General features: G+C 67.4%; 30 protein-coding genes and 4 pseudogenes. 17 read left to right on the top strand and 17 right to left on the bottom strand.

Features of this window, described 5'->3' with window-relative positions; translation table 11 throughout:
- Positions 1-752 precede the first annotated feature (752 nt).
- The gene (locus tag ACFY2Z_RS38640) at positions 753-1,442 is read left to right on the top strand and encodes a hypothetical protein (protein WP_390748675.1); all 690 of its coding nucleotides are present in this window, start codon (positions 753-755) and stop codon (positions 1,440-1,442) included.
- A gap of 30 nt (positions 1,443-1,472) precedes the next feature.
- Here ACFY2Z_RS38640 and ACFY2Z_RS38635 read toward each other — a convergent pair whose 3' ends face one another.
- From ACFY2Z_RS38635 to ACFY2Z_RS38590, 10 genes are all read right to left on the bottom strand, one after another.
- A complete protein-coding gene (locus ACFY2Z_RS38635; protein ID WP_390748674.1) occupies positions 1,473-3,623 on the bottom strand; it encodes a UvrD-helicase domain-containing protein in 2,151 nt (716 codons plus the stop codon).
- The gene (locus ACFY2Z_RS38630; RefSeq protein ID WP_390748673.1) at positions 3,623-10,228 is read right to left on the bottom strand and encodes a DEAD/DEAH box helicase; all 6,606 of its coding nucleotides are present in this window, start codon (positions 10,226-10,228) and stop codon (positions 3,623-3,625) included. The genes ACFY2Z_RS38635 and ACFY2Z_RS38630 overlap by 1 nt, the downstream gene beginning before the upstream one ends.
- A 9-nt stretch (positions 10,229-10,237) precedes the next feature.
- The gene (locus ACFY2Z_RS38625; protein ID WP_390748672.1) at positions 10,238-15,145 is read right to left on the bottom strand and encodes an Eco57I restriction-modification methylase domain-containing protein; all 4,908 of its coding nucleotides are present in this window, start codon (positions 15,143-15,145) and stop codon (positions 10,238-10,240) included.
- Complete coding sequence (locus ACFY2Z_RS38620) at positions 15,142-18,078, bottom strand: DEAD/DEAH box helicase (protein ID WP_390748671.1); 2,937 nt, start codon at positions 18,076-18,078, stop codon at positions 15,142-15,144. The genes ACFY2Z_RS38625 and ACFY2Z_RS38620 overlap by 4 nt, the downstream gene beginning before the upstream one ends.
- Positions 18,079-18,153: 75 nt before the next feature.
- Positions 18,154-19,224 (bottom strand): serine/threonine-protein kinase, encoded by a 1,071-nt coding sequence (locus ACFY2Z_RS38615; protein ID WP_390748670.1) that lies wholly within the window; start codon positions 19,222-19,224, stop codon positions 18,154-18,156.
- Between the two features lie 54 nt (positions 19,225-19,278).
- Positions 19,279-20,601: a TIGR02679 family protein gene (locus tag ACFY2Z_RS38610; protein WP_390748669.1), complete on the bottom strand. Its 1,323-nt coding sequence runs from the start codon at positions 20,599-20,601 to the stop codon at positions 19,279-19,281.
- Complete coding sequence (locus ACFY2Z_RS38605) at positions 20,598-24,917, bottom strand: SbcC/MukB-like Walker B domain-containing protein (protein ID WP_390748668.1); 4,320 nt, start codon at positions 24,915-24,917, stop codon at positions 20,598-20,600. The genes ACFY2Z_RS38610 and ACFY2Z_RS38605 overlap by 4 nt, the downstream gene beginning before the upstream one ends.
- Positions 24,914-26,308 carry a DUF2398 family protein gene (locus ACFY2Z_RS38600; RefSeq protein ID WP_390748667.1) on the bottom strand — a complete coding sequence of 465 codons (1,395 nt, stop codon included), beginning with the start codon at positions 26,306-26,308 and terminating at the stop codon, positions 24,914-24,916. Before ACFY2Z_RS38600 ends, ACFY2Z_RS38605 begins: the two co-directional genes overlap by 4 nt.
- A 26-nt stretch (positions 26,309-26,334) precedes the next feature.
- Positions 26,335-27,846, bottom strand: coding sequence for a TIGR02677 family protein (locus tag ACFY2Z_RS38595; RefSeq protein WP_390748677.1), 1,512 nt, complete (start codon positions 27,844-27,846; stop codon positions 26,335-26,337).
- A 1,032-nt stretch (positions 27,847-28,878) separates the two neighbouring features.
- On the bottom strand, positions 28,879-29,634 hold the full coding sequence (locus ACFY2Z_RS38590; RefSeq protein ID WP_390748666.1) for a GntR family transcriptional regulator: 756 nt from the start codon (positions 29,632-29,634) through the stop codon (positions 28,879-28,881).
- A 78-nt stretch (positions 29,635-29,712) separates the two neighbouring features.
- On the opposite strand from ACFY2Z_RS38590, the gene ACFY2Z_RS38585 reads away from it, so the two are divergent.
- Genes ACFY2Z_RS38585 through ACFY2Z_RS38560 form a run of 6 tightly spaced genes read left to right on the top strand, consistent with a single transcriptional unit; the run spans position 29,713 to position 31,778 of the window.
- Entirely contained in the window at positions 29,713-29,991 is a 279-nt protein-coding gene (locus ACFY2Z_RS38585; protein ID WP_390748665.1) for a hypothetical protein, read from the top strand.
- 12 nt (positions 29,992-30,003) lie between these two features.
- The gene (locus tag ACFY2Z_RS38580; RefSeq protein WP_390748664.1) at positions 30,004-30,315 is read left to right on the top strand and encodes a hypothetical protein; all 312 of its coding nucleotides are present in this window, start codon (positions 30,004-30,006) and stop codon (positions 30,313-30,315) included.
- Positions 30,315-30,518, top strand: a complete 204-nt coding sequence (locus ACFY2Z_RS38575) for a hypothetical protein (RefSeq protein WP_390748663.1) — start codon at positions 30,315-30,317, stop codon at positions 30,516-30,518. The genes ACFY2Z_RS38580 and ACFY2Z_RS38575 overlap by 1 nt, the downstream gene beginning before the upstream one ends.
- The gene (locus tag ACFY2Z_RS38570) at positions 30,515-30,739 is read left to right on the top strand and encodes a hypothetical protein (RefSeq protein ID WP_390748662.1); all 225 of its coding nucleotides are present in this window, start codon (positions 30,515-30,517) and stop codon (positions 30,737-30,739) included. Before ACFY2Z_RS38575 ends, ACFY2Z_RS38570 begins: the two co-directional genes overlap by 4 nt.
- The gene (locus ACFY2Z_RS38565; RefSeq protein WP_390748661.1) at positions 30,736-31,479 is read left to right on the top strand and encodes a GntR family transcriptional regulator; all 744 of its coding nucleotides are present in this window, start codon (positions 30,736-30,738) and stop codon (positions 31,477-31,479) included. Before ACFY2Z_RS38570 ends, ACFY2Z_RS38565 begins: the two co-directional genes overlap by 4 nt.
- Positions 31,476-31,778 carry a hypothetical protein gene (locus ACFY2Z_RS38560; protein WP_390748660.1) on the top strand — a complete coding sequence of 101 codons (303 nt, stop codon included), beginning with the start codon at positions 31,476-31,478 and terminating at the stop codon, positions 31,776-31,778. Before ACFY2Z_RS38565 ends, ACFY2Z_RS38560 begins: the two co-directional genes overlap by 4 nt.
- Positions 31,779-33,348: 1,570 nt before the next feature.
- On the opposite strand, the gene ACFY2Z_RS38555 is transcribed toward ACFY2Z_RS38560, so the two are convergent.
- The 6 genes from ACFY2Z_RS38555 to ACFY2Z_RS38530 form a co-directional block, all read right to left on the bottom strand.
- Positions 33,349-33,504: a DUF6131 family protein gene (locus ACFY2Z_RS38555; protein WP_390748659.1), complete on the bottom strand. Its 156-nt coding sequence runs from the start codon at positions 33,502-33,504 to the stop codon at positions 33,349-33,351.
- Between the two features lie 135 nt (positions 33,505-33,639).
- Positions 33,640-34,251: an alkaline shock response membrane anchor protein AmaP gene (locus tag ACFY2Z_RS38550; RefSeq protein WP_390748658.1), complete on the bottom strand. Its 612-nt coding sequence runs from the start codon at positions 34,249-34,251 to the stop codon at positions 33,640-33,642.
- A 27-nt stretch (positions 34,252-34,278) separates the two neighbouring features.
- The gene (locus ACFY2Z_RS38545; RefSeq protein WP_390748657.1) at positions 34,279-34,935 is read right to left on the bottom strand and encodes a DUF6286 domain-containing protein; all 657 of its coding nucleotides are present in this window, start codon (positions 34,933-34,935) and stop codon (positions 34,279-34,281) included.
- Positions 34,936-35,027: 92 nt separating this feature from the next.
- Entirely contained in the window at positions 35,028-35,441 is a 414-nt protein-coding gene (locus ACFY2Z_RS38540; protein WP_390748656.1) for an Asp23/Gls24 family envelope stress response protein, read from the bottom strand.
- The gene (locus ACFY2Z_RS38535; RefSeq protein ID WP_390748655.1) at positions 35,438-35,605 is read right to left on the bottom strand and encodes a hypothetical protein; all 168 of its coding nucleotides are present in this window, start codon (positions 35,603-35,605) and stop codon (positions 35,438-35,440) included. Before ACFY2Z_RS38535 ends, ACFY2Z_RS38540 begins: the two co-directional genes overlap by 4 nt.
- A 79-nt stretch (positions 35,606-35,684) precedes the next feature.
- Positions 35,685-36,167, bottom strand: a complete 483-nt coding sequence (locus ACFY2Z_RS38530; protein WP_390748654.1) for an Asp23/Gls24 family envelope stress response protein — start codon at positions 36,165-36,167, stop codon at positions 35,685-35,687.
- A gap of 156 nt (positions 36,168-36,323) precedes the next feature.
- Here ACFY2Z_RS38530 and ACFY2Z_RS38525 point away from each other — a divergent pair, with 156 nt between their 5' ends.
- The 10 genes and pseudogenes from ACFY2Z_RS38525 (at position 36,324) to gvpJ (ending at position 42,600) form a co-directional block, all read left to right on the top strand.
- Positions 36,324-36,899 (top strand): RNA polymerase sigma factor, encoded by a 576-nt coding sequence (locus ACFY2Z_RS38525; protein WP_390748653.1) that lies wholly within the window; start codon positions 36,324-36,326, stop codon positions 36,897-36,899.
- On the top strand, positions 36,890-37,567 hold the full coding sequence (locus ACFY2Z_RS38520) for a hypothetical protein (protein WP_390748652.1): 678 nt from the start codon (positions 36,890-36,892) through the stop codon (positions 37,565-37,567). Before ACFY2Z_RS38525 ends, ACFY2Z_RS38520 begins: the two co-directional genes overlap by 10 nt.
- 242 nt (positions 37,568-37,809) lie before the next feature.
- Positions 37,810-37,950 carry a hypothetical protein gene (locus tag ACFY2Z_RS38515; protein WP_390748651.1) on the top strand — a complete coding sequence of 47 codons (141 nt, stop codon included), beginning with the start codon at positions 37,810-37,812 and terminating at the stop codon, positions 37,948-37,950.
- Positions 37,951-38,787: 837 nt separating this feature from the next.
- The gene (locus ACFY2Z_RS38510) at positions 38,788-39,165 is read left to right on the top strand and encodes a gas vesicle protein (protein WP_390748676.1); all 378 of its coding nucleotides are present in this window, start codon (positions 38,788-38,790) and stop codon (positions 39,163-39,165) included.
- 30 nt (positions 39,166-39,195) lie between these two features.
- Positions 39,196-39,556 (top strand): annotated as a pseudogene (gvpA, locus tag ACFY2Z_RS38505) (gas vesicle structural protein GvpA).
- A gap of 53 nt (positions 39,557-39,609) precedes the next feature.
- Positions 39,610-40,321: pseudogene (locus ACFY2Z_RS38500) on the top strand (GvpL/GvpF family gas vesicle protein).
- Between the two features lie 3 nt (positions 40,322-40,324).
- Positions 40,325-40,543, top strand: a pseudogene (locus tag ACFY2Z_RS38495) (gas vesicle protein GvpG).
- Complete coding sequence (locus tag ACFY2Z_RS38490; RefSeq protein ID WP_390748650.1) at positions 40,540-41,172, top strand: DNA primase; 633 nt, start codon at positions 40,540-40,542, stop codon at positions 41,170-41,172. Before ACFY2Z_RS38495 ends, ACFY2Z_RS38490 begins: the two are co-directional and overlap by 4 nt.
- Positions 41,173-41,174: 2 nt before the next feature.
- A complete protein-coding gene (locus ACFY2Z_RS38485) occupies positions 41,175-42,302 on the top strand; it encodes an SRPBCC family protein (protein WP_390748649.1) in 1,128 nt (375 codons plus the stop codon).
- A pseudogene (gene gvpJ / locus ACFY2Z_RS38480) lies at positions 42,299-42,600 on the top strand (gas vesicle protein GvpJ). The gene ACFY2Z_RS38485 and the pseudogene gvpJ overlap by 4 nt, the downstream one beginning before the upstream one ends.
- A gap of 247 nt (positions 42,601-42,847) precedes the next feature.
- Here gvpJ and ACFY2Z_RS38475 read toward each other — a convergent pair.
- Positions 42,848-44,188: a peptidase S8 gene (locus ACFY2Z_RS38475; RefSeq protein WP_390748648.1), complete on the bottom strand. Its 1,341-nt coding sequence runs from the start codon at positions 44,186-44,188 to the stop codon at positions 42,848-42,850.
- Positions 44,189-45,569 lie beyond the last annotated feature (1,381 nt).

Raw genomic sequence — 45,569 nt, 5'->3', positions numbered from 1 at the left:
ACCGACGAGACCACCCTGCCCACCGAACTCACCGCATAGCCTCAAAAAGAGATCACCGAGTGGCCGTCGATACACCACTCCAGCGGACGTGACCTGGCGATGAGGGCATGGACAGCCGAGTTGTTGGTGGCCGCGAGTCAGCGGCACCCTCGTGAGGGTTGACAATTTGTAAGCGCCTTGGCGCGCCATGCATGCCGCACCTCGATGGTGGTGGCAGGATGTGTGATGGCCTTTCAGGTAGGCCATCACCCGCAGGTTCACCGTCCGACCCGGTGCCGCCATAGTGTCTGCGGGCGTGAAGGAGCCAGGCCCCACCCCGAGAAGACCAGCGCAACCAGACTGTGCTCTCCGATCTGTGCGCGCCGGGGTCGGACGGTGTGCGGATCAGGATGATGATGAGTCACGGAAGCGCGCTTACGCAGAAGGCTCGCTACCGCTCTCGCTGTACGGGCATTGGCCATCAGGGCAGCCTGCAGCAACACGCAGCGGCGGACAGTCAGCTCCCGGTGCCGGATGCAAGCCGCGACCAGTCCCGCCTGGAGGCTGAGGTCTTCGAGCGCTTGGGGGGCACGATTGACTACTGCGCCCATCCCGCTGGCGTTGCCCACGTCGTCCCGGCGGACACTCACCTGAGTGTGGCGGTAGATCCCCAGCTCGGTCCTCGCCACCGGCTTCCCAGGCATTGCCTTGAAGCTCTCCTCCCCACCCAGTACACCGGCGCCGATGAGGATGGGGAGGGCCTGGGGGGTGCCATGGGCGTCAGGCTCCGCGGGATCGACGCGGGCGGCCTCCATCTCGGTCTCGTCGACACTGATGCCCATGTCACTCTGACCGGGCCGACACCGAAACAGTGGCGCGAGATCCTCACGGACCATCGCGCCAGGTGTCGTGGACACCACCTCCGGCCCTTGTGGGACAGGCTCGAACTGACCCAACCCGAGCGCAGCTACCTGGCCGCTGACTCCACCTGGAGGGAAGAACGAGTAGCAACCGCATGGGTGGCCAGCGGCCTGCTACGCCGGATCGCCCTCTTCCACACGGTGACCAAGCCATTCTGCGTCCGCTACTGGCAGCACGGCCTGGGCTGGAAGTTTGAACTTCGCTACGAGCACGGCGTAGCCGTGGAACACGACGCTGTCATCGAGTACTTGACACACCCGAAATGGGGCATGGCGCTCCAGGTGCAGCGTGATTTCTGCGCATGTAAGCCGTGCAACTGCGACGCGGGTGCAGAACGCTCGTGCTGGTTCACCTTTGGCGTGAGAGGTGGACATGGGGAAGTCGGGATGCACTTCCGCCGGACCCGGGCCGGCTACGACGTCTCGGATGTGTATACAAGGCTTGCCGCGGCGGGTGCCAGCGCAGTCTGGCTTGAGCAGGCCCTGCCTGCCCACCACAGGCGCTGGTTCCAGCGAACGGCACTCACGGCTGAGTTGGCGTAGCCCAGGGCCCAGTGTGTCGCGAGGTCCTGTCTACCTATAGGCGGCAGGGTCGCGGAGGAAATGGCTGGGACGGCCTGACCAGGTGATCGACAGCTGCTCGCGGGCGCGTGTGGCGGAGACGAAGAGCAAAGACTGCTCGCGGCGGAGGTCTGAGGCGTACTGGAGGCGGTCCTCGGTCTCTGGGGTGACAGCGCTGGGCAGCGGCATGTGCTGGGCGCCGGCTCCGACGATGGCGACAGCGCGGTACTCGAGTCCCTTGATGCGGTGCATTGTCATGACGTGGACGCCTTCGTCGGGGTCGGGGACGCGGTAGTCCTCGACCTTCACTGCGGCCAGCGTGGCGTCACGCAGTGCCTGAACAGCGCTGTCGGTGATCGCGTGGGTTCGGGCTACGACCGCGATCTCGTGGGGCTTGATCCCTTCCTGCTGCCAGATGTCCACGCGCTTGGCCAGCGCCGCCATCTCTTCGGAGGAGGAGCGATAGCCGATGGTTTCAGGTCTGGCCCCCGCTAGGACGGAGCGGTATCCGCGCAGCTGTTCCGGGTTTCCGTCGAGGTCGTCGAACTTGGAGTCGCCGAGCAGGTTCAGGGAGGCGGCGAGGATTTGCCGGGTGGTGCGGTAGTTGAGGGTTAGCCGCTTGGAGCGGCCACGGATCTTGATGCCGTGGGCGCTTAGGGACGTCCCGTTGTCATAGATCCGCTGGTGCGCGTCGCCGACGATGAACAGGTCGTCGTCGCCGTCGGGGACCAGCGCGCGCAGCAGTTTCCAGTGGGCGGCGTGCAGGTCCTGGGCCTCGTCCACGACGATGTGCCGGTACGGTCGCTCTTCGTCGGACCAGCCGGAGGCGATCCGGGCTGCCTGAACGGCGAGCTGGGTGACGCCAGCGGCCTTTTCGCGGTCGAGTCTGCGCTCGAATTCCTCGACGAGAGACCAGACCTGGGCGCGTTCGGGGCGGTTGAGGCGTCGTCCGCGCCCGGCGCGGCTGGCGGCGAAGTACTCGTCGCGGCTGCGGATGTCCTGAGCCAGCACGACCTGCTTCCACTCGGCGTTGAGAAAGCGGCCGTCGAAGCGGGGGGTCTGCTGCTCCTGGGAGAGTTCGATCCAGCGGTTGAGGATCTCGCCGTCCTTGAGCCTGCTGGGCGCTTCCGCGCCGAAGGTCTCCTTCACGGTGCCGTAGGCGACCTTGTCGATGTTCCGTACGTCGACCTTGGCGAGCAGTTGGGCGCCGCCGAGGTCCTTGAGCATCGACTTGAGCAGGTTGGCGAGGTTGGTGGTGAAGGTGGTGAGCAGGATGGCCTGGCCGGCGGGCAGGCGTTCAGCGAGGGCCTTGACGCGGTGCAGGGCCACGACCGTCTTGCCTGTTCCGGGGCCTCCGGTGACGCGGACGGAGCCCTTGTAGGGGGTTTTGCGCTCGGCCAGCGCCCGTTGTGCCGGGTGCAGGAAGATCCGCCAGGCGGACAGGGGCTCGGTGAGGATCCGCCCGAACTCGGCGAAGTCGCCGGTGACCACGAAGGCTTCCTTGGTGGCGGGGCGTTCGATTGCGGCCTCGTAGTCCTGGGTGTCGACTTCGTCGTCGGTGGCCGCGAGTGAACTCACCTGTTCCCAGACCTCTTCGACGGACATGCCGTCGGCGAGGCACAGGATCACGTCGCGAGCCAGCTTGGGCAGGGTCTCGACGATGCCGAGGACCGCGTCCTCGCTGTGGATCTCGCGGAGCGCCGGAACGATAGAGGTGTGGACGCCCAGTCGTTCGAAGTCGGCGTCGGAGACACCGGCGAACAGCGACGGGGTGTCGGGCGCGGTGTCGGCAACCTTCGGCTGTCCGCTGAGCGTGCCGTAAAGGCTGCCGAGATTGATTAGCTCGATGCCGCCGGTGACCTTGTTGATGTCGAAGAGGATGTTCGCGGCGAAGTCGTAGGCGTCGTCGTGTGGCAGCACTGCGACTAGGTAGTAGATGCGGTCGGCGTAGTGCATGAGCACGGCCCGGTAGTTGTCGGTGACGCGTGCGGTGCGGACCCTCTTGTCCTTGGCGCCTTTCGGCGGCTTCAGATTGAGGCCGTTGGAGTCCGGGTCGCGCTGCATCTTCATGATGAACTGCAGCACCTGTGGCTGGACGGAGCCGTCCAGCGCGTCATAGGACTTCCCGAAGACGTCCGCCATGATCACCTTGGCGCCGGACATCAGTTCCCCTCCAACTTCTTGATGAGCTCAGTTACATTCACGGTGCCGGCTCTCGCGACATACCATCCGTCGCGCGCGAAGAGGGCATCTCGCTGCTCGTCCAGGTCGATGAAGACGGCGACCTTCCTGTCTGGCCAGGCGAGTTCGGCCTGCATCGCCTGGTCTCCGTACTCGAAGCCGACTTCCGGCACGTCGATGCGGCCATGGCGGGCTTCCTTGACGAGGGCGAGCAGGACGTCCTCGACCTGGGACGAGGCCCATTCGATCGCTTCGGTCCATGCCTGGGGCAGCGGCTGCGGGGCTCCTGCCTCTGTAGGCAACGCACTGGCCAGCAGAGCCACGGTGTGCGGATCGACCTGGTCGCTGGTGGACACTGCGACCTGGTGGAAGGAGCGGGGGAGTTCGTCGGCGCCGGCGGGCTGCAGGAACTGCAGCAGGTTCGACCAGCGCAGCCAGTCCGTCCAGCGGTCCTTGTGCTCGTTGCCTGTGATGGCTTCCGGCCGGTCGTCGAGCACAGCCAGTGCGGACCATGCCCGCATGTCCGGTTGCTTGCTGCGTGGCTCAGGCCGACGGTCCAGCAGGCCGATGATCCGCGTCTGGCCTGTGGTGCGGGCGTCGAACGCGATGGCCTCTGCGGCCGTGGCCGAGGCCGACAGGTTCGCGCCACGCAGTACGTCGTGAAGCGCTCGTCCGGTCTCTTCGCGGTCCACCGGCTGGGGGCGCGCCGCTGCTCCGAAGCCGCCCAGCAGGCCGGCTGCCCGTCGAGCCCACTTGGCCCGGTCGGGGTCGGCGAGGAACTCCAGCAGGGTCTCGACCGGGTTGCGCAGCACCGGGTCGAGGGTGTCGTCGGGGCGGGCCTGGCCGACAAGGCTTTGGTGGATCTGGCGGGCGAGCTGGAGTGCGGCATCTGTGTGGAGTGGCCGGGTGTGGGCACGAACCTGCTGCCCTTCCGCCGCGCTGCCGACACCTGCTGCCCACGTCATGACGTCGTCCCAGGTCAGCTGCCACACCAACACGCCGTCCGCCCGGAGGGCCGCTCGCTTGGCGGCATCGTCGGCGATGCGGTTGACCTTCTCACTCGCGTGGAAGGCGAAGCCGTCGAGGAAGACCGCGACCCGTTCTGCTGGGCCGTCGGTCCGCTCCAGGAGGAAGTCGGGTTCGCTGGGCACAATGGTGTTCAACCGCACGTGGTCCCGCATGCGCCAGCGCGTGGTCGCATCACCGCGGGTGAAACGGAGTTCGTGTTCCACTCCGCCCTGTCCGGCCTTGGCGGCGACCGATCCGCCCTCCTCGTCCCTGCGGCCCCAGGTGATGAGGGTCCGGACGAACCGGTCCTCCAGCTCACTGTCGACGAGCTGGTCGATGCGTACGCCCGAGAGAGTGTCGACGGCTTCGACCGCCCAGTCCTTGAGGATCTCGTCAAGGAGTTCCTTCGCGATGCGCAGCGAGACGTGCGGGTGTTCGCTGCTGGATACGAAGGGGAGTAGGCAGCGGTGGCAGGGCGTGCGCTGCTCCTCCTTCTGGCAGGGGCACTCGCGTAGCGCTGTCTGTGCGAGGGTCAGGACGCGGTGCAGCACCGCGGCGTCCGCCAGGTGCTCCAGGTAGCCGGTGCCGCCGGGCATCGAGTCGTGCAGGACGAGGAACCGTCGTCGCAGTTCCTGACTGTCGCCGGGCATGCTGTCGGTGACCACACGGATGTGGTCGGGAGCGCCACCGAAGTGCTTGGTGATGCCCAGGAGCAGGGCCGCCTTGAAGGAAATGAGGCGGTCGGCGAGGTCCATCGTGGAGACGGGCAGCAAGATGCGCAGCGCCTGGGTGGTGAGCTCGTGGGCGAGCAGCAACTTCTCCGTCGGCTCGTGGGCGACGCCGTCGTCGCGGTGTGAGCACCAGTACGCGTGCCGGGTGCCGATTCGCTGGGCCGAGGGGTCCCATGCCTGCGGGTGGGTGCCGCGCACACCTCCGCATTCCAGGCACGTCTCGAAGCCGGAGACCTGGACGTCTTCTCCGCGGATCGCGTGGGTCGACCCGGGTGCGGCTGAGGGTCCGAGGTTGATCGTGCGGATCGTCGCCACGCGGGCGAACTCGACGCCGAAGGGCAGGCCGTTGCCAGAGCGGCGCCACGCCCTCAGCCCTTGCGGCTGGTCCTTGTCGATGTCGACGAGCGTGACCACGTCGAACTGTTTCCGCTCGCGTTCGTCGCGCTCGTCGGTTAGCCGGGCGTCCTCGCGTCGCTCGCGGGCGAGGACCCGCTCGGGCACCAGCACCTTGTGTACGGCCCCCGGGTCGGCGATCTGCGGTGCCTTGCAGCGCGGGCAGGCGGTGATGTCGAGCCCGGTTTCCTCGGTGGCCACGAATCCGCATTCGGGGCAGAACCGCCACAGGGCGTACGCGTTCTCGCCGCCGCCGACACCGGTGCCGAGGTCCACGGTGCTGACGATGAACTTGTAGCCGTCGCTGTGGAAGATGTTGCCGGGGGCAAGTTCGGTCAGCGCGAGCCGGGAGCCGCGGCCGTAGTCGGTCGAGCTCTCGTCGAACTCCCCGTCGCTGTCCTTCCACCACAAGGTGGCGTCTAGGACGGTCGCGTCGTCGTGGAGGGTGTAGTTGGGCAGCAGGCCCAGCCGCACCAGGGCGTTGATCGAGTTCTCCGAGACGAGGGCGTCCCGGCGCTTGCGGACGGTCCGCTGCTCGGCGAAGAGCTGGCGCCGCTGCTTGTCGCGTTCGGGATCACCAGAAGCGGTCGACAGCGCGTCGAAGGCCCGGCCGATCTGCCGCATCCTCGAGCGCAGGGCAGCCACTCGCTTGTTCCACGCGCTGGCCGCGGCTCCGACGGCTTCCTCCAGGCCCTGGGCGGCGAAGTGCTGGACACCCTGGGCCGCAGCCGCGGTCATCGCGGGAAACAGAGCGATGAACGCGGCGGACAGCTGGGCATGGCGGGTGCCCGCGACGTCGAGGAAGCGCCTGAACCAGCCGTCCTCGGCCAGGCCGTGTCCGAAGAGCTCGCCGATGCGTGGAGGCATGGGGCGTTCGGGGATCGCCGTGCCTTCCCACAGGCTGCGGTCCGCGGCGCGGTCGAAAAGGAAGGCCAGGTACTGGCGGCGCAGGATCTCTGAGGCGTCCAAGTAACAGTCCGGCGGGATGATCCGGCCCGCCAGCATCTGCTCCGGAACGTGGAGGTAGTAGTGGCTTCGGGCGCCTCGCGGTACGAAGGTGACGGTGAGCGAGTTGCCGGTGCTGCGGCCTGCCCGGCCGATCCGCTGCGCATAGTTGGCAGGTGCGGGCGGCATGGAGGCGAGAAGTACGGCAGACAAGTCGCCGATGTCGATGCCGAGTTCAAGGGTGGGCGTGCAGGTGAGAACGTTCGGGTCGAAGGCCGAGGCCCGGTTCTTGAAGGCAGCCTCGACATGCTCACGCCGCTCGCGGCTGAGCGCGCCGGTGTGTTCAGCGGTCAGTACGTCGCCCGGACGGTCGATGGTGTACAGGTGCCGGTAGTAGTCGGCGGTGTAGTCGCGGTCGTCCTCCACGAAGTGGCCCGAGCAGTGGAACCGCAGGCACGCGGTGCCCAGCCAGTCCTCGCGGCGGCTCGGTGGCACGGTCTGCCGCCAGGTGCACGTGTCGCAGCGCACCCCGCATGCGTTCACGCCGTCCTCCCCGCCTGGTGCGGCAGCGTCGTCTATGCGGTGTATGAGGACGTTGCGGGGCTTGAGCGCGTAGACGAGCGCGCCGCCCTCGGCGTGGTAGGTGGCCAGGATGTCGCGCTGGGCGAGGAGCTTCATGGCGAGCTCGGCGACCGCGCGTGCCTCGCGCCGGTCGCAGCCCAGCGAACGGTGGCCCCAGTCCGCGAACCAGGTGTTGTCGCGGGTCAGGGAGTCGAAGCCGGTGGTGCGGGTGCCGCCCGATACCGGGAATGCGGGGGCGGCGAGGCCCCTGGGGAAGGCGGGCATGCCGGTGGGACGGCCGCCCCAGACCGGCCAGCGCCTTGCGCCGGCCTGCCGGATGTACTCCTGCAGCCAGGGGTGATACAGCGCCCCGCGCAGGCGGAGTCGCTCGGCCAACCCGCGCAGGAATACTGCGTACGCCGCGTCGTCTGGCGGCAGTGAAATCTGCCCGGGCAGGCGTTGGTGCCGCTCCCGCAGTTCGGCGCAGAGTGCGGGCAGATCCTTGAGGTCGACCTCCGCGGCAGCGGTTCGGGTCAGCTCCAGGGTGCGGCCCAGGCGGGAGCGCAGACCGAACTCCAGGAGGGTCTGGAAGACCATGCGGCTCTGCAGCATGTCCGCGCCGACATCGCTGAAGTCCTCTGTTTCGTCGAGGAGCGTGAGGATGTCCGGGTTCTCTCGCAGGTCGGGAGGAACGATGGAGGCGAGTTCGCTGCGCTTGCCCGCGCCTGCGGCCGTCACGACAGCCTCGGCGGCATCAGCAGCGAGATCATGTACTGCGACAGGCTGGCCTGGGGTGAGGTGCTTGGTCAGCAGGCCGCGGAAGGTGAAGCCGAAGCTGCGGTTGGCGATGAACGCGGCGCGGTGGGTGGCGTCCTGCACCGAGTCGGTGAACACGAGCAGCTTCCGCTCGTTGCCGGCGAGTCCCCGGTCGGAGAACAGCTGCGTGGTGGTGACCGAGGCGAGAGTGGCGGTGCCAGCGCCGAGGAAGCGCATGCCGTCGTCGAGACCACACGAGGGACATTCCTCGTCAGGGGCCGCGGACAGCGGTCCATGGGGCGTGATGACCGCGACCGTGTCCTCGGTCGGGTTGGTTGTCAGCCGTTCATTCTCGGCGTGCAGGTGCAGCACGGGGTACTCGTCCGGGCGCGCCCGCAGCATCCAGCGCATGGCCCGCTTCTTCTGCGCCGAAGCCTTGTAGATCTCCAGGGTGTTCGTCTTGAGCTGCTGCCACTCCAGTTCCGTGGACAACGCAGCCCAGCCGGACCGCCCGCAATGGCGGCAGTAAACGGCAGGAAGATGCCGCCTATAGGGCGGCCCTACAGGGCGACGCGACGCATCGGTCCGCTCCCCGCCCTCCCCGGCGCTGTCGACCTCCGCCGGCTGGTAGATGGCGAGGTTGGCGGGGTTCGGCCGGGAGTCTCCGGTCGGCCCGTCATCGTCGTACCAGCGGAAGTGGGGCTCGGCGGTCGCCGCACGGATGACGCGGCGGACCTCACGCACCCAAAGCTGGGCTTCAACCCGCAGGAAAGGACCAGGTTTTCCCGTCACCGGGTGCGGGCTGCGGGCGTGCGAGATCAGTGCGAGGATCCGCGCGAAGGCGAGCTCGACAAGCCGAGGATCGCTGCGCGCTGCCTCATCCCAGGCCGGTCCGCCACCGCGCTGGGCGAACTCGCGGGCGATGTCGGGGATGGTGACCGGGCTGTTCCCGGCGACGTCGAGGATCGCCTTGACCAGGATGTGCTGCTTGAGCTTGGCGCCGATCTGAACCGGATCACTGAGGGGTTGGCCGAGCATGAGACGGGCCAGGTCTACGAGCGCCGACTCGTCGTCCAGGGGGTCCGGCAGCGCCGCCAGAGCAGCGGGGGCTGGTGAGGGGAGCAGGAAGTCGGGGTCGGTGACGACCTCTCCGGGCAGCAGCCGGTTCTCGCCGATGAGCGCGGCGTCGGGAAACGGTGTCCCGAAGACCTTCTCCGCGAACTCACGCAGCAGCTCTCGATCCGACCTCTCAGGGCCGTCCAGGGCCAGGGACGAGGAGCCGCTGGGCATTCCCCCGCCGAGCGTCGCCGACGTCGCCACGGGCGTGATGTCGCCGAGGGGGCGTCCCTCGCGGGCTGCCCCCGTGGCTGCGCCGAGGCGGCGCAACAGCATTGCCACGTCAGTTCCCTGAGCGCCGTCGTAGGTGTGGAACTCGTCGAGGACGACGAAGGCGAGGGAGTCTGATTTCCAGAGCGGCGCGTCCGGAATGCGCTGGAGCAAGAGGTCCAGCATCTTGTAGTTGGTGAGCAGGATGTCCGGTGGATCGGCGCGGATTGCGTCCCGATCGGTGATCAGGTGCTTGATGGTGGGATCGCCGGCGAGGGACGTCGCACCGGTGTCGCGGCCGTACGAGCCCGGCTCGTTCTCGTCCTCGTCCGACGCTGAACGCGGGCCGGAGGCACCGCCGATGTAGATGCCGGCCGTGACGTCCTTCAGCGCCGCCTCGGTACCGAGGAAGTCATCGATGCGGCGGGCCTGGTCATCGGCCAGGGCGTTCATCGGGTACAGCAGCAGGGCCTTGACACCCCGCTGTCCCGCGGCGCGGGCACGAGCGCAGTGGTCCAGGATCGGTACGAGGAACGACTCGGTCTTACCGGATCCGGTGCCGGTGGTGACGATGGTCGGTTCCGGCTGACGCCCACTCTTCGAGGACAGCCGCTGCCAGGCCGCGGCCTGGTGTGTGTATGGCGTGAAGTCCTTCGGACTCCAGTCGAGCGTGGCCTCCCAGCCGGAGGGAGCCTCCCGGAAGGGAGTGCGCACCCGCAGATACGGCCCGCGGAAGAGCCGACTCTCCGGCCGCTCGAGGAACGCGTCGAGTTCGTCGCGCACGTCGTCATCGGCAAGTGCAAAGCTCGTCGTCAGGTAGGTGGCGAGGGCACGGCGAAGGTCTTCGGCGACCAGAGAGGGCAGCATGACGGCGTCTTACCTGCTTTCTGCCGGAACGTCGGCGAGGACCGACTCGGCTTCGGTTGCCCCGAGGAGGTTGCCGTGATCCCCGTGCTCGGCGGCGTACGCGGCATAGTCGCCGTACTCGCCAGCGAGTAGCCGTGCGGTGAAGTCGGCGTGGGCCCGCGTCATCTCGGCCTCGCGGTCAGGCTTCACCCAGCCGTCGGGAACCTCGGGAGTCGGGTCGCCGGCACGGGCGGCCTTCACCCACGCCTTGACGACGGCGGTCTCCTCCGGCGTCTGCCGAATACCGACGTTGTGGGTTGCCGCGCCGATCTTGTGGCCGTCTGCTGCGAAGAACATCTCCCACTCGTACTTGCGCAGTACTGCGAACTGCGAGCGGTACATCGCGCACAGCTGTTCAGCCGTCAGACCGAGCATTACGGCCACGAGTGCATCGATCTCGACGAGCGCCATACGGCGGTCGTACTCCGTACGGAGCGGCGTGGCCATCGACCAAGTGTGTTCGATGGCTCCGAGCTTGGGGCGAGGAGATTCGGGGGCGGTCCAACGGTCGGACAGCCACACGGGATCGAAGAGCTCCTCCCACAAAGGGGCATAGTCGCCAATCAAGCAATTGAGACGCAGGGTGCGCAGCAACAGTGGAGCTGTTAGAGGGTGCGTCAGTGGAGCCGGAAACTGAGCCACCAATTCCAGGCGGATATTTGACTTTCCGGAAGCCTTGACCAGATTGTCAAGTGGCAAGCCTGACCAAAGCCCAGCGACGATCGCTGTGTCGCGAGAATTCGGCATGGCCATCGAATGAACCGCGTCAACATGGCTGGCTCCTGGCGGAATCAGTGCAGCCTGGAGGGTTCGCTCGGTGACTGGATCAATCATGCGCCGCCATGCGACACGGAAGTATTCAGTGGACTTAACGCCATCCCATGCGGGGATAGCTGCGGAGAACCTGTCCGTAGGGCAGGATCGCACATAATTCGTTCGAGGGGTAAAGGTTTCCCCCAGATTCTCCAGAATTACGGGCGTGTAGTCTTTGTTGGACTTGCACGGGTTGTTTGGCGTCTTGTTGAATGGGGTGGCCAGGCTGAAGTGTGGGCCCTGCAGAATGGCCTCGTCCCACTCCCTCGGTGCGAAGCTACGCCATTCAATCAATCCGTCTACCTTGGCCAGTTTTTCGTTCAGTCCAGATGTCCACCAGAACTGGTGTGCGGCCATGCGGTCAGGGAATCGCGCGAGAACGCGAAGGGCCTCGCTGTCGCTTGACGTTACGGCCTGGAGCATGCGGGCGTGGGTGGCGTCAGTGTCGGCCCCGTCCATAATTGCGGCCCAGTCAGCCAGTACGGATTGATCGACAGAAATTACGCGATCCTTATGAGGTCGCTGATCCCATCCTCCCCAGTCGAACTGAATTCCTGGAATTTCCCCCTCGCCGGAGTGGGTGAGAGATCGCTCCACGGTGTCTGGATGGACAACTCGGCACACCTGATTGAAGCGTACTTCTCCCGGCGAGCCGTAAATTGAAATCGAGAAAGGGATATTGTTGTCGATTTCCTCAAACAAGAGGAGGTTGTTTGCTAGCTGTGCAAAGAATCGAAGTCGCCGGTAGGACGCCGCTCGCAGGCTCCCGCCCTTGGGGTCGGAGAAGTAGGTCTCAGGCTGGATTAGGCCGACAATCCCCGAGTCGGTCATACTGCGCCATGCGCGTTCCATGAAATTCATGTAGAGATTGGTTCGCAGGCCCTCCAGAACTGGGTGGTCAAGATTGGACCTCAGGCAAGCCGTCAAGCCCGCCCAAGAACTCAGGTCCGCTAGGTACCCGCGGAGTCGCCTTCTGTCCGCCAGCAAGTCGCGCCGACGAGGAGCCAGCAATTCTTCCGGGATCTTCTCCGTAAGTCCGAACCATGGTTCGAACTCTGCGAGAGTAAGGTTCTCTTGCCAATCGAGGCGAACCCAAGGGGGGTTTCCTACCTGGAGATCAAACCCTCCCCTTGAGAAGACCTGTGCATATTCCAGCTCCCAGTGGAAGAACCCCTCCCGTCTAGCGATCGCGTCGACCTCGCTGAGCCAAGGGAAACGCAGGGCCACGGCCGGCATCTTTGCGCACTGGCTCATGGTCTCGTCGAACTCATCGTCCATGGCCAGCTTTTCGAATTCGCCAGTGTCAGCGAAGAGACCGAACTCGTCGTCCAGGCCAGCTGCAGCGCCCGGCTTGGACGAACGTGCTTTCACGTGCGCTGGGGGAACTCCGAGGACGGCTTCGCAGAAGTCCAGCCACTCGTTGAATGACGGAGGTTCGGGGGTGCCCGGTTGGCCCACTGGCCAGAACCAAAGTGCGCACCATGCATCCATGACCAACTTCAAGCGCCCGCGCGGTGCGCCAGGCTTCAGCAGCGCCTTCTCGACTTGTTCCCGGGAAACGGCCTTGGATGACTTGGGCAGTGGTCGGCTTGCGTCGATTTCCCAGACCGCGATGTCGCGGCGGATTTCTTTCTCCGATACGACTAGACGTCGCCTCGTCAGCTCCCACAGCTTCTCGACTCGGGTCGCCAGTGCCAGTAGTCGCTTGGCCTGAGCTGTTGAGGGGGTGGACGCGACCTTTTTACGCCAATCCGCGAGGCGGTCGCGTTCATCCTTCACGAGCTCCTTGGCTTGCTTGGCGTCGGAGACCGACCCCCAGCCTCTGGCGGGGAGCAGGAAGTGGTGGATCTCGTGGCCAGGGCTGAAGAGGCTCCCCACGGCACCTTCACGCAGGGGCCTATCTGTCGGGACGGTGGTGAGCCAAGCCTTCTTCTTCAGTGCCTCGGCCGCGTACACCGCGCGGCGCGCACCAATGAGCGAGTTGCCGCGGCGCAGGTGGAGGCCGAACCAGGGGGCCTTGAGGCCCTCGTGCATCGCATTGAGCCACAGCGACACCTCGGCCAGCTCGACTGCGGTGTGGTTGAGGTCCACGCCGTAGCAGTTGTGGAGGGCCAGGTACGCCTTGACCTTCTGCAGCTCTGCCTCGTACTGGTCCGGCGGCAGCTGCATGTCCTGGCCGCGCTCTACCGAGAGCTCATTCATACGGCGGCGCAGATACTCGGCGGCGAGCTGGTTGATGGCCTCGTTGAGGAACGCTCCCGAACCGAGGGCCGGCTCGCACACCACCAGGTCCAGGATGTCGCGAGCCTTCGTGATCTCGCCATTCTGGTCGAGCAGCTCGGCCAGCGCGTGCTTGACCGTGCTACGGGTGAGCACCTCGGGGGTGTAGTACGAGGCGGAGCGCTGTCGTTCGCGGCCGGAGAGGCGGTAGACGAAGGAGCCCTTCTTGTGCTCGACCCGCCTGGGTACGCCTGTGATCTCGTCGGGGCGCTTGACGAAGACTTCGTCGTTGTAGTTGTCGGCTTCGCGCTGGGGGACGACCCATGTGCCGGCCAGCCCGTCCGAGTCCGGCTTGGCTACCTCGTACAGGTCCTCGGAGGCGAAGAAGCCGGTGTACGACATCAGGCCCTCGTACACCGCGCCGAGTTGGTTGATGCCGAGCTGGGCGTAGGAGATGAAGCCTTTGCCGGTGCCGTGGCTGAGCATGAGGCGGTTCAGCACCCGCCACAGCACCTTGTTGCGCAGCCGGGTGTCGACGCGCTGGCCGTCGATGCGTACCGATCCGATCAGCGGCGTGGCATTCGCGTGGAACAGGTCACTGCGCAGGGACTCGAAGCGGATGCCGTCCGTGTCCAGTCCGGTGTCGCTCGGCTCGTGCTCTTCGAGGGCGCGGTGTCCCTGGTCGACGAGACGGAACAGCAGATCCAGCGACTCGTGGAAGTGGAAGCCGTCTTGAGCCTCGTCCGGAAGGTCGTACGAGACGAGTTCACCAAGTCGGCCGAGCCCGTAGCCGTCCTGGTAGGCGTCGTCCTTGCTGGGCAGGATGCCCAGTTCTGGTCGGGCTTCTGCGTACAGCAGGAACAGAATGCGGTACAGGTAGCGCAGTGATTCACGGGTGAGCCGGTTGGCGAGTTCGGTGCTGTCGCCGAGCTCGGAGGGGTCGCCATCCTGATCGTGGATGCGGTCCAGGATCTCCTGGGCGATCAGTTCGACGGACTGTCGCAGGCCCTCCCGTAGCTCTTTGGAGACCCCGACGGCGTGTTTGCGACCCTTGTCGACGAGGCTGTCCAGGAATCCAGCGGCTCCGCCTTCTGTCAGCAGGGACTGCGCGCCGAACAGGGCCGAGACGGCTTCCAGTTCGCCGCCGTCGGCGGCCAGGTTGCGGTCAAGCGCGGCGTCGATGCTGACGCCCAGGAATCGGCCCTCGTGCCACGCGGTGCGGTCGGCTAGCAGCACGGCACCGCCGGCGAGCAGGAGTACGAACCTGGGCGCGTAGGCGTCCTCACTACCGAAGAGGAAGGTGACGGCGTCTGCCGCGCTGGTGATCTCGTTTCGGCCGTCGAGGGCGATGGGCGCGAGCAGCTGCGCGCCGCCGTCTTCGACGTCGGAGGCGACGAGTTCGGCGTCTGTGCTCCAGGTGACGTCCAGCGCGATCAGCTCGACACCCCCAGGCCCCTTCACAGCGAAAGCGACGGGGACTTCTCTGGGCTTGTCGCTGTGCATGACCTCGAAGACACCCCGCTGGACCCTGGTGTGGGTGTCGTCCTCGCGCTCTGGAGGCTCGTCTCCACGGGGAACGTATGCGAGCGCGGCGAGCAGAGCGTCGTTGAGCTTGCGCAGCTCGGATCCGCCGAAGTCGTCCTTCTCGGTGATGCGGACCTTGGCCTTGAAGTAGTCGCGGCCCAGGTTCCTCACGCCGGAGCGGGATGTGGGCGCTCCGGCCCGGTCCGCTGCAGTCCAGTGCTTGCGCAGGTCAGCGAGGTCCTTGGTGAAGAGCTCGGCTAGGTAGTGGGCGGAGATGTACTCACCGCGGTTGATGATCGCTTCGAACGCCACGGTGGTCACGCACCCTTCTGGTCACTGGCTGCGGCGGCGGGGACGAGGACCCCGATCACGCGGATCATCGAATCGCCCTGGGTGGCGAGCTGCTCGATCAGCTGCTCGACCTCTATTGCGGTGGTCTCCACCCGCTGTTCCTCATGCTCGCGTTGGATGCCGAGGGTGAGCTGCTCGAACGTCGACTGGCTCGCCTTGCGCCAGGCTGCCAGGCGCTTCTCATACTCAGCCAGTTGCTCGATCAGCGGTTCTTCCTGGCTGCTACGTAGTGTGAGCAGGTGCTGCCGTGTGGCCTCGACCGCCCGTGGCACCAGGGCGCGCAGGGCATCGATGTCCCCGGCGAAGGGCCGGTTGAGCATCTTCGGCTGTACGCCGGCGCGCTCCAGGACACCGACCAGGTCGTCATCGAACACGGGGGTGCCGCGTTCCAGTCCGGTCACGCAGGACCAGGCGAGGACTGTCGGGTGGCCCTTGGCGTTGGAGTACATGCCCTGCATCAGGAACACCGGCCCAGTGACGTCGGCCGTGATGACGGGCGCGGCGTTGCGGGTGAGCCGGACCAGGACCTTGTCGGTAAGCCACTCCACCACCGGGTGCTGGTCGGTGAGGTAACTGACGTCGGGCCAGCCAGAGGTCTCGCGCCGCTCCTGCTTCGTGATCGCTCCCTTGGTCCTCTCTCCGCTGCGCTCGCGGGCGCGGTCCAGGCGCTGCTGAGCGAACCCGGGATCGAAGGTGACCCTGAGCTTGTCGAGCACACCACGCTCGTCCAGGTAGGTCTGCGGGAGGACGAGGAGGCGCCGCTGCAGTTCGCGGTCCGGGGCGAAGGAGAGCATCTCGGGGTAGTCCTTGTCCCACGCCTTTCCGATCTTCTCCTCGGGGTTGCCGTAGACCTCGTCGAGTGCCTCCTCGACGAAGGCCCGTGTCGAGGCGAACAACTGCGGTACGCGGTAGTGGGCCCCCGACCCGTCGACGGTGTGGTGGGCCATGAAGAGGTTGAAGGGGTCGATCGGCCGTGCGGGGACGATCTCGTCGAACATCCTCCCGTCCGCGAGTCCCGACTTGATCGCGGTCTCCTCCGCCTCCTCGTCACGCAGCCCGAGGATGGAGGCGGCCTCACCGAGCGTGCGGTGGACCTCGTCCTCGCGCTCCAGCAGCCGCCGGGAGACCAGTCGGTCCGCGGAGGGCACCTCTGGGTCCTCGTCCTGGCGGACCAGGAGCAACGCGCGGACCTCTGGGGACGTCTGCTGGCCGTATCGGTCGATACGGCCGTTGCGCTGCTCGATGGTGATCAATGACCAGGGCAGGTCGTAGTGGATCATCTGGTGGCACTGGCGGTGCAGGTTGACGCCCTCGGACGCGATGTCACCCGTGAGCAGGACACGCAGCTCACTGTCCGCCAGGCCGAAGTCCTTCACGGTCCGCTGCTGCTCGTCGTCAGGCAGGCCACCATGCAGCTGGCGGATAGCCCCACGTCCCTTCTCCTCGCTCACCTCGAAGCCGAGCTCACTGGGCAGGGCGTCATGGAGCATCTGCAGGGTGGCCCGGCGCTCGGAGAAGACGACAACGCGCTTGTCGGACCCCGGCCCGATCCCCATGCCCTTCAGCTCGTCGACCAGGCGGCGGAACTTCGCCGCGTCCTCCACAGTGGCCTCGCCGGCGAGCTGGCCCAGCCGCGTCAGCGCCGACCGCTCTGCGGCGCGCTGCGCACCCCTTTCCGGGTGCTTCTGTGCGTCCTCGTCGATGCGCTCGAGCCGGTTCTCCACCGTCTCGGCCAACGCCTTGTGCGAGGAGAGGAAGGCTTTCAGGAGCGTATATGGGAACAGCCGGGCACCCTTGCCGCTCACCGGAGCCGACTGGCCCGCTTCCGGCCTGATCCAGACGTCGTATAGCTCTTCGAAGATCTTCTGTTCGGCGGGGTTCGCGACGCAGTCGAAGGCCACGGGCGGCTTGCGGGTGGCCCACTTGTGGCCGATCTCCGCCGAGACGTCGGGGGACATCTTGTGCCGACGGACGTACAGGTGGTCGAGCTGGGTCTCGTCGTAGTCGCTGGTGTCGGGGATGGCGGTCGGGTCCAGCAGGCTCAGCAGTTCACCGAACGACTCGCGCTGACCGTTATGGGGTGTGGCGCTGGCCAGGATCAGGGCGTCGGTCCTCGGGGCGAGCAGCCCTGCGAGCCGGTTGTTCTTGGTCCCGGTGTTGATCAGCTTGTGTGACTCGTCGATGACGACGGCGTCCCAGGTGACCTGCATCAGGTGGCTGCGCCAGCGGTCGGAGCGCAGGGTGTCGATGGAGATGATGGCGCGCTTGTAGTACGAGAAGGGGTTGCGGCCGGCCGGGATGTTCTGGCGGATGCGCTCGATGCCGGTCGAGTCCAGGCGTACGAGGGGGATCGCGAAGCGGGTCCAGAGCTCGTGCTGGAACTGCTCCAGGATGTGCTTGGGCGTGACGACGAGGATGCGCTCGCCCCTGCCCCGGCGGATGAGCTCTGACAGCAGTAGCCCAATCTCCAGGGTCTTACCCAGTCCGACTGCGTCGGCGATGAGCAGCCTAGGGCGCAGGCCGCGCAGCGCCGCCCTGGCGGGCTCACGTTGGTAGGCCAGGTTGTCGAGGAGGTGTGTGCCGACGGTTGCGAGCCGTTGTTCGGACAGCGGAAGCGGGGTCTTGCGGATCAGTGCGTCGATGAAGAGCCGGGAGCGGCGGCACTCCGGGGAGTCGTCGACGACCAGGTCGGTGTCCTCGGGCCGCAGAGGGGTGACCTGGTCCAGGGATTCGTGGGCGAAGAAGACAGCTCGCTGGTCGCGTACGAGCGGGGAGATGCCGCGGACATCCAGGCGCGTGCCGTCGTGCGAGGTCTCGGACACCTCGACGACCAGCCAGTCCTCGTCTCGTGCACGGACCTGCATGCCTGCGGCGAATTTGGCTGTGCCTGCGGCGCTGGTCACCGGGTTCTCTCCTTCGATCACTGCTGAACTGCCTCGTCGTGCTCTACTGCCTGTCCCGCTGTGCACCCGGCGGAATCAGCCGCCGAAGTCAGACCGCCGGTCGCGGATCTTTCCGCGCCAACGGTCAGCCCATGGCGCGCCCCCGCCACTGGAGGCGGCTGCGACGGCAGGTTCTGCGGGCGACACCTCGTCCCCGAGCTCCGGACCCGCAACACCCTCCTGAGCCGACACTGGCTCAGGTGGGTCCGGCGGCACCGGAGGTGCCCCTTCCACCTGCAGGACGTCCGTGAGGAACGCACCGGGCAGCGGCGGGTAATGCGGACCGCTGACCGGCACCGCATGTTCCAGCAGCCGGTCCATGGCCGCCTCCAGCACACTGTGTGCTGTTGGCCGGTCCTCCGGAGCGTAGGACAGGGCACTGACAACCAGCTCTCGCAGGCTCTCAGGCACGCCCGAGAGATCGGGCGGGACGTCCAGTATCCGCTGTACCGGAATATCGGCGTAAAAAGGGGGGTGCCCAGTCGCCGCATGCACGAGCGTCGCGCCCAGGCTGTACACGTCCGCGGCTTCACTCGCCTTGCGGGAGTCCATGGCCTGCTCCGGCGCCATGTACACGAGAGTGCCGACCGGCGCGTCGCCGGAGGTGAGGCCGGTCGCGCCTCCGACATGGCAGACGCCGAAGTCGATCACACGAGTGCCCTGTGTGGTCACCAGCACGTTGCTGGGCTTCAGGTCGCGGTGGAGGAGCCGGACAGAGTGGATGTGAATCAGAGCGTCGGACAGACTCGCGGCCAACCACCACGCCCCAAGCTCACTCACCGAGCCATGCTGGTTCAGCAGTACGTCGAGCGAGGGCGCGTGGACGTACTCGGTGGCGATCCAGGGCTGCTCCGCGTCCGGGTCAGCGTCCACGAGAGCCGCGGTGTGGAATCCACCGACACGCCGGATCGCCTCCAGCTCCTGGGTGAACCGCTGACGGAAGTACGGCTGGTCTGCCAGCGCCGGCTTGATGACCTTGATCGCCACGGGGCGGGGGCTGCGGTATCCGAGGTAGACGACGCCCATCGCGCCCTGGCCGAGACGCTGGGTGAGCCGGAAGCCCGCGATCTCTCGGGGGTCGTTCTCCCGCAGCGGCTCGAACACCATCGCCCCCGTTCCGCGACCGGGCAGATGAAGGCGAAATGCGCCGGACGCGATGCGTCACACGTCAACAACGCTGAGGTTATCAGTGGTACGAGCTACTTCTTGTGCCTCGCTCGATCTGCCCCGTGACTCATATGACCAATCGGCCAGGAGAGTGTCGGTGACTGCCTCCTCGTAGACAGCGCGGTTCTCCCTTTCCATGGCCTCGGCGAGCTCTGGCTCCCAGCTGGTGTCCTGCCGCTTTCCGCTCAGCCGGACGTGATCGCTGTCGCTGCGAACACCGCTGAGGTAGTCCGCAGCACCCATACGCCAGGGTTTGGCGTGATAGCGGGTACGGAGCTGATTCGTCATATCGATGCCGGGCCAGTCGAAGTCCCCGTGGTAGAGCAAGGTGCCGCCGGCTTCGACGATCAACCGAGCCACCCGGTGGAAGGCGGTCGAGGGGCGGCCCTCGGTGCAGATCAGCGGCGGGCTGCTGGCACCGAGCTCACCGGCGGCACGACGGAGCACGGCCGGGTTCTCGCAGACGTACACCGTTGGCAGGTTCACGGCGATCGGAAGGGTGATGAGCTGGTGGAGAGTGATGTGGAAGGGGGTGCCGTAGCGTGCGGCGTCTGTGAGCCACTGGCCCAGCCCCTGGCCGGTCGCGGGGAGGTTGAGGACGAGGACGCGACTGGCGAGGTCGTCGACGATGACGTCGAAGGCGTCCCACAGCTCGCGACGGGCTTCGGCTCCTGATCCGAGCGGGATGCCGCGTGCCATGGCCAGGGCCTGCAGGACCATGGTCGGCAGTGAGCCGCGGCCGGGGTTTAGCGCCTTGGTGTCTCCTGTGGTGGCGTCGGCCAGGGCGGGCAACATGACCGGTGGAGAGCCGCTGGGCCGGTCGTTGAGGTATTCCAGGATGCGGATGGCCTGGCTGAAGAGGTAGGTGTCCTTCTTGTTGATCAGCCCGGTGACGGTGCCGTCGGATGCGAGGCCGGCCAGCCATTCCCGGTACCAGACGTGCTCGGCGTGCAGCGGGCTGGCCTCGCCCTCAGCGAGGATCCTCTGCCGGGCCTGATCGAGTGCGGCCCGCTCGTCGGCCCGAAAGCGCAGCTCGGGGCCGATCCGCTCTAGGACATCGCGGAGCGACATGCCCGTGATGTTACGGACGCTTCCCTCCAGCACGGAGAGGGGGATGGTGATGCGTTGGACGTCGGGCGACCGGTACGTACCGGTGATGCCGATGATGGCGTTACGTTCGGCCGTGGTCGGGTTGGCCAGGCCGATGGAGCCCTTGACCTCGCCGCTGTTGCGCTCGAGCGAGCGCCGGGCAGCGGCCAGGAGCCGGCGGAATTCGGGGGCCCGGTAGCGCTCGTATGCCTCTGTTGCCCCGGTCATTCTGCCTCCTCGGCATTGTCGTTCGTCGGCTCGTCCTCGGGGATGTCCGCGAGGAGTCCTGCCCCTGCGGGAACGTGCCGGCGGGGCGTGAAGCCAAGGAGTTCGGCGGCCAGATCGTCGGATCCGGGGTACTCGAGGTCATCGAGGATCTGCTCGCCGTCCCAGACCAGCAGCATGGCGGAGACGGTGTGGGACGCCTCGTCATGTTTCATGTCGTAGTGCGAGATCTGCGGCACGTCAGGGTAGGTGATCCACAGGTCGTAGCCCGTCATGAAGAGGTCGAGGTCGAACTTGGCTGTGAGGGCGAGCAGGTCGGGGCGGTACTTCTCGTCGATGCCGGCGAATGCCTCGTCTAGGGCGATCAGCCGCGGGCAGGTGGGGTAGGCGGAGCTGTACTGGGCGTGGGCGGCTGCGAAGAGCGGAAGGTGGATGGAGGCGGACTTCTCGCCGCCGGACATCACGCTGTGCTTGGCCTTGGTGAGCAGTTCTCCCTTCTTCCGCTCCTCTTCGCTCATGCCCGGCCGGAACAGCCGGAGTTCGAACTTGCGCCAGGCGCGATAGTCCAGGACCTCCGCGATCACCTGCTGGTAGCTCCTCTTCTTGTCGGCAGCAGCCCTCGCGCGGATCTGGCTGCGCAGGTGGGAGCGGAGCTCGGCCAGTCCGGCCGGTCCGAGACCGGAGGCGTCCTTGTCGAGCAGTTTGTTGACGGCCTGCTGGGAGTCGGTGAGCGCGTCGGAGGTGATCCAGTTGATGCCCACGGTCGTACCGGAGGACATCGGCTTGGAGCGGGTATCGGCGTCCATGCTCTTGACCAGGTCGCGGGCGGCGACGGTGCGATCGTGGATCTGCTCGGCCAGCCCGGTCAGGAGCCCGTCCTCCAGGACGGTCCGTTCCTTGTCTTCCAGCAGCACGCTCTGATCAGCGAGCTGCTCGGCCAGGCGGCGGGCGAAGTCCGCTACGGGAGCTGGCCCTTCGCTGTCGGTGACCCGGGCCAGGATGATGTCACCGGCTGGCTCCCACTCGAAGAGGTAGCCCTGGTCGGACTCCAGCAGGGCTGCCTCCAGCGCGGTGATAGCGGTAGAGATCTTGGTCGTTACGGTCTTCAGGAGGCTCGCGGTGATCGGCCGGCCCCGGGTCGCCTCATCGAGCGTGTTGATCAGGGAGGCGACGGATGCGGGGACGACGTTCTGGGCGGCCTCCACGCCCGTGAGGGGAGTGCCGGGCGAGGTCAGGCTGTCCATGAGGGCCTGGACTGCCTGCTCGGGGCTCGGCCACATGTCGTGGGGCAGCCAGACGGTCTCGGCGTTCGCTTCGAGGAGGCCGAGAAGGTCGGGCCGGGCATACGGCTCCAGCGTGAGCGTGGTGCGCACCTGCTCAGCCACGGCCTTGGCGATTGCTGTACGGCCGAACTCCAGGGCATGGTCAGCCTTCAGCAGCCGGTCTCGATGCTCTTCCGCGTCCTTCTTCGCACGGTCGTACGTCTTCTGCGCCGCGGTGAGCTGCTCCTCCGCGTCCGCGATCTGCTGCAGAATCTCCTGCAGAGGGGCTTCGAGCGTCGCTTCCTGGGTGCGCAGACGTTCCTCTTGAACGGCGAACTCATCCCTACGCGCCTGTAGAGCCTCAGCCTGTTCTGAGCAGGACTCGGTCTGCGCTTCGATGATCTCCTTGCGGCCGGCGATGTCGCGCTCGGCCGCATTGGCCTGCTCACGGCAGGTGGCGAGCGCCTTGCCGGCGTCGGCGAAGTCCTCGATGGCCTGCGCGACGTTGTCCAGTTCCTCACGAAGCGCGGGCAGCTGTGCGGCCGTGGCAGCATGCCGAAGCTGCCGGTTCTTCTCATGGGCGCGCGCAATCGCCCCGTCGAGCCGTTTGCGGGCTTCGGTGAGGCGGCGGCGGGCACCGGCGGCCTTCTCCGCCACCACCGCCATCTGACCCACCGCCTGGATGATCGGTTGGGTGCGCGGGAGCTCATGCCGGGCGCGGTCGAAGTCGTCGAATGCTTCTTGCGCGTACCTCTGCTGATCTTCGATGCCGGCGAGCTGAGCTTCCAGGACGGCGATGGATTCTTCGAGCAGGCGCAGCCGTTCGCACCGTCGGGCGGCTCGTGCGGTGGCCCCGATGTACTCCGGCTGATCCTTGGGATGCGCACCGACCTGGATACCGAGGTAGAAGTGCGAGCCGGTCGTGACCGCAGGAGCGCGCAGCGCGCCGTCCGTCGCAGGGGCGTCGTCCGTTACGGCGATGGACGCCAGGACAGCCTGTACGGCTGCGGCGGCGACGAGCTGCTGATCTTCGACGACCAGTAGGTCGGCCAGGGTGCGTCCGGTCGGCCGCTGCGCGGGAGGCAGGGGGCGCAGATAGGCGTCGGCGACCTTGTCGTGCAGTGCCTGGTCGGTCAGCGCAAGGCCGGGGTGCAGCCAGGCGGTGAGCAGGCCGGCCGCGTACAGGGCGCCCTCCACCGCAGCCGCGTGATCGTTGGGAACGTCCTCGGCGAACCGTACAAGCTGCCACAACGGAGCACCGGGCCGCTCATCGCGGCTGGCGGGGCGCAGGTCACTGGGCGGGGGCGCGTCGTCGCCTTCCGCTGCCACGGTGTCGCGCTCTTCCCGCCTGTCTCGCAGAGCGTCCGCGATGTCGCTGTACTCCCGCTTCAAGGTCTCGACGCGGGTCAGAGCACGGGTGCGGCGCTGGTCAGTGAGGGAACGAAACTCCTCCTGCAGCGAGGCTGCTTCGGGTTCCCCCACCGTGGCGATGGCGGCACGCAGCACGTCACCGTCGGCGGCGACCAAGACCGAGGTGTCGGCACTGCCGCTCCAGCGGCTGATGAACTCCTCCAGCTCCTGGCTGGCCGTGGCGCGGACGATCTCAAGCTTCTCAGCTGCTGCGGCGGATTGCCGCTCGGTCTCGGTCAGGTCACCGCTCGCCGCGTCAGCGTGCTCCTGCTCGCGCTCCTGGTCCTTCGCGGCGTTCTCGGACGCGCTGAGGTGGGCGCGTACGCCCTCCACTTCGCTGCGACGCGCGGCTACCCGGCCCGCCACGTCCGTGTCCAGATCGGCACCGAGATCCAGTGTGTCGTCGTCGTGCAGGATGCCGCAGCGGCGCGCCGCGTCCATGAGACCGTGGGTGTGCCGGGAAGCGACCTTGCGCAGCTCATCGTGTCTCAGGAGAGCGCGCTCAGCCTCCCCTCTGAGGGCGGCCAAGCCCTCCTGGGCCCGGTTTAGGTGGCGGCCGCTCTCGGCGATGCCCTGGCGCTCGGTGCGTACGCGATCGCGCAGCTCCTTGAGACCGTCCTGCTGCTTGATAGCGTCGTGGTTCTTGTACTCGGCCAGGCTCGCGCCGAGCTCGTTGCACCGGCGTTGGGCGGTATCCCGCTCGTGCTGTGAGGAGGCCAGTTGCCGCTCGGCGGTGCGGCGGTCCTCCGCCGCTTCCATGATCGTCTCGCACTGGGCAGCTGTGTCCTGAACGCGCCCGGTGACGTGGTCGACGCGTTCACGGGCATGGGCGCGCAGATAACTGGTGTATTCGCGCAGGAAGGTCCGGACTGCGGTGTCTGCCCCCGTCAGGGCGTGGAGGAGCGCTTGGATCTCGGCGAGGTTCTCGAAATCGCGGGCGGCCTGCAGGATGAGGTCCTCGTCGACGGGGCGCAGGCCGGCGGTGAGGGTGTCGGACACCTTGACCGGGTCGAGGTCCTTGGCCAGGAGAGGGCGCCGCAGTTGGAGCAGAAGGTTGACCAACTGGCTGTAACGCTCGCGGCCCAGCCCGAACAGGCGGTCATCGATAGCCTCCCGGTACGCCTCCGCCGTAGCGTAGGTGGCTCCTTCACCCAGCAGCTTCTTCAGGGCGTTCTCCCGCAGCGGGCGCGAGGCGGCGTCCAGCAGGCCGAAGTCGATGCCGACTCGGCCGTCGGTGACGAAGAAGAAGCGGGACGGCGTGGACATCGGCTTGGTCACCCGCATGCCGATCCCTACGGTGACGGCTTCGAGGACCTCACCGTCGGGTGCGGTGCGGGCGAACTCCATCCACACATAGCCGTATGCGGACTCCTGCCCTTTGTAGAGCAGGTTCGACTTCATGGTGCGCTCCTCGCCGCTGAACGGATCGAGACGCCGCGCATCGAGGACACCGTCCAGGACCAAGGGGAAGAGAACCTCCAGGGCCTTGGTCTTGCCGGAACCGTTGTGCCCGCGCAGGACCAGGCGGCCGTCGGCGAAGACGAACTCCTCGTCGGTGTAGTCCCATAGGCCGATCACTCCGGCGCGGGTGGGCTTGAAGCGAACCTCCGACTGGTCAGCGGTACGGGAGTGAGGGATGAGCGTCATCGAGAGGTTTCCTCAGTGGCGAAGTCAAGAGCGAACTGGCCGTCGTGCGCGGGGCGCGGTAGGACGGCGGTGATATTGCGGTAGCGGCCGGCCGCGGGCCGGACCAGAATCCCGCCGGGTACGACGTGGACCAGGCGCAGGTCCGCCAGGAGCGCGACCGCCTCCGCCAGTAGCCCGCCGGGATCGGCCTGCCACTTGTTGGTGAAGGACGAGGGGCCGAACTCCTCATAGAGCTCGGTGATCATCTGCTCCAGCGTGCCGTGTTCCACGAAGGGCAAGCCCGTCTGCCCCTCATGCTCCGGGGCGTCCGGATCGGCCTCTGCCGCGTGCTCGCCAGCGTCCCCGTGCGGGTCGTGTGCCAAGGCTTCGAGCGTGCCCGCCTGCGGCAGGGCCATATCGATGCGGCTGAGCAGGTCCGCGTGTTCCTCCCCTGGATCGGCGGGCAGGAGGTACTGAAGGCTGCTGGCCCGGTCCGGGTCTTCCCGCAGGTCCGCGATCTTCGCGAGCATCAGCCCGGCAGTCCGGTTGACGGCTCCGCCACGGCCGGGGAACCGCTTGTCCGTAAAGTGCCCTGTGGTGTCGACGAGCATGATCCCTTCGGCCCGGCGCTCGATAGGCAACCCGGTGAGCCGCGCGATGTCCTCGGCCAGGGTGGGCTGGCGCAGCGCTGTCGCGATCTCCGCGTCGGTGTCGCTGAAGTAGACCACCGGGTACTCGATCAGCAGCCGACGGGCTCGCTGGGCAGCAAAGCGCCGACGGGGGTCGCGCCCGGTGCCGACGGTCGGAGCGTCCAACAGCCCAGCAGCGCTGACCAGGTGCTGCAGCGGTTTGTTCGGCCTGAAGAGCGCCGCGCAGGTGTCGTGGTCGATGTCGAACAACGCGTCCCCGCGGTCGTGGTCACGGGCCCAGTCCTCCATGGAGCCATCGGAGATCCGCAGCGCACCCCGGTCGACGAGCCAGTCCATAACGTCAACGACTGCGTCCTTGTGGCCCGGTGCGGTCGCGTCGAAGCCCAAGTGCTCGATCCCGTTCGCGGACGGCGTGAGCAGTTTGACGAGATCGGCGAGGTTGATCTCGATGCGTGACCGGTGCAGGCACGCCAGGATCAGGCAGAGGTAGGCCAGCCGCCGCCGGTCGAACGGTCTCTTGCTCTTCACCGTGAGGAACGCCTGGCTGGCGTCGAAGGCGTCCAGCCTCCGCAGCAGCCGTGCGTGACGGGCGCTGGTCTGCAAGGAGTAGCCGAACAGGTCCCGGAAGTCCTTGGCCAGTTCGTCGGCCCATTGCAGCACCAGCGCAAGCGCCTTGGCCCGGGGATAGCTCTCGGTGACGACGCCGTGCAGCAGCATGAGTCGGGCCGCTTGCTGGTACGAGCCAAGGTCTGCGGTCTCCACGGAGGCGGCTACGCGATGGGCGGGCATCAGGAATTCTCCGTTCGGCGTCGGCGCATCGCACCCTGGGGCTTGATCTCCAGGGCGAAGCCGGGCAGGTGCAGCGTGCCGGTCTCGGTCCGCAACTGGCTGCCTCGGTCGTTTGGAACCAGGCGCAGCGTCAGGACGTCGCTGCTGCCGGTGCCCGAACGCAGTCGGCCCGCGACGACCGTTCGTACCTGCAGGGCACGGGTCAGCAGCTTGAGAACGGCGCGGGTCTCAGCCTCGTTCAGCACCCGGTCGTGCGGCCCATGGTCCAGAAGATCCTTCGCGGCCTCCCGGTCCGCGGCCCGATCCGCCAACTGCTGCTCACGCAGCCGGGCATGGGCGCCACGGCGCGTGCGGACCGGTTGCGGGCCACCCGGTGCCGGCCGCTTGCCATGCCGGAACAGGCTGATGCTGACTTCCACACCCGGCGCATCCCACCACGTCGTCCGCGGCGAGATCTGGTCATCGTCGTCGTGGGCACCCGACAGATGCCGTACCGAGCGCAGGTCGAAGGCGGCGGACACCAGGGCGTTCGCAGCCTGCTCATCCGGCGCAGCCGCTGCCCACGCGGCAAGATGCCGGAGCTGGGTGGTCCGGCTCACCCCTCCTCGACGTGACTCCGTCACCTGCCGCAGCAGGGCGATGACCCCCGAAATGGCCGTGCGCGTAGCGCCTTGCAGATGGGCGGCCTTGGTCTCCACAGAGCCGTCCGCCAAGAACCATTGGCGCAGCCCCATCCAGCGCCGCCGCCAGTCCTCCAGCCGTGTGGACGGCCGCATCATGGGCCGCTCATCCACTGCGGCGGCCCGCTCCAGCAGGGTCTCGACCCCGGTGTCTTCCACCTCGTACACGGCCTCGGCCAGCCGGGGCGCGTAGCGCTCCAGTTCCGCTGTGAACTCACTCATGTGCGCCAGCAGCGCATGTTTGTAGCGCAGAAACGTCTCGGGAGAGACATCCGTCGTGCGCGCCACGTCGTTCAGGGTCAGATAGAAACGTGCCGCCCGCTGAGTCATGTCCTCCAGCACGCTGTCGAGGCGTGCGAGCTTGCGGTACACCTCGTCCCGGTCGCCTTCCCGGTTCGCACTCGCCAGCGCCTTGAAGTCCGTCAGGATGTCGGCGAAGACGAGCCGCGACAGGTTCGCGTCCTGTACGCGGGAGCCGATGACCTCCTCCACGGCGCGGTAGACGCGGTAGCCGATCTCCGTGAACTGGTAGACCGACTGCCGGTTCCGGTACGCAGCAAGATTGCCGCACCGCAAGGGATCTTCCACTCGGTAGAGGACCTGCTCGTCGTCCGAGGAGAGGTTGTCGAGCATGCCCCGCAGATTCAGGTCCGCGGCGGACGGTACCTCGTCGTGGTCTGTGGCGAGCTCCTTCAGCGCGTTCGCCACGTCGTCAGGGTGCACCTGCAACTGGTGTACGGCCCGTAGGACGTTCATCGCCCGCAGCACCCACAGATATGCGACAGGATCATCCCGCTGCGTGAAGTTGAACAGTCGCAGGCGGTCGCCCACCGTCAATGAATCAAGATCGAATGACTCGGAGACTCCTGAATCATCACGTTGTAGCACCTGTGCTCCCTCAGGTCCGCCGCACACTGCGTCATACCCTGGCAGCTGCCACTGACATTCGTTCCCTGCGCGGCAAGTTGAGACTCTCGCTGGCAAGCCGTGTACGTGAGGCCAGGGCCGTGAGTTGGCTGGGGGCTCACCATCGCTTCGCGTTGCGCCGATTGATCTGGGGAGACGAGTGAACGGCGGGATGCTGAAATTGATTCCTCGCTGGAAGCAGCTTTCCATCGCGGTCGCCATCTGCGGCGGTAGGCGGAGCCCTGAGCGGCTACTGCTGCGGTAGTTACCCCCCGGAAGGTGGCAGCGCTGCTTGGCATCCAGCTGCCAGTGCGACGCCTGTAAGAGCGGGCGCTTAGAAGGCGCTGGGTGTTTGAGGGGCAGGGTGGGCCCTGATCTGCTCAAACGCCCGTTCAGATCTCTCTCAGCTGCGAGCTTCGACACGCATTCGACTCGTGTTGGGTAGGCCGCCGTCGCTGCACCGCTCAGTGCCTGACCCACGGCTGAGCTGTCGACGGCAAGCTGCCGCCGCGTACCACGTGCCAGACGACCACTCCGGCCTCTACGGGTCTCTAGAGCCAGCGTCAGCGCTCGACGAGGCGGTAGTCAGATCGAGTAGCTCCGTACGGGTCACGGGAAACGAGGCACGTGTAATGAAGGCCGAGTAGCGAACCGGCGTCGACACCCAGGCTGGGAGCAAGTACCCGAGTGGGCAGTGGATGCTTGTCATCCGGGTCGTGGACCGCAACCGAATCTGCCAGCACGCCGCGAACCTTGACCACCTTGTACTCGACTCGGGTTCCGAGAGTCTCCTTCCCGTGGGAATGATCCCCGTCGAGCGGTTGGTCGCAGAGGCCACAGAGATTCGCATTACTGGCGGCACCGGTCATGTTCGCCACGTTAGCGGCCACCGGGAGTGACCGCCGATGGATCTCCCCACGCACGCCCGTCGAGTGGTGACTCGTTGTCGTATCTCAGCTAGGGGTTGATCGGGATCTCGTAGACAATCTCGCAGTGAGCGGCGGGCACCACGATGTCCGCCGTCTCCACGGGCCGTCCCTGGTCGCTGTAGTACGTCCGTCGGATGTGCGTCACGAGCGCGGCCTTCTGGATGCCCAGGAGAGACGCCTCCTCGGCGGTCGCCTGCCTCGGCTCCGGCTGTTCCACGGCGTGGCTGACGGTGATGCCGATGGCGGCCATGCGGTTCACGACACCGGCTCCGGCGTGCGGCCCTCCCTCGGGAAGGACGACGAGGGTGCCGGCGGTGAGGTCGTACGGCTCCCAGCTCGTCGACAGCTGCACCGGCCTGCCGTCGGCCAGGAACTCGTACGCCGTCCGGACGCACAGATCGCCCTCGGCGATGCCGAGCCGCGCCGCGATGTCCGCTGGAGCCGGCACCTTGGCCTCGGTCCGGCTCTCCCAGTCCCCCTGCCTGCCCACGGCCTTCATGTCTGCCCGGAACGGCGACGTGTCGGGCCGCTCACGCGCCGACGACCGGACCACCCGCGCCCTCTGCCGTGGCTCGGCGACGTACGTGCCCGATCCGGCGCGCCCCTCCAGCACACCCTGGGAGATCAACAGCTCCTGAGCCCGGCGGACCACGTTCTCGCCCACCCCGCACTCCTGGCCGATCTGTGTGCGGGACGGCAGGCGGTCCCCGGGCTCCCACACGTGTTCCGCGATCCGCCGCCGGAGTTCGTCGGCGATGCGGAGATAGGGCGGCTGCTCAGGCATATGGAAAATCTAGTCCACTAGCTCTAATCTAGTTAACTAGCTTTACTCAAAGTGATTGCCGGTGACGGAGGCTGCCCTGTGCCCGCTTCGGGAGTTCGCGCGGCGGCCATCGCTGCCCGGCTGTCCGCCGTCGGGCTTCCCACACGCGTGGAGGAGCACGACCGATACACGTCGGTCGAAGCGGAGGTGCCGGAATCACTCCCCGACGACTTATGGCGGGAGGTCCTGGAAGTGGTGGCCGAGGCCGATCGGTTCGGGCTCCTGGCCACCAGCCTGAATGGCCGCACCCTCTGGGCGGTCGTACGCGAAGCGGTCCCCACGACGGGCGATGTCGGGGGACCGAGCCATCAGCGATAGGAGCTGAGTAGCGTGCTCAACCGTATCCGCCGTGCCGTCTCGCTCACCAGAGAGCGGTACTTCCCGAAGGGCAGGCACCGCCGCCCCTTACCGCCCTCCCGGCCGATGCGCGACTTCGCGCCCCCTGCACCCACCGACAGTTCCATGGCCGCCCGGGCACGGCACCCGGACCGCGCAGACCGCGCGGACTCGCTTGCGGGTGATGACACCGCGCTCGTCCGCCCGTACGTGCTGGCCTGGGAGAAGCGCGTCCGTCGGCGCTCGATGGTCGTAGCTCACCATCTGCCCGCCGAAGCCTGGTCGGCCCTCGTGGGGGTCCGCTGATGCCTCCGAGCCAACAGCCCCGCATCACGCACGCCGAGGCCGCCTCCTACCGATCGACCGCATGCCGGATCGGTACGCATCACGCCTGCGCGGAGTCATCCCCGGCCACGGCGCCGATCGACCTTCCGGTGGTCTACGAGGCATGCGACTGTGCCTGCCACTCGGTGCTCATCCAGTCCGCGCTCGCGGAGGTGGAGCGGTGAGGGAACGATCGCTCGGAGGCGCGCTGGGATCCACCATCGAGATCACCTCGGCCACTGTGCAACGCGGCGACGTCATCCAGGTCGGCGGCCGGGCGTGCCGGGTGAGCGACCTCTCCCAACTGCCCCACGGTGCCAAGCGGCTCCTGTTCGAGTCGGGCGAGTTGCTGACCATCCACTCGCGGACCCGTCTCGTCGCTGTGCGGATGCTGAGGAGGCGGTGATCGAGTCCGTGTCTTCTCGCCATCACTGCATCGCCGATGACCTCCGGCACCAGATCACGACCGGTCGCATCAGGGCCGGCGAACGCCTTCCGTCCGAGACCGACCTAGCCGGTCAGTACAGGGTCAGTACGCCGACGCTGCGGAGCGCTCTCGCAGCGCTTGAGCGGGAGGGCCTCGTCGAGAAGATCCACGGCAAGGGGAACTTCGTGCGGCGCCCCCTCCGCAAGATCACCTACGTCGGCGGATGGGGCACGCTGGACCCGTCGACTGCTGCTGACGCAGCTCTGCGCGTCACCGTTCGCACGACCGAAATCCAGGCGCACGGGCACCTGACAACCCTGTTGAGGGTGCCGAGTGGCAGCCCACTGGCCGAGTTCCTCTGCATCAGCTACGAGGAAGAGTCGCCGCACAGCCTGGCCCGGATCTACGTCCCACACGACCTGGCGCCAACCGCAGTGCTCAGTGACGGGTCCTCGCGCGCGGGGGAGACCACGAGCTTTGCCGTGTTGAGCCCTCCGCCGGCGGAGGTCCGGGAGACGGTGTGCGCCCGCCTCCCGACAGCGGACGAAGCATCGAGCCTCCGGATCAGCGCCGCCGTGGCGGTCCTCGCGATCACACGCGTCGCTGCCGACATCACTGGACGCGTCGTCGAGGCCGCCCTTCTGGTGCTCCCAGGGGACCGCGTCGAGGCGGTCTTCACCACCCACCACGTGATCGACGAGAGGCGGACACACGAATGACAGCCCGAAACGAGCTGCGGCTTCTCCCGTGGCCGGGACCAGAAGGCAAGCCCTGCTATCTCAGCACCGATGACAGAGACAGCCACATGTCCCGCCTGGCGGACAGCATCGAATCGGTGCAACTCGGGCTAGCGGCCGAACTGCTGGAACACGCCTTGGACACCCTTGAGGACGAAGATGCGGGCCTGGAGGACCTGCGACTTCTGGCGAAGGAACTGACCGGGGCCTTGCGAGACGTGCTCCGTGTAGCGACAAGCCGCGGCCACCTACTGGCGGTGAGCGAACCTCACAGCTCCTGAAAGAGAGGATCGGAAGCCACGACCGTCGGCGCGTACCTTTCGGTCAGTGCTCACGGAGAGAGAAGTCCGGGGACAAGGGCCCGGACTTCTCTCCCTTTCAAGTCAGTTGCTTCCTGACCGGTCCGCGGGCTCCGCGTCCGCACCCACTCCCTCTGCGCAAGTGCCGAGGCCGCGCCCAGCTCAGTAAAAGCGGGAGACTTTCCGGGCTGACGGCCACGTCGCCTCTCCTCTTGTGGCCCTAGGCGCGCGGTTTTGTACCCGCTCCTCAACCTTCTTACGTCTGCGCTTGCGCAGGCCGGGCGCGAGCTCATCTGCCAGTATCCGGCCGGTTGATGCCAGCTCAGCATCGTGCTCCTCGGTTGCTCCGGGCGACCGCAACGAGACTGGAGCGCCATCAGTGAGAGCCAGACGTAGCTTGCTGACTGCACGCGAGAACCGGCTGCGAGCATTGGCTACAGCGCGCGTGCCCTCGGCAGTGCCTCTGGCTTCGGCTTTGGCCTGCCGGAGTTCTGCCGCGGCCTGGACCGTCTTGAGGCAGAGCTCAGGCACATGCCGCTGGTTGGCGGGCAGCCCACCAAGCTCTGTTGAGTACTACCCTTCCGGCTTCTTCGAGAAGACCGGCAACATCTGTCCCGCCCAGGGGCGACGCTTTCGTTGAATGCCCGAGCCCAGGTCGGTTTCGAGGCCACCTTTAGCGACAGGTTCACCGCTCAGCACGGTCGCCCGTTCGGTACGGTCCCGGCTGGCAGCCAGGTTCCGGGCGCAGTCTGCGGACCATGCGACAAACATGTACGCGGGGTGTCCGCACGGCGCCGAACGCCCAGGACTGCAGCTGCCGCCTCGGGCTGGACAACCGCTGGTACCAAGCGCGGGCCACATCGGCCGCCGCAGCGCCAACTGCGGTGGCGGTAACCGCGGCTGCCGCGCCTACGTGTGACTGCCGCCGCATCTGGGATTGCGCGCTACGCTCGCTGGCCAATCTCACACCGGCCATCCTTCCCTGATCGGCCTGTGGCGGCACATAAGCGAGCACTGCGTGTTGAAGCCCGTCGGCCTCATGGCAGCCTTGTCGCGCTCGGCGGCACGACGCATGGGAACCTGCACCGTCCAGCCCATCTGGTACAGATCTCGCGTCAGTTCCTCTTCCAGTTCGCGGATCCTTTGCCGCGCGGCGGCCGACTCGGCCTCCAGCGGCTCCGGGGCTGCACCGGAGCCTGCGCCGCCGTCCCCGTGGACGGCTCGCTCCGGCCGCACGTATCCAGTTGCGCAGCGTCTCCGCGTTGACCCCCAGATCAGCAGCGACCTGCTCGACCGTCGCCAGCGCGACCGCATGCGCCTTGAACCCGGCGCGCGACCGCATGCGCCTTGAACCCGGTGGGGTAGTGCTTCATGACCACGAGGTGTCCGTTCTCGGATCCTCAAGATCCATATCTTGAAGATCCGAGATCAGGGGGCGAGGCCCCCCTCATGCCCCGCGCACGGCAGCATCCCGAGTTCACCGGCATGACCCGCCGGACACTCAGCGACATGATGAAAGCCGCGTGTTGGCTCTCTGCAAGCCCTAAGCCGGTCACCAGTAGTGGCGTCGCCCTGCGACTGCGTGTCCCATCGCGCCGACGATCCACAGGATTGCTCCGATGACTGCCAGGATGATCCCGATGGTCCACAGGATGGCTATGCCGGTGAGGAAGCCGACAACGAGCAGAATGATGCCCAGGATGATCATGATGTATTCCCTTGTGAGTAGTGCCTATTTCATTGCTTTGCGAAGAAAGCCTTGGAGGGAAGGGGAATTTATGATGTTCGACTTCCCGTGTCGGTAGTTCAGGGGCAGGTCCAGCTCCGACCGGTTTCCTCGGGTCTATTGCGTGCGGTGGGGTTTGTGTCGGGGAACGTGCAGGTGGGCGTGGGTGGGGATGTGTGGGGCCCCTGTGGACTGGTGGGCGGTGTGCAGCGGGCCTTCGCGGAGGGAGCGGAGGACTGTGACGGGTCTTGCCTGAGGTGTGAGGGTGAGGCTGATGTCGGCGTGAGGGCGGGTAGGTCGGCCGGTGATGCGGACATGTGCCTGCTGGACGCCGGGCAGGGCGCCGGCTTCGGAGGCGATCGCGTCGCTGAGCGCGCGGCTGCGTAGTTCGACGGTTTGCTGCTCGGGGCTGTCGCCGAGGGGGATCGTGCCGGGGTGAGGACGCCGGGGCAGTTGGGCGAGCAGCCATCCCAGGGCGAGCACGGTGATGAGGGTGAGGGCGGCGATGACTGCAGGCCACCACCACCAGCCCTGGCTGCTCCAGCGGGTCCGGTCTGCGGAGCTGAGCAGGATGGCGTCCGGGGTGGTCAGGGGCCAGCCGGCGGGTGGTGCCAGGTCCCGTCTCCGGTAGAGGTCGAGCCCGGCAGCGATGATCAGCAGGCCGCCGCCGAGAGGTATCACTCCGATGAGGGCCAGCAGGGTGCGGTTCAGGAGGTGTCGCGGCGTCATGGTGGGGGCTCCGGTGCTGGGCGTCGGTCAGGCAGTGCGTTGCCGCACACGTACGGCGATGCGGAGGGGACGGGAGAGCGCGAGTTGGTCGCGTTCCTCGTTGAGGACCGCGGCGAGGTCGGCCTTCACCTGCTGCGGATCGCGGAAACGGACGTCCGCGAGGGCTTTGATGCGGTGGCGACCGACCCGGATGTATGCCGTGCTGACGCCTGGAACCCGCATGGCGGCGTCGCGCAGTACAGCAGCGGCGCCGTCGCGGTCCAGTGAGGCGCGCAGCTGGGACCGGGGACAGCCGGCAGGCGATCGCAGGGGCAGCAGGCGGCGTAGGCCCGGACTGAGCGCCAGGACGATCAGCCAGACGCCGACGGCAGCAGCCACCGCGGCTCCGGTGAGCATCCACACGTCGTCCACCGGACGGGTGGCCATCTCCTCGGCCAGGCGCTTTCGCCAACCAGCCGCTTGGCGTCCCGCCCGTACGGAGATGACATCGACCAGTGCCACGCCTGCTGCCGCGACAATCACCGAGGCGACCAGCGCAGCCGGAAGGCGGCGCGCGGACCACGGACGGTGGGTGGCCTGGCCTCTGTTGTGGCCGCCGGCTGCCGTGCCCGGCAGGGACGCACCGCGTTCGGGCGGCGCGGGCCCGGTCGGCTCCTTCGTCGGCGACGCCGTGTCACGGTGCACCGGCCGAGTGGGGCTTGGGCTGGGAGGGCCCGGGTCGGGTGTCATTCCGGTCCTCCTTCGTGTGCAGATGCCGGGCTGAACGGGCACAGGGCTCACCGGACCCGCCTCCGGTTCACGCCCGCGCCGGTCACCAGGCGCCGGATGGTGAAGCTGACTTCTCCCACGTGCAGGCCGGTCAGCTGAGCCACCCGCTCGGCGACGTCGTGCCGTATCCGCTCGCAGGCGTGGGTGATATCCGTGGGATAGGGCAGGTCCAGGGCCAGATGCAGGCGCACCGATCCGGTGCGGGAGGCCGCAGAGGCGCTGGGCGCTGCCAAGCTCCGGTCGGGCGGCAGGGCGGCGCGGCGGGACTGCGCCGTACGTGCGGCCTGGGCAGCGATCCGGGCGACGACCTTGTCCGGAATGATGGTGGCGCCTCGCTCGGCCGCAGGTGGCAGGCCGACAGGCTGCGCCGGTGGGCCCGGCCCAGAATCGGGGACTCTGGCGGAGCCGGGCAGGGCACTCACCGCTGCCTCCGTGCGCGAAGGTCGAGGTCGCCCTGCAGGACGAGGCCGACGATCAATCCCGCCGCGCCCAGGACCAGAACCAGCAGGAATGCCCAGAAGCCGCCGAAGTATCCGGCGAAGCCCAGGGCCATACCGGCTGCGAGGCCCGTAATTGCAATGTTCATCACTCACTCACCCGTCTCGCGAGCGCCGTCGAAGTGGTCACCCACTCCCGCCGGGACGCGGGCGGTGGATCACGGAGGGTCACCTCACACGGCCCTCATCCGGTTCGGACTCTTCCTCCTCGTCGGGGAGGTGGACGTCGTCGACGGCGACGTTCACCTCGACGACCTCCAGTCCCGTCATCCGCTCCACGGCGCTGATCACGTTGGTGCGCGCTGCGCCGGCGACGTCGACGATGGAGACGCCGTACTCGACGACGACATCGAGGTCCACGGCGGCCTGGCTCTCCCCGACCTCGACCTTCACCCCTTGTGTGACGCCGCTGCCGCCGCCGGGGACGCGGTCCCGCATGGCGCCGATGGCGCGGGCCATCCCCGCCCCGAGGTTGTGGATGCCCGGTACCTCGCGGGCGGCCATGCCCGCGATCTTGGCCACCACGTCGTCCGCGATGGTGGTCTTCCCCCGTGTCTCAGCCGGAGCCCCGCCCCCGGTACGGCCCCTCAGTGCGCCCTCGCCTCCGTCGGGCCGGCCGTATCCGCCGACGCTGGTGCTGTTGTCCGTCATGGCGGTCGCCTCGATCGGTCGGTCGGGCACCTGCGTGATGCCCGTCGAAAAGTTGGACACATGAGGCAATAGTTCCCTCACGGACATTTTATGTGATGTGCATCACATGGGTTGAGATGGGTACACGATCGTCCTGAACCATGAGCAGGGAGCAGCATGATCGAACGGACTGGCTCTTCACCGCTGAGAGGCGACCTGCCGGATGGGTTGCTGGCCGTGTGGGCTGCCGAGGGTGACGAGGACGCCTTCGCTGTTCTCGTTCGGCGGCACAGCCGTCCTCTGCTCAGCCTGGCCTGCTGCATGCTCGGCAACGCCCAGGACGCCGAGGAGGCTGTTCAGGACGCTTTCGTCAGCGCCTGGCGGCGACTGCCGGAATACCGCCACGATGCGGAGTTCCGCACCTGGATGTACCGCATCACCGTCAACCGGTGCCTGAACTCGCGACGCCGCCGGCTGCCGCCCCTCCCCCTGGACGCCGTCGCCGAACCCGCAACGGACAACGAGTGGAACTCGCCCGCCCGAGCCGCAGAGGAGGACGCAGAGGCGGCCGCCCTGACCTGCGCGCTCGGCGAACTGGACGCCGGGCAGCGGGTCTGCTGGATCCTGCGGGAACTTCAGGGCCTGCCCTACAAGGAGATCGCCGTCGTGACACAGACCAGTGAGCACACGGTGCGCGGCGCGCTGTTCAGGGCACGCCGGTCTTTGAAGGAGGCGATGGCCCCATGGCGCTAGACGACCCGCACGCGCAGCCTTCCCAACCGCCCGGAAACGACGGGCCTCCGAACTCCCCGGCCATCGGTGCCGCGGCCCCGCTCGCAGGTGACGAGGTACTGACCTGCGGCCGCCTGCTCAGCCAGGTCTGGGAACAGGCACAGGACGCGACGCAGGCTGCGGATCCGCACACCATGTCATGTCCCCAGTGCCGCGAGGCTGTCGAGGGGCTGGCCACGTTGAACGCAGCCACGCGGGCGCTGCGCGCCAAAGACCCAACCGGCCTGCAGGTACTCATCGACCGTGTCATGAGCATCGTCAGGGCCGAGCTCCGGCTGGGACGGCTGCTTCCGCTGGCCGACACGATCCTGGATCTGCGGATCGCCGAAAGTGCCGCGGCGAAAGTGCTGCGGCAGGCCGCGGATTCGGTCCCCGGGACGAGGGCCGTAAGCTGCCGGCTCGTACCCGCAGGCGGCATCGGCGTGCAGGTGACCATGACCCTGGCCGCCGCCCTCGACCGCCCGCTGCCCGACAGGGTCGATCAGGTACGCCGGTCGATCATCAATGCCGCCGAACAAGCCCTGGGGCTGGCCGTGACGGCCGTCGACATCATCGTGGTCGACGTCCTGGAGCCACCGTTGCCTCTTGGCCCTGCGGGCTCTGGGCAGACCACAGGCGGTGGTATGTGATGGCTGCCGCCGGAACGGCCCCTCTCCTCAGCGTCGCGGCCGCAGCGGCCCTCGCAGTTCCCGGCGTGGCCGGCCTGCAGCCCCGCCTGGCCCAACGCCTTGCGGCAGCCGCCTCGCCCGCAGTGCCAGAGACAACAGCTCAACGCACCCCGCCCGAGGCCGGCGTCCGTATCGACCGGTCGCCCGACGGCTCGGGATGGCACCTTGAGGTGCGCTGCGTCCTGGCTGAAGGCCGCAGAGCGGTGGACACTGCCCGGAACGTCCACGACCAGGTACGGGCCGCTGTCCTCTCCTACCTCGCCGCACACGGCGCCCCGCTAGCGGCCACCGTCACCGTCACGGTCACAGTCACCCGTATCGCCACCGGGGACCACACAGCCTGAACACGACACGCAACGGCCCAGCGCCGACTCCTATGCGTCGGGTCAAACACCGTTAGTGCCATCACGCCGCCACCCCCGGAATCAGCCTGACCGGACAACCGCCCCGTACACGCCCCGCTGATCGCCCCACCCACCCGAACGTGACCGTGGGCTGGTACATGACGCGCAGCAAGCACACCCGGCGTACCCGATGGCTGTCTGCCGCTGCTCGTCCATGGCGGCGCGGCGGATCCGGCCGCGTTCGGCGCCCTGCACACTGCCCGCGAAGTCGCCTGCGAGCAGTGTGTCCACCACGTGCTCAGCCGTCCCTCTCCATGGCGACGAACATGTGTCGATTGCCGACGACCGCGCGACCACTGGCCGGTGGCAAGCGGCCGGCCACCATCGCCACGGCCGACTCGGCCGTATTCAGCCTCGTCCACCGACCTGATTCTGGACCGCCCCTTCCACCAGGAAAGCCGCGTCGTTCCGTGGGCGGATTCGGCCGTAGGGCGGCTCACTGCCCGTGTGAGCACGCCGTCGCACCGTAATGGGAGGGCCCCGCGGGCGACGACTTCGGTCAAGTGCGGGCGGCGGCCGGGCTGTTGGGGGATCTGCTTGACGAACTGAACCTGCCGTCCGGTCTGATGACCACCGGCTCGCGGGGGGTTGCACGCCCTTCACCGTCCCGGCCCGCTGAGGCGCCCTGATTACACACCCCTGTCACCGAGGGTGTTCATACGGAGCGCACGATGTGACCGGCTGGCCGCGGCACCGCGCTCCAATCCTTTTCCGCCTGCCTGAAAACAGGCTTCGCATGTTTGTACAGGAGACGCTGGGCACTCGCGCTAAGTGGCCATGCGCAACACACCAAAGCGATCGGAGAACGGCGCGGCGAAGGATCGGCTGAGCCCGATGGAGGCGTTACGCCTCGGGCGCGACCAGTTCACCGAGCTCACCGGCCTGGTTCCCGAGTCCGTGTCGTCCTTCGAACGCACGGCGGAGGGGTGGGTGCTGGAGATCAAGGTCCTGGAGCTCGCCCGTGTTCCCGACACGGTGAGCCTGCTCGCGAGGTACGGAGCTCACCGCGGTGAGCTCGCCGGTTATCGGCGCGTTCGCCGCTACGAAGCGGGAGGGCCGACCCACATCGGTCGGGCGGTCGCTAGGAGGCCGCGGTCCCGCACACATTCCCACAGACAAGGAGGAGCGGTCGGTATGACCGTTGTCCCGGCATAGCAGACCGGCGGAGGTGGCGGCTCCAGCGGACTGTACGACGTCCTGGAGCTTGTCCTCGACCGAGGACTCGTCATCGACGCGTGGCATCGAAATTCTGAAGATCGACATACGGGTCGTCGTCGCAAGCGTGGACACCTATCTGCGCTTCGCCGAGGCGTGCAACCGGCTCGACCTGGAGGCCGGTCCGCGCAAGGCCCCCGGACTTCCCGACCTGGTCGGCGAGATCACCGAGTCCGGCGCGCGGGGCAAGTCGAAGAGCGCCCTCTCCGGCGCCGCGGAGACGATCTCCGACGCCTTCAATCAGGCGCGTGACGAGGGCCAGTCCGAGGGGCGGCCGCGGCCGCGCAAGACCGCGCCGACCCGCAGAAAGAGGGAGGAGGAGCAGGAGTGAGCGCGTACGTCTATGGCATCGCCGCGGCCTCCCATCCCTCCCTCCCCAAGGACATGGGCGGGGTCGGTGATCCGCCGCGCCCGGTCAGGATCCTGAAGGGGGGCGAACTGGCGGCGATCGCCAGCGAAGCGCCCGAGGGACTGCGGCCCAAACGCAGGGACCTGCTCGCCCACCAGAACGTGCTCAACGAGGCGGGCGCGGGCGGCTCCGTGCTGCCCCTGCGGTTCGGCAGCCTGGCCCCGGACGACGATGCCGTCACCCAGGTGCTCGCCGAACGCGCCGAGCACTACCTGGAGCGGCTGACGGCCCTGGACGGCCGGGTCGAGTACAACGTCAAGGCCAGCCATGACCAGGAGGCGGTGCTGCACCGGGTGATGGCGGAGAACGCCGAGACGCGCCCTTGCGGAGGCCAACCGGCTGGCCGGCGGCGGCAGCTACAACGACCGGCTGCGGCTCGGCCAGATGATCGCGCAGGCGGTGCAGGGCCGCGAGGCGGAGGACGCCGCGGAGCTCCAGAGCCTGCTGGAACCGGCCGCCGAGGCCGTCAGCGTCGGCCCCGAGTCCACCGGCTGGCTGGCCAACCTCTCCTTCCTGGTGCCCCGGGACTCCGCCGAGGAGTTCCTGGCCGCCGTGGAAGAGGCTCGCAAGAGCTCCCCACACCTCGAACTGCGGGTCAACGGGCCGCTGCCGCCGTACAGCTTCGTCGAGCCCGGCCTTGCCGAGCCCGCCGGGACCACGACCGGCACGGCCACCGGCGAGGAGTGACCCATGGGACTGATCACGGATGCCCTGTTGCTGCCGTTCGCACCGGCGCGCGGCAGCCTCTGGGCGTCAGACAGGTGATCACCGAGGCCGAGCGACAGTACTACGACCCGGGAAGGCGATATCACCGAGGAGGAGTTCGACCGTGAGGAGGACGCCCTCCTCGACCGACTGGAGACCGGTCTGGGCCATACATCGGAAACGGGCGACGGGACGACACGATGAACCGAACCGCACTGGGCCTCGCCATAGGGGCCGGATACATCCTCGGACGTACCAAGAAGATGAAGCTCGCATTCGCACTGGGCTCGCTGGTCGCCGGAAAGCGGATGCAGCTGAACCCGAAGGCGCTCGCGGAACTGGTCAACCAGCAGCTGCAAAACAACCCGCAGCTCAAGGAGATCGGCGACCAACTGCGCCAGAACCTGCGCGGAGTAGGCAAGGCCGCCTCCGGCGCGCTGGTCGATCGGCAGATCGAGGGCCTCGCCGAGCGGCTGCACGGCCGCACCGAACAGGTGCGTGAGCAGCTCTCCGGCGTTGCACCGGAGGCCTCCGACCTGTCCGGCCTCCACGACGAAGAAGAGGAAGCGGAAGAGGAGGAGGAAAAGGAGGGCGCCGAGTCGGCGGAGGTCGAGGGCAGTGGGGAGGCATCCGAGGACGAGGAGGCCCCGCCGCGCGAGGCGGCGAACAAGGCTCCGGCCAAGAAGAGGCCCGCCAAGCAGTCCGCGGGCACGAAGTCTGCAGCCAAGAAGACCGCGACGGCCGCCAGGACGGCTCCCGCGCGGAAGGCCGTCGCCGCGAAAGGCGGTGCGCGTCGCGCCGCCAGCGGGTCGGCCGGTGAAAGGAGGCGGTGACGATGGCCGACACCATCGGTTCAGCGAACGGCAAGGCGAAGGGCGGACTGTCCCAGCTCGCCCAGAGCGAAGCGGTCGACCACCTCAAGAAGGAGTTGCAGGGCTATCTGGCAGCTCAGGCCGAGCGGATGCTCGCCGGCGCGGGACGCAAGCTCGGCGAGACCACCGACAAGCTCAACGACATCACCGAGGGCAACAGCCCTGGCTTCGCCAAGATGGCACTGGAGGGCGGACGCAAGCTCGCCGAGGGCAAGGGCCCGCTGCGCGCAATCCTGGAGACGGGCGCCGGCCAGGCCAAGGAGAAAATCGGCCAAGCCTTCAAGAACCTCTTCGGCGGCAAGAGCAAGCGCAAGCGCGGAGGGGGCAGCAAGCCCACGGTCATCATCGAGTCCCTCGACGTCGGAGTGCCGGTGCGGACCGCCTACGACCAGTGGACCCAATACCAGGACTTCAGCACCTTCGCCAAGGGCGTCAAGAGTGCGAGCCGCAACGACGACACCACCTCCAGCTGGAACCTGAAGGTGCTCTGGTCGAGTCGCAGCTGGAAGGGGAACACCGTCGAGCAGGTGCCCGACTACAAGATCCAATGGACATCGGAGGGCGCCAAGGGCACCACCAAGGGCGTGATCACCTTCCACGCGCTCGGTGAGAACCTCACGCGCTTGCTGCTGGTGATGGAGTACTACCCCAGTGGCTTCTTCGAGAAGACCGGCAACATCTGGCGCGCTCAGGGCCGCAGGGCTCGCCTCGACTTTAAGAACTTCGACCGCTTCATCACCCTCAAGGGCGAGGCGGAGGACAGCTGGCGCGGCGAGATCCGCGACGGCGAGGTCGTCCGCACCCACGAGGATGCGATCGCCGAGGAGGAAGAAGAGGAACCCGAGGGCGAGTACGAGGCGGAAGAGGAGGCCGAGGAAGAGGAACCCGAGGGCGAGTACGAGGCGGAAGAGGAGGCCGAGGAAGAGGAACCCGAGGGCGAGCACGAGGCGGAAGAGGAGGCCGAGGAAGAGGAACCCGAGGGCGAGCACGAGGCGGAAGAGGAGGCCGAGGAAGAGGAACCGGAGGACGAGTACGAGGAAGAGGCTGACAAGCGCGAGGCCGAGCGGCCGCCCGCCGGGAGCCGGCGATGACGACACCCAGCAGGCTCCCGGATCCCTACGGGGGACCCAGCAGCGGTGCCAACCTCGCCGACATCCCCGAACGGGTGCTCGACAAGGGCATCGTGATCGCCGGCGACGTATCGAACTCCTCACCATCAAACTGCGGTTGATCGTCGCCTCCGTCGACAAGGCAAAGGAGATCGGCATCGACTGGTGGGAGTCCGACCCCGCCCTAGGCCACCGCGGCCACTGCCGACGGCATCGAGATCACCGTCCCGGACGACGAACAGATCGCGATGATCCCCGGCGAGTTCGCCACACTGGCTGACCTCGCCACATTCCTCGGCATCCCCGAAACCGAGATCGAGGACGCCCGCTGACCACCAGACGTTCTGTGGAAACAGTTTCGTCAAGTCCGCCGGGGGATCTGAGCGGCCTCCAGCATGCCGATCAAGCCTGGCAAGGACGACCTGGTCTCCCTCTTCGAGAACCGCTGACCGAGAACCGCCTATCCCGGCGAAATATCGGCCCCTGCCCGCGGTTCGCGGGCAGGGGCCGATGCGCAGCGCGGGGCGTCAGAAGGCGTCGGTGCCGTTCGGAGTGCCGAGTCCGGTCGGTCCGTCGTAGCCGGGGCCGGCCGTGCACAGGTAGTTTCCGCAGGCGCCGTTCGAGCCCGACGTGACGTCGTTCAGCGCCGAGGTGTGGCTGTATGGGTATGAACCGGCCGTCACAGTAGCGGTGTTGCCTGCCATCGCGTACACGCTCGCGATGATTGGTGACGAGGCGCTCGTGCCGCCCACCTGCACCCAGCCGTCGGCGCCCGCGACGGCCCCGAGCGAGATCAGCAGGTCGCAGTAGGAGCTGGTGCCGCACGTGTTGTACGTGTCGTAGACGGCGACGCCGGTGTTCGGGTCGGCGACCGCGGATACGTCCGCGACCGTACGCTTGGCGCAACCGGTGTCGTGCTGCCAGGAGGGCTTCGCCTCGTACGCCGAGCAGCCGGACCCCGCACCGCTCGTACTGGTGGCCGAACCCCAGGCGGTCTCGCTCCAACCGCGGGAGTTGGAGGTCTTGGTGAGTGACGTACCGCCGACGGCGGTGACGTAGGGCGAGGACGCTGGCCACGACACCCCGTAGCCGGAGTCGCCGGAACTGGCGGTGGCGGCGATCCCCGGGTGGTTGAAGTGGCTGTCGTCCGAGGTGATGGTGGAGTCCTCCGCGCCGCCCCAGCTGTTGGAGATCGAGACCACGCCCGAGGTGGCGGCGGCCTGGTCCTCGGCCTTCATCAGGTCACTGGTGTTGGCCGAGTTGGCCTCGACGAGCTGGATGTGGCAGTCAGGGCACGTCGCCGAGACCATGTCGAGGTCGAGGCTGATCTCCTCGGCCCAACCGGCGTCAGCGGTCGGCAGCGACGACGCCTGCCCGTTCTGGTTCACCTTGTGGAAGCAGCCGTTCGCCGTCGTACAGGCCGACAGTCCGTATGCGCTGCGGTATTTACCGAGGTCGGCCTCGGCGGACGGGTCGTCGTACGCGTCGACGATGGCCACGGTACGGCCGCCGCCCGACGTCCCGCCGAGGTTGTATGCGGAACGCAGGTCCGACGGCACATACCCGGCCGTCGTCGGCGACCCCATGGTCAGCGGCGCCAGCAGGCCGGACGAGGTGCGGTGCGCCCGCATCACGCCGAAACAGCGCGCCTGCCCCGCGTGCGCGGGGTGCGCGCAACCGAAGTCGAGTACCGGCGACGAGGCCGCCCGCGCAGGAACCGCGGCCTGCGCGGCACCGGCGCCGACCACGCCTCCGGCCAGCACGGTGAATGCGAGAGTGATGAGCCCGGTCAGCAGGGCTGCCGCTCGCCGGGCACGGCGTATGTGAGGAGAGGGGCGGTCATCTCTTGGCGCGGAACGTTGTTCCATCGAGCCTCCTGGAAGTTGCGGGGCACTCGTGGGGCGCTGTGCACGGTCGGCCGTCCGGAGCGGCGGTCGCATCGCGGCAGGTGGTTGGGGTCGTACGACAGTTGAATTTGAGTCAAGTTCGAGGTGCAGCCACCATGCAGTCGCCGCACGCCACCGTCAAGAGCATGTCAACCTCAACCCCCCGCTTTTGCTCATGCAATTGCGGCGTTTGACCTTCGCATGGAGATCACGGTCTGGACGGCCCTTGGTTCGTGGCGCCCTGAGGGCCTCTGGCCGTCGCTGAAGGCGATAGGAAGGACATGCAGCGCATCCAGAACGCCCCACGCCGTGAATCTGCACATCGAATGCCCCAGACGCAACACTTCAGTCGCGGGATCTGCACAAGAACACGCCGGATGGCGCTCGGTTGATGCGGAGCGTCAAGTTGGGAACCACTAAGGCGACACCAGCCTTCCCCAGGCCCACGCAGCTTGTAGAGAAGCCACCCCCAAATCATGGTCGCGCCTTCACGGATGTGAAGGCCGCGCTTCTAACTGCCAGGGCAGAAACATCGTTTGACTGAGAGCAGGAGCGTGCGCAGGATGTGCGCCTCCTTGTTGGTGAGGCGTTCGCTCACCAGGGTGGCTGCGTACCTGACAGAGGTCTGGCTCATCGTGGGCGTATCCGAGCGTTGTACCGATGCTGGAGTGCAGCGCGAGACTAGCTGCCAGGGCCTACAAGACCAAGCCTCAGTCCTCCGATGCTCAGCCGCCCGACCAAGCGCTTCGAAGATGCGGGCACCACCGACGAACGCGTGCCGCAGCAGGTGAAGTGGGCTGCGCTCACGGCCGCGCGGATCCGCTGCCGTCCGCCCTCGTTGCCGTAAGGACTGCCGTCGTCGCAACGGCTCCGGAGTGAATGCGTAGATCGCCCCTCATAGCCCTCTGGCCTGCGGCGGAGTGTGCCGGAGGGCGTCTGCGACCCGGAGTGTGTCGGAGGTGTGGCGGAAGCTGCGACCGGACCGGGTGTCTGTGGTGTGGGATCCGCGCTTCGATGCGCAGTGCCTCTGGTGCCGCACCCGGCGGGACTCGGCGGGACAGGCGCTTAGAAGATGCGGGCACGCCTCGATGGGACGGCCCGACGGCACTCCGCCGCTACCACGCTGGGCTGCCGAGTGCCGCTGCCGTTCGCCGTCGTTGCCGTCACTGCCGTCTGCGGCAGCCTGGTAAGCGCCGCTGTCAGTGGTCACCTTTAGGGTGGGGGCGCTCACTGAGACCGGTCAGAGAACCATCAAGGTCCGCGGTCTAAGAACTCCTAACAGAATGCTGCAACTCGCCTTGGAATGACGGCGTCTGATGGCTTGTTAGCCTGCACATGAGAAGGGGTGAGCGGCCGCCGTGGA

This window comes from Streptomyces sp. NPDC001222 (genome assembly GCF_042896945.1).
In the GTDB taxonomy this organism is placed as follows: domain Bacteria; phylum Actinomycetota; class Actinomycetes; order Streptomycetales; family Streptomycetaceae; genus Streptomyces; species Streptomyces gibsoniae.
This window is presented reverse-complemented; position numbering and strand designations above follow the sequence as displayed.

What these genes read in the sequence shown, in the direction of transcription:
- ACFY2Z_RS38640 (WP_390748675.1), top strand. Translation starts at nt 753, where the DNA reads ATGGGCGTCAGGCTCCGCGGGATCGACGCGGGCGGCCTCCATCTCGGT.
- ACFY2Z_RS38635 (WP_390748674.1), bottom strand. Translation starts at nt 3,623, where the DNA reads ATGTCCGGCGCCAAGGTGATCATGGCGGACGTCTTCGGGAAGTCCTAT.
- ACFY2Z_RS38630 (WP_390748673.1), bottom strand. Translation starts at nt 10,228, where the DNA reads ATGCTGCCCTCTCTGGTCGCCGAAGACCTTCGCCGTGCCCTCGCCACC.
- ACFY2Z_RS38615 (WP_390748670.1), bottom strand. Translation starts at nt 19,224, where the DNA reads ATGGTGTTCGAGCCGCTGCGGGAGAACGACCCCCGAGAGATCGCGGGC.
- ACFY2Z_RS38610 (WP_390748669.1), bottom strand. Translation starts at nt 20,601, where the DNA reads ATGACCGGGGCAACAGAGGCATACGAGCGCTACCGGGCCCCCGAATTC.
- ACFY2Z_RS38605 (WP_390748668.1), bottom strand. Translation starts at nt 24,917, where the DNA reads ATGACGCTCATCCCTCACTCCCGTACCGCTGACCAGTCGGAGGTTCGC.
- ACFY2Z_RS38590 (WP_390748666.1), bottom strand. Translation starts at nt 29,634, where the DNA reads ATGCCTGAGCAGCCGCCCTATCTCCGCATCGCCGACGAACTCCGGCGG.
- ACFY2Z_RS38575 (WP_390748663.1), top strand. Translation starts at nt 30,315, where the DNA reads ATGCCTCCGAGCCAACAGCCCCGCATCACGCACGCCGAGGCCGCCTCC.
- ACFY2Z_RS38560 (WP_390748660.1), top strand. Translation starts at nt 31,476, where the DNA reads ATGACAGCCCGAAACGAGCTGCGGCTTCTCCCGTGGCCGGGACCAGAA.
- ACFY2Z_RS38555 (WP_390748659.1), bottom strand. Translation starts at nt 33,504, where the DNA reads ATGATCATCCTGGGCATCATTCTGCTCGTTGTCGGCTTCCTCACCGGC.
- ACFY2Z_RS38550 (WP_390748658.1), bottom strand. Translation starts at nt 34,251, where the DNA reads ATGACGCCGCGACACCTCCTGAACCGCACCCTGCTGGCCCTCATCGGA.
- ACFY2Z_RS38535 (WP_390748655.1), bottom strand. Translation starts at nt 35,605, where the DNA reads ATGAACATTGCAATTACGGGCCTCGCAGCCGGTATGGCCCTGGGCTTC.
- ACFY2Z_RS38530 (WP_390748654.1), bottom strand. Translation starts at nt 36,167, where the DNA reads ATGACGGACAACAGCACCAGCGTCGGCGGATACGGCCGGCCCGACGGA.
- ACFY2Z_RS38525 (WP_390748653.1), top strand. Translation starts at nt 36,324, where the DNA reads ATGATCGAACGGACTGGCTCTTCACCGCTGAGAGGCGACCTGCCGGAT.
- ACFY2Z_RS38520 (WP_390748652.1), top strand. Translation starts at nt 36,890, where the DNA reads ATGGCGCTAGACGACCCGCACGCGCAGCCTTCCCAACCGCCCGGAAAC.
- ACFY2Z_RS38510 (WP_390748676.1), top strand. Translation starts at nt 38,788, where the DNA reads ATGCGCAACACACCAAAGCGATCGGAGAACGGCGCGGCGAAGGATCGG.
- ACFY2Z_RS38490 (WP_390748650.1), top strand. Translation starts at nt 40,540, where the DNA reads ATGAACCGAACCGCACTGGGCCTCGCCATAGGGGCCGGATACATCCTC.
- ACFY2Z_RS38485 (WP_390748649.1), top strand. Translation starts at nt 41,175, where the DNA reads ATGGCCGACACCATCGGTTCAGCGAACGGCAAGGCGAAGGGCGGACTG.
- ACFY2Z_RS38475 (WP_390748648.1), bottom strand. Translation starts at nt 44,188, where the DNA reads ATGGAACAACGTTCCGCGCCAAGAGATGACCGCCCCTCTCCTCACATA.